The 57,671-nt window shown below is 42.4% G+C and carries 41 protein-coding genes (2 of these 41 cut by a window edge); 16 read left to right on the plus strand and 25 right to left on the minus strand.

From position 1 onward, the window contains the following. Positions 1–1,512: the 5' portion of a PDZ domain-containing protein gene (locus MHN30_RS07550; protein ID WP_130165546.1), read on the minus strand. The gene continues 267 nt to the left of window position 1, outside the view; the window shows 1,512 of its 1,779 coding nt (coding positions 1–1,512); its start codon is at positions 1,510–1,512; its stop codon lies off the left edge, out of view. Between the two features lie 178 nt (positions 1,513–1,690). Here MHN30_RS07550 and MHN30_RS07555 point away from each other — a divergent pair, with 178 nt between their 5' ends. The 6 genes from MHN30_RS07555 (at position 1,691) to MHN30_RS07580 (ending at position 9,028) form a co-directional block, all read left to right on the plus strand. Beyond that, positions 1,691–3,223 (plus strand): GGDEF domain-containing protein, encoded by a 1,533-nt coding sequence (locus tag MHN30_RS07555; protein WP_130165547.1) that lies wholly within the window; start codon positions 1,691–1,693, stop codon positions 3,221–3,223. A gap of 103 nt (positions 3,224–3,326) precedes the next feature. Then, positions 3,327–4,670 carry a nucleotide 5'-monophosphate nucleosidase PpnN gene (gene ppnN, locus MHN30_RS07560; protein WP_045990124.1) on the plus strand — a complete coding sequence of 448 codons (1,344 nt, stop codon included), beginning with the start codon at positions 3,327–3,329 and terminating at the stop codon, positions 4,668–4,670. Between the two features lies 1 nt (position 4,671). Further along, complete coding sequence (gene xni / locus MHN30_RS07565; RefSeq protein WP_130165548.1) at positions 4,672–5,442, plus strand: flap endonuclease Xni; 771 nt, start codon at positions 4,672–4,674, stop codon at positions 5,440–5,442. Positions 5,443–5,581: 139 nt separating this feature from the next. After that, a complete protein-coding gene (locus MHN30_RS07570; protein ID WP_010377120.1) occupies positions 5,582–5,965 on the plus strand; it encodes a DUF3192 domain-containing protein in 384 nt (127 codons plus the stop codon). A gap of 167 nt (positions 5,966–6,132) precedes the next feature. Beyond that, on the plus strand, positions 6,133–7,824 hold the full coding sequence (locus MHN30_RS07575) for a hypothetical protein (protein WP_130165549.1): 1,692 nt from the start codon (positions 6,133–6,135) through the stop codon (positions 7,822–7,824). Positions 7,825–8,020: 196 nt separating this feature from the next. Next, entirely contained in the window at positions 8,021–9,028 is a 1,008-nt protein-coding gene (locus MHN30_RS07580; protein ID WP_010377116.1) for an isocitrate dehydrogenase, read from the plus strand. 34 nt (positions 9,029–9,062) lie between these two features. On the opposite strand, the gene MHN30_RS07585 is transcribed toward MHN30_RS07580, so the two are convergent. Further along, positions 9,063–12,044, minus strand: a complete 2,982-nt coding sequence (locus tag MHN30_RS07585) for an immune inhibitor A domain-containing protein (protein WP_130165550.1) — start codon at positions 12,042–12,044, stop codon at positions 9,063–9,065. A 366-nt stretch (positions 12,045–12,410) separates the two neighbouring features. Here MHN30_RS07585 and MHN30_RS07590 point away from each other — a divergent pair, with 366 nt between their 5' ends. The 4 genes from MHN30_RS07590 to MHN30_RS07605 all read left to right on the plus strand — a co-directional run bounded on the left by MHN30_RS07590 (position 12,411) and on the right by MHN30_RS07605 (position 16,714). Then, positions 12,411–14,132: an acetolactate synthase 3 large subunit gene (locus MHN30_RS07590; protein ID WP_239359134.1), complete on the plus strand. Its 1,722-nt coding sequence runs from the start codon at positions 12,411–12,413 to the stop codon at positions 14,130–14,132. Further along, on the plus strand, positions 14,132–14,629 hold the full coding sequence (gene ilvN, locus MHN30_RS07595; RefSeq protein WP_239359140.1) for an acetolactate synthase small subunit: 498 nt from the start codon (positions 14,132–14,134) through the stop codon (positions 14,627–14,629). The genes MHN30_RS07590 and ilvN overlap by 1 nt, the downstream gene beginning before the upstream one ends. A 154-nt stretch (positions 14,630–14,783) precedes the next feature. After that, positions 14,784–15,284 carry a DUF4240 domain-containing protein gene (locus MHN30_RS07600; protein WP_239359141.1) on the plus strand — a complete coding sequence of 167 codons (501 nt, stop codon included), beginning with the start codon at positions 14,784–14,786 and terminating at the stop codon, positions 15,282–15,284. A gap of 203 nt (positions 15,285–15,487) precedes the next feature. Continuing rightward, positions 15,488–16,714, plus strand: a complete 1,227-nt coding sequence (locus tag MHN30_RS07605; protein WP_239359142.1) for an FG-GAP repeat protein — start codon at positions 15,488–15,490, stop codon at positions 16,712–16,714. A gap of 119 nt (positions 16,715–16,833) precedes the next feature. Here MHN30_RS07605 and MHN30_RS07610 read toward each other — a convergent pair whose 3' ends face one another. Together MHN30_RS07610 and MHN30_RS07615 are read right to left on the minus strand one after the other, a co-directional pair. Next, a complete protein-coding gene (locus MHN30_RS07610) occupies positions 16,834–17,292 on the minus strand; it encodes a hypothetical protein (protein WP_130165551.1) in 459 nt (152 codons plus the stop codon). 160 nt (positions 17,293–17,452) lie between these two features. Next, the gene (locus MHN30_RS07615) at positions 17,453–19,408 is read right to left on the minus strand and encodes a methyl-accepting chemotaxis protein (protein WP_239359143.1); all 1,956 of its coding nucleotides are present in this window, start codon (positions 19,406–19,408) and stop codon (positions 17,453–17,455) included. Between the two features lie 272 nt (positions 19,409–19,680). Between MHN30_RS07615 and MHN30_RS07620 the strand changes: the two genes are divergently transcribed. After that, positions 19,681–20,025: a hypothetical protein gene (locus MHN30_RS07620; RefSeq protein ID WP_010378719.1), complete on the plus strand. Its 345-nt coding sequence runs from the start codon at positions 19,681–19,683 to the stop codon at positions 20,023–20,025. A gap of 33 nt (positions 20,026–20,058) precedes the next feature. On the opposite strand, the gene asd is transcribed toward MHN30_RS07620, so the two are convergent. From asd to MHN30_RS07685, 13 genes are all read right to left on the minus strand, one after another. Further along, positions 20,059–21,174, minus strand: a complete 1,116-nt coding sequence (gene asd, locus MHN30_RS07625; RefSeq protein ID WP_130165553.1) for an aspartate-semialdehyde dehydrogenase — start codon at positions 21,172–21,174, stop codon at positions 20,059–20,061. Positions 21,175–21,618: 444 nt separating this feature from the next. After that, on the minus strand, positions 21,619–24,306 hold the full coding sequence (locus tag MHN30_RS07630) for a TonB-dependent receptor (protein ID WP_239359144.1): 2,688 nt from the start codon (positions 24,304–24,306) through the stop codon (positions 21,619–21,621). 77 nt (positions 24,307–24,383) lie between these two features. Continuing rightward, complete coding sequence (locus MHN30_RS07635) at positions 24,384–26,042, minus strand: hypothetical protein (protein WP_239359145.1); 1,659 nt, start codon at positions 26,040–26,042, stop codon at positions 24,384–24,386. Positions 26,043–26,233: 191 nt separating this feature from the next. Further along, positions 26,234–27,544 (minus strand): CDC27 family protein, encoded by a 1,311-nt coding sequence (locus MHN30_RS07640; protein WP_239359147.1) that lies wholly within the window; start codon positions 27,542–27,544, stop codon positions 26,234–26,236. Between the two features lie 21 nt (positions 27,545–27,565). Beyond that, complete coding sequence (locus MHN30_RS07645) at positions 27,566–28,171, minus strand: energy transducer TonB (protein ID WP_010378710.1); 606 nt, start codon at positions 28,169–28,171, stop codon at positions 27,566–27,568. Between the two features lie 9 nt (positions 28,172–28,180). Beyond that, positions 28,181–28,591 (minus strand): biopolymer transporter ExbD, encoded by a 411-nt coding sequence (locus MHN30_RS07650; protein ID WP_010378708.1) that lies wholly within the window; start codon positions 28,589–28,591, stop codon positions 28,181–28,183. Between the two features lie 22 nt (positions 28,592–28,613). Then, positions 28,614–29,141, minus strand: coding sequence for a MotA/TolQ/ExbB proton channel family protein (locus MHN30_RS07655; RefSeq protein ID WP_010378705.1), 528 nt, complete (start codon positions 29,139–29,141; stop codon positions 28,614–28,616). 2 nt (positions 29,142–29,143) lie between these two features. Continuing rightward, positions 29,144–30,511 carry a MotA/TolQ/ExbB proton channel family protein gene (locus MHN30_RS07660; protein WP_239359148.1) on the minus strand — a complete coding sequence of 456 codons (1,368 nt, stop codon included), beginning with the start codon at positions 30,509–30,511 and terminating at the stop codon, positions 29,144–29,146. A 14-nt stretch (positions 30,512–30,525) separates the two neighbouring features. Further along, the gene (locus tag MHN30_RS07665; RefSeq protein WP_069019190.1) at positions 30,526–31,275 is read right to left on the minus strand and encodes a DUF3450 domain-containing protein; all 750 of its coding nucleotides are present in this window, start codon (positions 31,273–31,275) and stop codon (positions 30,526–30,528) included. 249 nt (positions 31,276–31,524) lie between these two features. Continuing rightward, positions 31,525–33,414: a methyl-accepting chemotaxis protein gene (locus tag MHN30_RS07670; RefSeq protein WP_239359167.1), complete on the minus strand. Its 1,890-nt coding sequence runs from the start codon at positions 33,412–33,414 to the stop codon at positions 31,525–31,527. Positions 33,415–33,611: 197 nt separating this feature from the next. Continuing rightward, positions 33,612–34,379: a basic secretory protein-like protein gene (locus MHN30_RS07675; protein ID WP_130165556.1), complete on the minus strand. Its 768-nt coding sequence runs from the start codon at positions 34,377–34,379 to the stop codon at positions 33,612–33,614. Then, positions 34,379–36,733: a GH92 family glycosyl hydrolase gene (locus tag MHN30_RS07680; protein WP_239359150.1), complete on the minus strand. Its 2,355-nt coding sequence runs from the start codon at positions 36,731–36,733 to the stop codon at positions 34,379–34,381. Before MHN30_RS07680 ends, MHN30_RS07675 begins: the two co-directional genes overlap by 1 nt. A gap of 145 nt (positions 36,734–36,878) precedes the next feature. Then, positions 36,879–38,153, minus strand: a complete 1,275-nt coding sequence (locus MHN30_RS07685; RefSeq protein ID WP_130165558.1) for a sugar MFS transporter — start codon at positions 38,151–38,153, stop codon at positions 36,879–36,881. 131 nt (positions 38,154–38,284) lie between these two features. Here MHN30_RS07685 and MHN30_RS07690 point away from each other — a divergent pair, with 131 nt between their 5' ends. Both MHN30_RS07690 and MHN30_RS07695 read left to right on the plus strand, forming a co-directional pair. Beyond that, the gene (locus MHN30_RS07690; RefSeq protein ID WP_130165559.1) at positions 38,285–39,466 is read left to right on the plus strand and encodes an AGE family epimerase/isomerase; all 1,182 of its coding nucleotides are present in this window, start codon (positions 38,285–38,287) and stop codon (positions 39,464–39,466) included. Position 39,467: 1 nt separating this feature from the next. Next, complete coding sequence (locus MHN30_RS07695) at positions 39,468–40,421, plus strand: carbohydrate kinase (RefSeq protein WP_130165560.1); 954 nt, start codon at positions 39,468–39,470, stop codon at positions 40,419–40,421. A 63-nt stretch (positions 40,422–40,484) separates the two neighbouring features. Here the strand turns inward: MHN30_RS07695 and MHN30_RS07700 are convergent, their stop codons facing one another. After that, entirely contained in the window at positions 40,485–40,979 is a 495-nt protein-coding gene (locus tag MHN30_RS07700; RefSeq protein WP_130127451.1) for a YcgN family cysteine cluster protein, read from the minus strand. A gap of 242 nt (positions 40,980–41,221) precedes the next feature. Between MHN30_RS07700 and MHN30_RS07705 the strand changes: the two genes are divergently transcribed. Next, positions 41,222–42,958 (plus strand): diguanylate cyclase, encoded by a 1,737-nt coding sequence (locus tag MHN30_RS07705; protein ID WP_130165561.1) that lies wholly within the window; start codon positions 41,222–41,224, stop codon positions 42,956–42,958. Between the two features lie 246 nt (positions 42,959–43,204). On the opposite strand, the gene MHN30_RS07710 is transcribed toward MHN30_RS07705, so the two are convergent. Next, complete coding sequence (locus MHN30_RS07710; protein WP_239359152.1) at positions 43,205–45,127, minus strand: sensor histidine kinase; 1,923 nt, start codon at positions 45,125–45,127, stop codon at positions 43,205–43,207. Between the two features lie 316 nt (positions 45,128–45,443). On the opposite strand from MHN30_RS07710, the gene MHN30_RS07715 reads away from it, so the two are divergent. Both MHN30_RS07715 and MHN30_RS07720 read left to right on the plus strand, forming a co-directional pair. Beyond that, the gene (locus MHN30_RS07715) at positions 45,444–46,583 is read left to right on the plus strand and encodes a Na/Pi symporter (protein ID WP_069019181.1); all 1,140 of its coding nucleotides are present in this window, start codon (positions 45,444–45,446) and stop codon (positions 46,581–46,583) included. A gap of 136 nt (positions 46,584–46,719) precedes the next feature. Continuing rightward, positions 46,720–47,199, plus strand: coding sequence for a hypothetical protein (locus MHN30_RS07720; RefSeq protein WP_239359154.1), 480 nt, complete (start codon positions 46,720–46,722; stop codon positions 47,197–47,199). 3 nt (positions 47,200–47,202) lie between these two features. On the opposite strand, the gene MHN30_RS07725 is transcribed toward MHN30_RS07720, so the two are convergent. The 6 genes from MHN30_RS07725 to MHN30_RS07750 all read right to left on the minus strand — a co-directional run. Further along, complete coding sequence (locus MHN30_RS07725; RefSeq protein ID WP_239359156.1) at positions 47,203–48,366, minus strand: anhydro-N-acetylmuramic acid kinase; 1,164 nt, start codon at positions 48,364–48,366, stop codon at positions 47,203–47,205. Further along, a complete protein-coding gene (locus tag MHN30_RS07730; RefSeq protein WP_239359157.1) occupies positions 48,367–50,301 on the minus strand; it encodes a RecQ family ATP-dependent DNA helicase in 1,935 nt (644 codons plus the stop codon). Then, the gene (locus tag MHN30_RS07735; RefSeq protein ID WP_130165565.1) at positions 50,298–51,059 is read right to left on the minus strand and encodes a transporter substrate-binding domain-containing protein; all 762 of its coding nucleotides are present in this window, start codon (positions 51,057–51,059) and stop codon (positions 50,298–50,300) included. The genes MHN30_RS07730 and MHN30_RS07735 overlap by 4 nt, the downstream gene beginning before the upstream one ends. A 166-nt stretch (positions 51,060–51,225) precedes the next feature. After that, entirely contained in the window at positions 51,226–53,694 is a 2,469-nt protein-coding gene (locus tag MHN30_RS07740) for a glycosyl hydrolase family 18 protein (protein ID WP_239359158.1), read from the minus strand. Positions 53,695–53,746: 52 nt separating this feature from the next. Continuing rightward, positions 53,747–55,174, minus strand: a complete 1,428-nt coding sequence (locus tag MHN30_RS07745) for a lytic polysaccharide monooxygenase (protein ID WP_239359159.1) — start codon at positions 55,172–55,174, stop codon at positions 53,747–53,749. 46 nt (positions 55,175–55,220) lie between these two features. After that, positions 55,221–57,671, minus strand: partial view of a glycosyl hydrolase family 18 protein gene (locus MHN30_RS07750; RefSeq protein WP_239359160.1) — the 3' portion only. The gene runs 663 nt beyond the window's last position; only the last 2,451 of its 3,114 coding nucleotides appear in the window; its start codon lies off the right edge, out of view; the stop codon is at positions 55,221–55,223.

Here is a 57,671-nt window from a genome sequence, read left to right on the forward strand (position 1 = left end):
TTGCCATGCATTTCCATCTCGAGCTACATGGGTCAGCTCCAGTAATTCACCCTTTTGTCTTGCCATACCATCTAAGCCTGCGATCATTTTAGCCGACTCTGGATAATCATAAACAAGTCCTACTTTGTCGAATAACTTGTCAAAGTCTATGTTCGCTGGTGTGTCAACATATTCATTCCACCAAGTATTGTAGTCTTGACCGGTAAGCGCTTTTAGGATGTTTTTAACATCTTCACTGGTGAAGCTATTTGGCAATTTATGCTGTTGGTAAAGCGCTTTATGAACGTCACGGTAGCTAATTTTTCCTTTTGATTTTTCGAGTAAGTCGATATCAAGTGCCATGGACACCAACGCACCTTCTGAATAGATATTGGTGCTGTAATTTATCCCATGATCGCCACCTTGATTGATCCATTTATCAAAGCTCGTTGCAGCAACCGACTGAACATGACGACCAGGAGTTTTCAAATGACGATTAACACGCTTAGTCAGCATTTTAAGATATTCGTCATTGGTGGTGATCCCTGCACTTAGCAGCAAATAATCCTCAAAGTAGCTGGTTGAGCCTTCAGCTAGCCACAACAAATCCGTGTAATTTGGTGCGACGTAATCATAAGGAACCATGCCCGCTGGGCGATAGTTTTTGACATTCCACGTGTGGATGAATTCATGTGCTGCTGTAGAGATAAAACCAATATAGTCATCTCTTTCTTTAAAACTGTCTCTATGTCTTTGAATAATCGTCGAGTTTAAGTGCTCTGTTGCCCCTCGTGCACTACTGGTTGCATGCACCATAAAGACATAACGGTCATAAGGATAATCGTGCCAAATGAGCGTGCCGGTTTGAACGAGTTTTTTAAGATCCGCGAGCATTTGGTCAGCGTCATAGTTACCCTCGCCCCAAATAACTAATTCATATTTGCGGCCATCTACTTCAAATTTGTGTAGCTGATTAATACCAGTTTCAATAGGGGAATCTAACAATATGTCGTAGTTATCAGCTTTGAAGCTGTGTTTTGAATCGGCAAAGTCCATACCAGAGACAGAGCGCCAGCCTTTAGGTACATTGAGTTCAACAGAAACAGGCTCAGATCTGAAAGATTCACTAAACATCAAAAAGCCAGATGCATCAATAAACGCGTGGGTGTCATCTATGTGTCTGGCTCGAAGACCTAACTCATTGGCATAAATCTGATATTTAACCGTCAGCTCGGTAGGCTCGCTAAGGTGTACACGCCATGTGTTTTTATCAATTTTTTCCCATTTTTGTGCTTGCCCGCTTTGAGATTTTGCGTCAAAAAAGCGTACGCCGTTGGCTAAATCCAATATCTCGTAGCGACCTGTACGCCAATCTGGAAGTTGCACATCAATGCTTGGTTGTGAGGATTTTGGGAACTTAACTTCTACTTCTGCAAGGTGATGCTGTGGTTGTGTAATTGAAATATGGTAGTCGACGTCAGCATAAACACTAAAGGTTGCTGTACATGCTAAGGCAATAAGACTTTTCTTCATTATTTTTGTTTCGGTAATTCGAGATAAAATCAATTTACCAAATCAGCGACTTACACGCGAAGTAATATCGATGAGTAAACAGCAAACTCCGATACTTTACCGTGTTAAATTTCTGCGCATAACGGCGTAATTTGTTGTAGACTTAGTAACTAAGAGATTATTTTATGATTGGAAATCTGTGACTGACAATGCCGTAATGCTCGAGCAGAAATTAAAGCAAGCCATAGAGGCTAGAAAAACGCTTGAGGATGCAAGAAAACAACAAGTAGAACTCCTTACTCAATTTGCTGCAAAGTTATCTTTAGCCTGCAAAGGGCAAGATGTTTCACTTGATAATCAGTTAGCTAAATTTCGTATTGCACTTAATAAAGGCGTCGATTTTGAGCTGCTTGTGCCTTTTATTGACGGAATTTCCGAGCCGCTAAAGTCACAAGAAGTGACCAATTCAAATAATCAAAAAGCATTGCAAACGGCAATTCAGCAAAGCGGAAAGTTACTGCAGAAGCTCAAGGGATTACCAGATGAGTCGCGCAGAAAGTTGCGTCATTTATTGGATGTAGAACTTGAAGATATCAACTCTACTAATGCTTACATCCCCGCGTTAGAGTCTTTGGTTTCTATCTACCATACGGTTTTACAATCAAAAGTAGAAATTACAGAAGAAACATCTCATAGCCACTACCCAGAACTAGCTGCTGAACTTCAAGCTTTGATCAACGAATTAATTTTCGAAGATGAAGTAATAGAAAAGGTTAAAGAGATCCGCGCAAGCGTTGCGGAAAACAATAGTTTAGATAATTTATATTCAGCAGCGACAGAAATCATTAAAATTATTGCGCAAACGATTGCCAAAGAGCGCCAATCCGCACAAGGTTTTTTGGTTTCACTGAATCAAACACTGGAAGAGCTACATCGCTCTATTGTTGAAACAACGGCGCGTTCAAAATCAACATCTAAAGAACTTCAGTCGTTAAACAATAAAATAGAATTAAAAATTCAAAACTTAAATCAGCAAACCCAAAACGCTAGCTCAATAACTGAGCTTAAAGCCTTGGTCGACAATGAGTTGAAACTACTGAGTGCTGATTTGATAGAGCGTGAAAGGCTTGAAAAAAATGAACGAGAGGCGCTGCTTGACTCGTTTGATGCAATTAATAATCGTATTAACACCTTAGAGTCTAAAGTTTCAAATTATAAAAAGCGACTCAGCGAACAAAAGTTCAAAAGCCTATTGGATAGCTTAACTAAGTTACCAAATAGAGCTGCTTTCGATGAGCGTCTAACCCATGAAATGCACCTATTTGAGATAAACGACTCAGATGTGACGCTGGTTGTCATCGACGTTGATCACTTTAAATCTATCAACGACCGTTATGGTCATAGTGCGGGCGACAAAACATTGCAAGTGATCGCACGAGCCCTTAAAAAGTCTATTAGGAAAAGCGATTTTATCGCACGCTACGGCGGCGAGGAATTTGTTTTGCTAATGCCAGGTATGCCGCTGACTCATGCGCAAAAACCGCTTGAAAAAGTAAGGCAAGTCATTAAATCTATACCATTCAAATTTAAAGAAAAAGAAGTCGAAATTACGATTTCTCTCGGTGCTACTCAGTTTGTCAAAGGGGACACTGCATTGAGTGCCTTTGACCGAGCTGATGCAGCGCTTTATGAAGCGAAGAACAGCGGGCGAGATAGATTGTGTTTTAAGTAAATAGAGCTAACTTGGGCAAAAGCAGAGTGGCGAAACATTATACTCGTCCCCGCTTTGCTCAGTTATACCAATTCGCTGCGCATTACAAACAAGGAGTAAGCCTATGCAAGTAGAGCTAAACCCAACTGGGGTTCTTAACTTATTATCAAGATTGGAAGTCGATTTACTTCAGCAGTCAACCACAAGTGAGAGATACAGGCTTTTTAGAAATTGTGCATTGGCGGTGTTGAATGTAGGAAGTCATACTGATTCCAGTTCTGAAATCTATAACAGATACGAAGATTTTGATATCCAGCTACTCGCACGCGAGCGAGGAATAAAAATTGCGTTAAGCAACCCCCCCGAGTCAGCTTTTGTCGATGGTCAAATAATTACCGGTATCCATGAGCACATATTCTCCGTGATCCGCGACATACTTTTTATTTGTCAAAAATACCACGGTGAAAATAAATCGCCGGTAGAAATCACCCATATGGTTTTTGACATGCTGCGTAACGCTGATGCGCTTGAAGTGAATAAAGACCCTAACATGATTGTCTGTTGGGGCGGTCATTCAATCAATGAAGTTGAATACAAATACACCAAGGAAGTGGGTTATCAACTTGGCCTTCGCGGCCTAAACATTTGTACTGGTTGTGGACCAGGCGCAATGAAAGGCCCGATGAAAGGAGCTACAATTGGTCATGCTAAGCAACGGATCTCGAATAACCGTTATTTAGGCCTTACCGAACCCAGTATTATTGCCGCTGAGCCGCCTAACCCTATTGTTAATGAGTTAGTGATTTTGCCTGATATCGAAAAACGTCTAGAAGCGTTTGTACGCATTGCGCATGGCATCATTATTTTCCCAGGCGGTGCTGGAACAGCTGAAGAGCTGCTTTATTTACTGGGTATTTTGTTACATCCAGAAAACGAAAAGCAATGTTTACCTGTGATTTTAACTGGCCCTAAAGAGTCAGCTGCATATTTTGAAGAACTCAGTGCCTTTGTTGAAAAAACACTCGGGAAAGAAGCTCTGTCTAAGTTTGAGATTATCGTAGACAATCCAGAGCTGGTAGCCAAAAAGCTCAAACAATCGATGGCAACGGTGCGTGAGTATCGTAAGTCTGAAGGTGATGCCTATTACTTTAATTGGACATTAAAGATTGAAAATGATTTTCAGCATCCATTTGCACCAACCCATGAAAATATGTCGGGCTTAGACTTACACCTAGAGCAACCAAAACAATTACTGGCCGCTAACTTAAGACGTGCTTTTTCTGGTATTGTTGCCGGTAACGTGAAAGATGAAGGTATTACAGCAATTAAACAGCATGGTCCGTATGAACTAAGTGGTGATAAATCACTGATGGCCGATATGGATAAGCTGCTAGGTGCATTTGTGGCTCAGGGGCGAATGAAGCTACCTGGGAGCAAATATATACCGTGTTATAAAATTAAAGCTTAGAATGAATAATTTGTTGTTAATAGATGCGCTTAACCTTATCAGGCGCATCTATGCTGTTAACGAACCAAAAGGTAATAAAGAACAAGAGGCCCATATAAAGGCCTCTTGTCTTCGTGTAGAGCAAGCTACTCGTAGCTTGTTACGTAAAACGGGGGCGACACACGCCGTTGCAGTCTTTGATGGTGATAAGAGTTGGCGTTATCACTTCTACCCAAAATATAAAATAAGCCGTCAACCAATGCCCGAATTCCTAAATCAGAACCTCGATAAGTTTTCAGAAGCGTTCGCAAATGTCGGTGTTAAATCATTTAATCCCGAACATGATGAAGCTGACGATGTTATCGCGACGCTTGCCTGTAAAGCCGCTACCGCCAATGTTAACTGTACGATAGTATCGACTGATAAAGGCTTCTTACCCCTGATAAATGAAGCTATCTCTGTGTACGACTATTTCAAAAAGTCGATAATTTCTATTGAAGATATCAAAAGTCGATTTTCTGTCACCCAAAGCAAGCTCGAAATGTTTTGGGCACTAAGTGGCGACAAGACGAACGATATCCCTGGTGTTACAGGGGTTGGGGTCAAGACGGCGCAAGAGCTACTCGCAAAACATGACGACTTTGAGAGTATGCTAAAAGATGAGACCGTAAAACCTGCTGCAAAAGCAAAATTAGAGGCCGGAGCAAGCGACTATGTTACCAGCCTTGCACTAGTGACACTAAGAAGAGATATTGAAATTGGCTTTAGTTTGAAGGATATACGAGTGGTTTGAAGGGACTTTTGATTAGCAATGTATTACATCGTCGCTAAGCGCTAGGCGAATGTAGATGACTTTGATATATTGCATACAAGCGTATCTCAATTTTTGCAGATACAAGGTCTGTTTTACCCATTCTTTATTGAGCAGTTAGATGATTAGGAAAATACTACAGTACATATTTCTTGGCCTTGCGGTTTACGTTACTGTGGTGTTTCTCGTGATCAATTATTATAAAGATGACCCGCAAGCGATGATTTGGCAGGACCGAGAAGCGTTTAACAATCGTTTCATTCGTAATCTTAGCCTTGAAAAGCCGACTGAGTTAGACACTGTGTTAGATACCTTGGGTAGCCCGGATCTAACGTATGTAAAGAAGAAACAAGACAATACGATTGTACAAATTGTGTTTTATCGCACTCAGCTTGTAAAACCAGATGGTATTACTACGGAAGATGAATGCACCGGATTATTGTTTGAAAATGGCATATTAAAGCTTTGGGGACCTGGTGCTCGGGTCACATTTGATAAAGTGTGATACCAATTAAATTAATCTTCCAACCAATTTGAAGGGTAAAATACCATATTAGCTTCGTTAACAACGCCTCATTTAGAACAACTAAATAGCAATGTTTTTGCCTTGCTAAGAAAGCTATTTTACCGTTTTAAAATAGAGCGTTTACTTAATAAAATTGGTAAAGATAGATGGATGCAAGGATAGTTACTAGTAAAACGCTGTTCGCGATAGCCCAAGGTACACACAAAGTATTACGTCTTTATTATCACAAAGAGAAGTGGTCTTCTATCTACCCTACCCTAGTTAAACTTGCACAGCTTTATATGGACTGTTATGAGTCCTCGCCTAGTAGCATGCATGGGCAGCTTGGACTGTATTCACAAAACTTGGGTTACAACACTAATCTGGTCATGAATCAAAATGTGTTGGTTTGTATGGCTTGTCAGCACTTAAAGTTTTCTCGTGCAGTAACCGAAGAGCTATTGCTTGCAAGCTTTGCGGACTATTTATGCGTAGCGAGAGAAAGCGATCAACTCGCAGCAGGTAAAAATTTAGATGCACAGCAAGATAAGCTTTGGAAAGTTCGCCATCAATTGGCTGTACAAATACTGAGTGATGGGCAAACACCTAACTTGCAATGTTTGCGAATTTTATCTCGCCTTTCAAACTACGACAGCAAGCTAGTGGCTTCTACCCCTCAGCGCTTTAATGACCATGCTTCTTTGATTGTGGCAATCGCTCACCGATTAGCAAGCTTAATAACGCCAACACACAAGCAAAATTGCGTGGCTTTAGACAGAGCGATTAAGCTTCTTTATAGCAAGCTCAGTTATGCTTTTGCATTAAAAGTGCTGAGTGCAATTGCAGGAGCATTTGTTAAACATCCTGCGGGGTTGCTGTGCGAGATTAAAGGCGAAGTGGGCTTTTTGGTGATACAAAGCAATAGTGAAAAGATAATTGCTGTTGTCGAACAAGGGCAAACCAAAAAGCTGGCGAAGGCCAACCGTAAATTCCAGTTTCACTGTGGTTTAACTGCAACAACAGATGCAAAGCTACTTTACAATATCTGGGACCGAGCTGCTGAACCGGCAGCACTTCCATTCGGTTCTGAACATTTACATCTACTAGAAACAGTAAAAGCCTTATCTCACAGTCAATTTCAAAGTATTCGTGCACTTGAAAAGCTGATTTGCGAGTTCGATTCGGTGTCAAGTGCATTGCAGATCGCAGCAAAGCAGTATAACCGTGAAAATCTAAAAGCCGCATCGGTTAGGCATTCTCTTGCCATGGTAGGACTTGATGCAGCTGGATTACTGGCGCAGCGGGTGTTGCTTGAACAAATTATAACAAATCACAAGCTTCCTTTTACAGAAGATGTAGTGCATAAATACGGCATAATTAGTCAAATCATTGCCTTATATGTGGGTGAGAGTTATGGTGAACAATTTGAACGTTTGTTGTCGCCATTTGCAGCAGTTATTGTGTTTCTGGTGACCAAACAAGGGGTTGAGATCCAACATGCTACTGCGCTCCATTCTCGTGAGTATTCAGAAGAACTAGTATCAATTGCTAACCTATTTGGGATCCGCGCAATAGCAAAAGATAAATACCTAGACTTTAATCAGCAGTATTTTGAAAAAAGCATTCTTCATAAGGCAATGCTAGATAGCGAAACGTTAAAAAAATCTCAGACCAACACGCAGTGTAAACTGTTCATTTTTATTAAACTGATTGCACTTAAAGTGATATCACCCACTTTTGTGTTAACTGCATGGCAGAAACAATTAGTCGATGACGTATTAGCTGAAAGTCGTTTTGTTACCGCACAAAAGTTTGATGTAGCGCTACTAGAGGCCGGATTTTACTCATCTATTGCCTGATATTTATTCTATAAATACTATCAATAACAAGCATAAATCATATGTATGTCATTTTTTCATTCCATACTGGAATAAGACCTAATTAATTGCTATAAAACGCGGCTTAAACAAGCGAACGTACACCTTTGTTAATTTCTACTAAACTTAGTCTGCAATTCTTCTCGGGTGTATTCCAACTTTTGATAAAGGAAAAAACATGGCACAGCAAACCATCACAGTTATCCGTGGCGACGGCATTGGCCCTAGCATCATCGATTCAGCAATCGAGATCTTAAAAGCCGTAGGTTGCGACTATGAATACGAGTACGTAGACGCAGGTTTGGCTGCTTTAGAAAAAACAGGTGAATTACTTCCAGCAGCAACGCTAGAAGCAATTGAGCGTAACAAAATCACGCTAAAGGGCCCATTAACTACACCTGTTGGCGAAGGTTTCACTTCAATCAACGTGACATTGCGTAAGCATTTTGGCCTTTACGCAAACGTTCGTCCAGTTAAGTCATTTGAAGGTACTAAAGCACGTTACGATGATATTGATATCATTACCGTACGTGAAAACACGCAAGGTATGTACTCAGGTCTTGGTCAAGTTGTCTCTGAAGATGGCAACGAAGCGGAAGCAATGTCAAAGATCACTCGCGAAGGTGCTGAAAAGATCGTAACTTTCGCTTATGAGTTAGCACAGCGTGAAGGTCGTAAGAAAGTAACAGCGGTTCACAAAGCGAACATCCTAAAATCAACTTCAGGTCTATTCCTTAAAGTTGCTCGTGAAGTGGGTGAGCGTTACCCTGAAATTGAATCAGCAGAAATGATCGTTGATGCTACTTGTATGAAACTTGTAATGACACCTGAAGAGTTTGATGTGATCGTCACAACAAACCTATTCGGTGATATCCTTTCTGATCTTTGTGCGGGTCTTGTTGGAGGTCTTGGTATGGCGCCAGGTGCAAACATTGGTACTGATGCTGCAATCTTTGAAGCGGTTCACGGTAGCGCACCAGATATCGCAGGCAAAAACCTTGCAAACCCAACTTCTGTTATTCTAGCTTCAATTCAAATGCTTGAGTACTTAGGCGAAGCTGATAAAGCGGAAAAAATCCGCAGTGCAGTAGCTGACGTTATCAAGAGCGGTGACCGTACAACGCGCGATCTTGGTGGTAGCCACGGCACTACCGATTTCACACAGGCGGTAATTGAGCGCCTTTAATTCTTAACGCTCAATTTAATCCTTGGGTGGTGCGTTAGCACCACCTTCTTCTTAATCCCACTAGTACTCCACCAATTAACGCAAACCATCCGATACTGCCGCCAGACGATCCGCTATCACCAGAGTCTATCGGCGTTGTTGGTGCCGTTACTGTGATCTCAACAGTACCTTTCGTGCTTTGTTCTGCACCATCCGATAGCGTTAACACGACATTATATGTACCCGCTTGAGCGTAACTATGCGTTGTAGTTAAACCAGAACCTTGTGTGCCATCACCGAAATCCCAATTAGCTTGATAGTTACCATCACCACCAACAGCAGTTGCGACAAAGCTTGCCTGTAAGTTAGATGTGGTCGCTGTGGCTTCAATGCTTAGAGGTACTACGACTGTCACTGAGGTTGATTTAGTTGCCGCTTCACCTCCGGCGTCTTTCACATTAAGCGTTACCGTGTATGTGCCGCTTAGCTCATAGATATGTTCAATTGAGTTTGATGTTGATGTTGATGTTGCTGTTGCTCCATCACCAAAGTTCCACTCAAGCTCATAAGGCGCTTTACCACCAATGATCTCGGCATTGAAGACAAAGCCTTGCCCTACTGCGGTCGCTTTGATATCACCGACTGTAAGCGGGATTGGCTCGACGTTGCCAACGCTAACATTTGAACTCAGCGCTGAAGTGCTACCGTCAGCTTTGGTTCGTGTGAACATTACCGTATAGTTGCCGATATCTTGATAGCTGTGAACAGGTGAAAGCGCGTTACTTGTTTGTCCATCACCAAAGTTCCACAAAAAGCTATCTGATTCGTTTAATGCCAAGCCTTTTACATTAAACTTAACGGTGTTTTGCGATTGTACTTGAGTGATTTTAGGGTCGCTTAGATAAATTACACCGACTTGCGCGCTGCTTGCATCTTCTTCTATGGTATTCAATCTAAGTTGAACACCAAAACCTGGCAAACTAACACCTGACTCTTTTTGGATGGAGAAGGTGTAATCCTGAGTATCATCAAACGTACTGATTGGCGTGAGATGTTGATCGCCAAGACCTGCTTTTTGAGTATCTAAACGCAGTGTTGCATCTTTGACTTGAATAATACTCGTTGCGGGTGTTGTGCCATCGGCTTTGAAAATTGGGTTTTGGTCTTGGTCAATCACCAACATATCGCCAGTACCGGGGTGTAACGAAGTGGAGTTATTGCTTTGCCCATCGTTGCTGTACCACATCAACACACCTGAATTGTAACCAGACAAAGATAAACCCGCATCTAACCCTCTAAATGAGCGTAAATGCGCGTAGTAAGCGTTACCAGATTTAGCTCTATAGCCGGAAATCTTACGAAAACCGTTGTAGACTAAGTCGTCTGTTGGCTCTGCGGTATTGGTATAAATTTGCGAACCATCCGCTGTCACCGCGATGTTATCGAGTAATACCCCTTTAAGGGTTTCAAAATCGTCAGTTTGATAAACGAATGTAACGGTGACAGTTTGTCCTCGGTACGCTGAGATATCAAAATCTAGCGTAATTGGGTTAGCCCCAAAAGCCGACGACTCGCCATCCATGTAATTAGTGACACTGGCATAATTTGGATGATTTGATTTTGTGGTATTGCCAGCAATTGGCTGTCCATTTACCGCCACTTGGAAAATATCGTAGTTAAGCTCGATACTATAATTTGCAAGCATGGATAATGAAATTTGGCTTGCGTTTGGTAAGCTTACGGTAAAACTTGCTTGGTTATTGAGTTTGTCGTCTTGTCCGGAGTAATAGTGATAATTTCCATCAAGTGGCGTTACGAATTCCTCTAGTTCTGCAGGCAGATTTATCTTTATTTGATTCGTAGTACCATTGTTCACCCCAATATCTGTGAGCGTTACCGTTTGTTCTGTGCTCAAATCATCAAATGTGTATTCGGTTTGGGTTAACCAATTTCCTGCATAATTTTGTTGTAAAAACTCAAGGCTTTTAGGGGAGAACTGGGTGGGCTGCGAGCCACTTAATTGACCTAAGTAACTGCCTGAAGACATGACTGACCAAAGCGCAACAGGTTCACCTATGTCATTGGAATTTAAATCGTATTCGTCCGGTAACCCAAGGTCATGACCAAACTCGTGGACAACCACACCGATTGCAGCATCAATAGGATTAATGGTGTAGTTATAAATCTTGTAGTTGGTATCTGGAATTGTCTTTGGCTGGTTGTTTTCGTCAAATACGAAGAAACGATGTGACCAAATTGCATCCGTATCTAATACGCCGCCACCTGCTTCTTGACCGATACTTGAATGAAATAACATGACATGGTCAATAATGCCGTCAGGCTCAAGGCGGTTGCCATCACCATCTATGTCATTCAAATCTGTTTTATCGTACTCAGATAAGTCGATATTAAATTGCGTTACAGCTTTGCTTACAGCTTCAAACACCAACTCTTCAGGTCTTAAGTCTCGGGTATCGCCTTCTTGTTCACCATAGTAGGCTGCATTTTGAGCGGCTCTTACCCAGCCAAATGCATTGCCAGATACCTTGAAACTGCCGCCTGAGGCCGCTTGATAAAACTGGGTAGCGGATTGCAATGATTCATTGTTAGGCCCGTTATAGCCACTATCTGAGTACAATAATGATTGGTAGTGAGACGCGGGATAGCTCGAGTAGTACATATCCGTATCACCTGGGTTTAGTCGGTTTTGGTCGTTAGGCAAATCCGGGAAATCGACCAGAATAGCAAGAATTTTCGCTTCATTAAGTGCTTGCACCGTGCCCACTGCAAATTGTTTGCCTAACTTAGTATTGCCAAGGTGCACATTTTTAATTGCATACGGTGTTTTTATTTGGCTGGCAATGGGCTTTGTTTTGGTGAATTGCTCAATTGCAATTTTCCGCTCGTATTCACTCAGTGTCCGGCCGAGCTTTTTCTCCTGCCAGTAGATAACCTGATCTTTGTAGAGCACCTGCGCTGACGCAGCACTTGATAGCAGCGTGACCGATGACAATATGCTTAGTTTAAAAATATTCATCTAAGAGACCCCAGTACAATTGAGCTTTAAGTTTAGCATTTTTATCGCTTTGTTCCCGTATAAGTGCTACTAAATAAAAAATCTAATTGGTGGTGAATTTTAAATTGAAATGTAATATTTCAACAATTGAAAGGTGGAAAGGTGGAATTTATATCTAATACTGTGTAGGCTAACTTTGACATCAACTTAAAGGCAAAATAATGACTAATTTCTTTCAACTAATCGTTCTCGTGGTGGTACTGGTCTCTTCATAGAGTTCAGCGGGGAGCTATTACTTGAAAGAAATACTCAAACCCCGCAACCAGCGGGGTTTTTTTTTGATTTTAGAAATATAACAGGCACGCACAGTCAACGAGGAATGAGGTAATGGCAGAGCAATACAACGGCTCCGAGCTAGTAGTAAAAGCATTGAGCGCATTAAAAGTAAAATACATATTTGGCTATCCCGGCGGATCGGTTCTTGATCTTTATGATGCCTTGTTTCAGCAATCAGATATTGAGCATATCTTGGTTAGACATGAGCAAGCAGCAACCCACATGGCAGACGGTTATGCCAGAGCAACGGGAGACGTCGGTGTCGTCCTTGCGACCAGTGGCCCTGGTGCCACTAACTGCATTACAGGGATCGCGACCGCTTATATGGATTCAATCCCAATGGTTGTACTCTCAGGGCAAGTACCTTCAAACCTAATCGGCGATGATGCGTTTCAAGAGACGGATATTGTTGGTTGCTCTCGCCCTATCGTTAAACACAGTTTTAACTGCCGCGACGCAACAAAAATCCCAGAAGTGTTAGCTAAGGCATTTTATCTAGCCAACTCTGGTAGACCGGGACCGATTGTGGTTGAGCTGCCAAAAGATATTTTAAACCCTGCGCTTAAATTCGATTATCAGATGCCTGAACAGATTGATATGCGTACTTACAACCCGAGTGTAAAAGGGCATTCCAAGCAGATCCGCAAAGCGGTTGAAGCCATTATTGAAGCGAAGCGTTTGGTTATCTATTCTGGCGGCGGCATTATTCTTTCGAATACCTCGGAAAAACTAACTGAGCTGGTTGAGAAATTAAACGCGCCTATCACCAATACCCTAATGGGTCTTGGCGGGATCAGTGGCACACATCCTAACTTTATTGGCATGTTAGGGATGCACGGAAGTCTTGAAGCTAATAAGGCGATGGCGAATGCCGATGTTATCTTAGCGTTAGGGGCGCGTTTTGATGACCGTGTGACCAATAACGTTAAGAAGTTTTGTCCGGATGCCAAAATTGTTCACGTTGATGTGGATCCAACTTCAATTTCTAAGACCATTCAAGCGCATATTCCAGTTGTGGGCTGCTTAGATACAGTGATGGAGCAATTGCTACGCGGTATCGAAAAAAGCGAGAAGCGCATCGACCGCGCTGCACAAGAAGATTGGTGGCAAGCAATTACCACATGGCGCGCTCAGAAGTGTTTGTCGTTTACAGCGGGTGTTGAAAAAATCAAGCCGCAAATGGTTATCGAAAAGCTATACCAAATGACCAGCGGTGACGCGTATGTTTGCTCAGACGTAGGACAACACCAGATGTTTGCAGCGCAGTACTACCCGTTTAAATCACCTCGTCAATGGATCAATTCAGGCGGTCTTGGCACCATGGGATTTGGTTTACCCGCTGCGATGGGAGTAAAAATGGCATTTCCGCAAAGTGAAGTATTGTGCGTAACTGGGGATGGCTCTATCCAAATGAATATTCAGGAACTTTCAACCTGTTTGCAATACGGCCTTGCTGTCAAGGTCATCTCGTTAAACAACCGCTCGCTTGGTATGGTACGCCAATGGCAAGACATGATGTATGAGGGACGTCACGCGAGCTCTTATATGGAGTCCCTGCCTGATTTTGTTGCGCTTGCCGAGAGTTATGGTCATATCGGTATTCGGGTTGATAAGCCTGAGCAACTTGATGCGGCGCTGGAAAAAGCAATGTCGATTAAAGACCGACTTGTATTTTTAGATATTTTGGTCGATGAGTCTGAACATGTGTATCCAATGCAAATTAAGCAAGGTGCGATAGACGAGATGTGGTTGAAAAAAGGAGTAAAAGCATAATGAGAAGAATACTATCGATTTTATTAGAGAATGAACCTGGCTCCCTTTCTCGTATTGTGGGTTTATTTTCTCAACGTGCGTACAACATTGACAGCTTAACAGTGGGTACAACCGCAGACAAAACGCTATCTCGTATCACCATCACGACCCAAGGCGATGACCGCATTGTTGAACAAATCACCAAGCAAGTTAACAAGTTGGTGGATGTGCTTAAGGTTATAGATTTAACTGATATGCAGCACATTGAAAGAGAGCTGCTACTGGTAAAAGTCTATGCCAGAGATGAAGTAACACGAGCCGCTATCAATCGTGTTTCTGAGGTGTTCCAAGCCAGCATTATAGATATGGGCAAGCAAAGTTATATATTACAGATGGTAAGCTCAGCCGACCGTCTTGAGTCTTTCTTGGATTTATTACGTCACGAAAGCGACATTATTGAACTTGTGCGTTCTGGCGCGGTAGGTATTGGCCGTGGTGACAAAGCACTGAAAGGATAAAACCACTTACCTTTTAGCTGTCACTGTTATCTTTTGGGCGGGTGAGTACATTGTATTACGTACAACCCGCTGCAGTTATTTTGCATGGCGGCTTCGATTTACTCTCATTAGGTTACTGGCTATAATCTCGTTTTTATCAAGTTAGATTACGCACATGGAACTCGAACGCTTCTGGCAGCTTGTCACCGCCCCCGATCATTCAAACGATAATGACTATTTAAAAACGCGTTTATCACCTTTAAGTTCAGAAGAAATTGCTCAGTTCGATGCATTATATATCAAAGAACTCAGAGCACTGTGGCATTGGGATAACTGGAAAGTGGCCTACGTGATTGCTGGCTGTAATAGCGAATATGATTTCTTAGATTTTTGTAATTGGATCATCAGTCGCGGCCCTGAAGCGGTAAGCGTACTCACTGCGGAACCAGACGAATTAGCTAATAAGTTTGCTATTCCGAATAAAGATGACCTGCCCTACCCATTTATTGACGAATTAGATTTAGTTGCAGGGTTGCTTTTTGAAGAAAAAAACCAAGACGAACTTCCGTATCACAGTGTCGTGAACTTTCCGCCGCAAGGTAAAAAGTTTAAAAATAAACCAAAACAGTTAAAGGCTGAATTACCTCAACTGTTTGGCCAATATTGGCTCGGATAAGGTTTAGTTTATTGTTTTATATGATGGGTTTTGGTTGTTCTTGAGTTAGACGCTGAAACTCATTATTACCATCACAAAATGTCACTGCTCCAGACGCTTATCAATCCTTCTCGCCAACAAAAAAACTTAAGAACACAACCTCTTGTTAAGTCGTAAGCAGTGGAATACTATGTTTATTCCCTATATCGAAAACAAAAAGAATAATGATGAAAGCCCCCTCTATTTTAAAATACTTCCCTAGTTTGGCGTTAGTGATAGCCTGTCAAAGTATGGCTGTGCAACAAAAATTGGTAGCCGATGATGGTAAAGCAGAAGATCAGTTTGGTTATAGCGTAGCGATAGACGGCACAACTGCATTAGTTGGTGCCCATAAAGTGGATGCAAATACGAGTCAGGATACTGGTGCGGCTTACCTATACACGCTAGGTGCGTCTGGCTGGCAGCAACAAGCAAAGCTCATCGCGCAGTCTGCCAATGCGGGCGACACGCTTGGCGGCAATGTTGCCCTTAAGAATAATATTGCCATGCTTGGTGCTATAAATCGGGACGATAAAGGAGAAAATGCCGGTGCGGTGTTTGCCTTTGAGCGTACAGAAAATAGCTGGGTACAAAAACAAATTTTAACCGCCAACGATGCAAAAGCGGGTGATGCCTTTGGACAAAGCATTGCCCTCACCGAGCAATTTTTAGTGATCGGTGCACCACACAGCGATGCGCCACACAAAGACTCAGGCTCAGCGTATGTATACGTGAGAGAAAACAATAGCTGGCATTTTCAGTCAAAGTTGACGGCAAGGGATGGCGCTGATGGGGACTTATTCGGAATTAGCGTAGCAATAGATGGCGATACCATTTTAGTCGGCGCAGATTTAAATGATGAAAAAGCAGAAAAAGCCGGTGCTGTTTATGTGTATCAATTCGATGGTAAAAAGTGGAATTCGCAAGCAAAACTGATGGCAAATGATGGTGGGAACACTGATATTTTTGGTGTTCGCGTGGCTATTTTTGGAGATACAGCCCTTATTTCAGCCAGAAGAGATGATATCGATGGGATAGGTAAAGACGCCGGCTCTGCATATCTGTTTGAGAGAACAAATTATAAATGGACACAAACTCAAAAATTAGTGGCTCCAGATGCCAAAGCGGATGATAGATTTGCACGCGGTGTTGCGTTAAGTAAGGACATGGCGTTTATCACCGCCATGCACCATGATGAAAAAGGTAATAACGCGGGGGCACTTTATCTATACAAAAAACAACAAGGCCAATGGCAATATGCGTCTAAGGTATTTGCCAATGATGCAGCGCCAGAAGATAGGTTTGGTTGGAATATTGCGGTTTCAAATAACACCGCCATCATCGCAACTCCCCACCGCGATGACAAAGGAGAAGGCTCAGGTGCCGCCTATATTCTGGATTTGGTGGAATAATAGCGATTGGTAATGTCTGAGCTTGGCTCGTTAAGCTCAGACTTTGGCTGTCCCTCTGACTGGGCTTTGTTAGCTTTCTGTAATATGAAGGCTATTGAGAGCGACTTTTTATTGCCTTATTAACCATTTTGATTAGCGCGACGCATATTGAATAGCATTTTTTCATTAACCTTTGTGCGTGTTTGGAGCTGTTTCACTGATAGTTTTCTCTTTCGCATAGTATCAATGGAAAATTTGTACTCCCAATCATTAATCCAGCCGTTTCTATACGCGTGGTCTACAGCTTCTGCATTGAGTGATTTTTCATTATTTTTTCGCACACGCTTAACTGCTTGGAAGATTTTATCTGAAGGAAGACCTATGAACTTTTTAACACAGCAGTTTCCAACGGTAGCTCTGTGATGATTATGCTTATTTTGTAATATACATATTTCAATGATTGGGAAGTGTCCACACAGACAGCGCTCAGGCTCATCTGCTTCATATATTTGAGCCAGCGACCACTCGAGCTTCGCGACATCCCAAACCGCAGACGCTGATAGGTCTATGATTTCTCTCGTAAGCTTATACTCTGACATATCTCTACCTAATAGTTAACATTCTAGTATTTATACGACGCGTAATTTGTGTTGCATCATCGCTTGTTGGACTCAGCTGCTACATGCTTGGTGTGTCAGAATAGATCTCCAAAACTCTTGGATAATCGTTCTCGCTGAACTCTCGAATATTCATAGGGTGCTAGCTCTTATCAATTTTAAATATATCCATTGTGCGTTGTAGCGTATCGCTATTCAGTTTCATATCTTTAAACAATTCATTTAACGCTTTCGATGTATCTAATTCATGGTTTGCGGCTTCAAGCACTGCGGCGGTGTTTTGTGATATATCGGCGGCGACTTCTGATTGTTCGCAGGCTGCGGTGGCAACTGAGGTCGTTAGCTTTTCAACATGCGAACTGTGTTCGTTTACTCTGAGCGATACTTTTCGCGTTTCTTCTACTTCGTTCATGGTATTTTGTGTGAGCAGTGTGTTTTCTCTGATTGATTTAACAACGCTTTGGCTTATTTCTGACAAGCTAAGTAACAGTGTGGAAATTTGCTCTGAAGATTGTTTACTGTTGTTTGCAAGTCCACGCACTTCATCGGCTACAACTGCAAAGCCACGACCGTGCTCGCCTGCGCGGGCTGCTTCTATTGCGGCATTGAGTGCAAGCAAGTTAGTTTGCTCAGCAACACTGCGAATTGAGTCCAAGATAGTATTTATCTCAGAAACCTGCTTTTCCATACTCGCGGCCATCTCGTCGACGGTGTTCATACTCGTCGAGAGGGTTTTCATGGTGTCTAAGTTCTTTTGGTTGTCTGCAAGTAACTGCTGTGATTCGATGTTAAGTTGGTCGCTGGCATCCAGTGTATCTTGCGCGAGTTTTGCAATTTCTTGGCTGGTTGCGGCCATTTCTTCTATAGCAACCGCAATGGAAGATGCCATGCCTTGGGTTTTTTGTGCATCCTCATTGACGTTAGAGGCTGCTAAATGCATTTTTTCGCCAAGCCTTGTACCTACCTGTACCGACTTGGCTAAGCCAACCATTAAATCTTTAAACGCATAAATTGTATTGTAAATTGACTCGGAGATTTGCCCAAGCTCATCGCGAGTGTTTAAGCGCATATCTAAAGTTAAGTCGCCCTCTTCAGCTACGCGTTTTAATATGCTCGTTAATTGTGAAAGCTCTGAGCGTAATGAGCGAATGAGGTGAAAGTTGACGAGCGCGATAAAGCTGAGAACGATGACAAAAAGCACAAACATTAAGATACTTTCAAATGCGATATCTGATTTGTGCTTTTGGCTATCTTTAATTGTCATTTCCCATACGGAATCGAGTTTGGTCTTGAACTTACCAATTAGACTTGTCGCAGCAGAAAACCACTCGGCACTTGAAGGTAAGCGACTAAAGTCAACTTGCCCTTGGCTTTCAAGAGTATCAAGAATTTGATTGAATGCTTTTGCCTCGCTTGAAGATAAAATAGTTTGTACGTTGCTTTGGCCTGTACCTTCGAGTGCGGTTTCTAATTGATGTAATGACATCTCTAGCTGTTGGCGATAGTACTTGATATCGTCTTTGAGGGTGTCTGACATTGCTTTTTTCGCAAGCACGCCATTCACTTTGCCACGGATCTGTCCAAGGCGCTCTTTACTTTGGGCAATAAGGAAAGCAATAGAAAGTTCAGAAGATAGGGTTCTATCTGATACGTAGGCTTGAATTTTTGCTGCTGTGTTTAATGAAACTTGATTAAGTTTGCTGTAGTAAGCAAAGGCATTACTGCTATTCTTCCTGTCGACCTCACCTCTTACGCGGTTCTTATTGGCTTCCACTTCAAAAATATAAGGTAACCATTTTTGCACATTTTTATCTTTAAGAAACAGTGAAGAGTGAATACTCTTAAGCGTTGATATTGTTTGGTCGGCAATTTCACGTTGCTCGTCGACCTTTCGTTTATTATCACTACTTGGATTACCAAGGAACCCTGCCGTTAAGCCGCGCTCTACCGCATGATGATGCGCTACTTTCTCAATGGCATCGAGCAAAACGACATAGTTGATATCTTGATCGGCCGCATTGTACTGTCTCCAGTTATTCAAAACGTTTTTGCCAACTAAAAATAGTAAAAATGCAAGCAGTGAGAAAGAACTAATCATCGTGAGCTGCATAATCGAAAATTTTTTCAAAATACCCATTCGTCTCTCCGTAGCGCGAGCGTAGATTATTGTTTAATCAAGGTAACTATAGTCCAACAAAATTAAGGTGAGATATTTTGTAACAAACATCGTGATAGATTTAGCGTTTTGAGGCAGTAAGGATATGATAAATGTTACTTGAAGTAATTTTTCTGAAAACAAATGGTAATGCAGTGTTGCTACCTTCTTGTTGCTAATAATGGTATTGGCGTCAAAATTAAATAGAGGAATGTATGAAAGGATTTATCAAACTAATGTTAGTGAGCCTTGCGCTTATCTCATTAAAGTCATATGCAGTCGTATTTACGTGTAAAGGGATCGTGTACGACCTTTACTCAAAAGGTGACAATCGTTATGAAGTAAGGTTTGAGCGTGAGTCTGGTTTCGACCTTGAGCCTGTTGTTATCTATCCAGAACAGCACTACCTTTTGGCTCCGGTTTTAGATGCTATCCGTGAAGGTGAAAAATACCGCACTGTATATCGCTTAGTTATTGAAAATAGAGATAGCGGTGATACTCGATGCCACGATGGTGAGAGTGAAAATGCCTTAATCGGTCTTACAAAAGTCATCGATTAAAAAAACAAAAGGCGCCAACGGCGCCTTTAGAAATTAACCTGTAATGATCCTTAACATTCTACGAAGTGGCTCTGCCGCCCCCCATAAAAGTTGATCACCAACAGTAAATGCACTGATATATTTTTCACCCATTGTGAGCTTTCTTATCCTGCCTACAGGAATACTCAGTGTGCCAGTAACATTTACAGGAGTTAGCTCTTTTGCCGTAATATCACGCTCATTTGGAATAACGCGCACCCATTCATTATGTGCCGCTAGAATTTCCTCTATTTCTTCGACGCTTCGATTTTCTCGTAACTTGATGGTGAGTGCTTGTGAATGACAGCGCATCGCGCCAATTCGTACACACAATCCGTCGATAGGAATAGGCTGCTTTGACGAGCCAAGGATTTTGTTTGCTTCTACTTGTGCTTTCCACTCTTCTTTACTTTGACCAGACGGCATTGGAACATCAATCCACGGAATTAAGCTGCCGGCCAACGGCACACCAAATTGATCTTGTGGTAAAGATTCATCTTTGATTTTTTCTGCCACTAGCTTATCGATCTCTAGGATGGCTGAACTTGGGTCGTTAAGTTGTGCTTTAACCGAGCTGTGGATCTCACCCATTTGAGTGATGAGTTCACGCATATTTCTTGCGCCTGCTCCGGATGCCGCTTGATAGGTCATTGGGCTCACCCACTCTATTAAGTCTTGCTCGAATAAACCACCAAGCGCAAGTAGCATAAGAGAAACCGTGCAATTACCACCGACAAAGGTTTTTACACCTTGTTCAAGACCTTGTTGAATGACATCTTTGTTGACAGGGTCAAGCACAATAATACTGTCTTTTTCCATTCTCAGTGCTGAGGCTGCATCTATCCAATAGCCTTCCCAGCCCTGTTCACGCAATGAAGGATATACAGATTTGGTATAATCTCCGCCTTGGCAGGAGATGATAATATCCATTTCGCTAAGCGATTGAATATCGCTTGCGTCTTGAAGCGGCTTTGGCTCACCACCGCCTTTAACAACGGGGCCGAGTTGACCTGCTTGTGAGGTAGTAAAGAAGTGTGGATCAATGACATCAAAGTCATTTTCTTGCTGCATACGCTCCATTAGCACGGAGCCAACCATTCCACGCCAGCCGACGAGTCCTACTTTTTTCATGTTATGTGCCTTAATTCTTGATTATACGGATCATTGCGTGAGTCGTATGTCTAGATGGCTACCATAGCAAAAGAAGACGCGGTGGACTAGCCAGAAATTAGGAATTTAATAAATAAAAAACCCCGCATGGCGGGGTTTGGATACAACATGTAAAGGTTGTCCTAATTAAACGCATTTGCGTCAACAAGAACTCGGTACGAAACGAGCTATGGTTTTGTTTTTAAAGCTCTTAAATAATGTTACTGGTTAAATATGACAAGTATATTAACAACCTAGTAACCTACTGAAGTATTTGGATATATTTTTATATATAGACCAACTATACACAAAGTTACAGAACTTAGTCCATGAAATAATGAATTAGTGGGAAAAAATATCTCGAAGATTGATAAAGATCAAAAAAGCCAAGGCTGACCTTGGCTTTGGTTAAAGCTTAGTTGTTCTTTAGAACTCGTAGCTGTAGCTCAGGCTAACAGAGGTACCGAAATCTTTTTGTCGAACCACTACGTCAGATTGAGTTACTTCTTGATCTTCATTTAGCAAGTTCTTGACTTTAAATTTAACTTTAGAGTTAAAGTCAGGATACCAAGTATATACTAGGTCAAGTGAGTGGAATGGTTGCTCATAAGCATCATCTCTACCGCCGATCCCTGAAGCCAAAATACGCTCACCAAAGACGTTATACACTAATGAACCACTGTGTTGACCATCAGCCGAGTCATAGTTCAATTGCATATTAACTACATACTCTGAGTGACCCGTCATACGCTTCGTTGGGTTGGTTAAGTTACCAGCACGAGCAGGATCTATCGATACTTCAGAATCACTCAGGGTGATGTTACCTGACGTAAAGAAGCCACTCGCAAGGCCCGATAAGTCGTATAACCATTCGGCTTCGATACCGTATACTTCACCTTCCTCACCGTTCACGAAGGTTGCTGTATAGTCTTCATCACCAACGCGCAAGATAGTTTCTATTGGCGCCGTAATATCTTTATAGAATGCCGCAACTGAGAAGTTATCGCCATTATCCATATAGTATTCAAAGCGCGCGTCATAGTTTTTCAGGTCGCTACTCTTAAGGCCAGCTACACCGAAGGTGCGAATATCGGTTAATGGATCATAGTAGGCAACCGGTACTAACTCACGTAAGTCTGGACGTACAGTGGTTTCACCATAACCAAAACGTACTTGATAGTTACCGTCTGACAGATACGTTAGCGATAGTGCGTTAAAGAAGTTATCTTCGTTAACAGTACCGGCTAAAATACGCTCCTCGTCGTAAATCGTTTCCATCGTTACGCGGTCGAAGATTAGACTCGATGTTGCAAGTGACACTTGTTTAAAGTCTTCGTAACGAATACCACCACTAATACGCCAGGTATTGTCGAAGAAGATATCAAATTCACCATAGCCCGCATCAATCTTTTGAGCTGCGATATAATCGTCTGCTGCTGGTGCCTGAGGTTCGTTGAAGGTCAACAAGAAAGTGTTGTTGTTCAAAAACTCATCGTCAAGATAACCCGATAATCCATAGATCTCAGATTCATCAAAGTTTACTGGGATGGATATGCCACTTTTGTTATTTACAACGAAGTTGCTGGTATTGTAAACACGCGCTCTATCCATAAAGTCGTAACCACCTTTAAGGGTAATTTCTATACCCTCGAAGGTTAACGGTAAGGTAACATTGCCGCTGTAAGACTTTACGTTGTCTTCCATGTCTGTATAGGCGTACGTTATACGGTTATCATCACCGGTAACGATAGAGTTTTTATAAGAACCGTCTTCGTTATAGTTATCAATAAACTTAAAGTCGATTTCTGTTGGAATATCGGTTTGCGCTTTTGACTCTGTATACTGCCAGTCAAAGCCTATCCCCCAGTAATCGAGGAACGTGTGTTGACCAATCACTTGGTCGATATCCAATGTGCGTTCTTCGTAATCAAACTGATGTGAACGCTGTGCCGCGCCTGTTCCCGCGATAGTTCTAACGGTACTGCCGTTAGGACTTTGTAACACGGAAAATTCTGATTCGGTCTCGTTATCTTCGAGATAAATCTTAGAATAAGTAATGCTATGCTGATCTAAGCGGTAACCGATATTGAATACACCATTTAGGCGTTCAGTCTCAGTCGTTACTTTAGATTCTTTAAGTGTCACATAACAGGAATTGGCTGTGTCTTCTGCGGTTTCTAGTTTTGAAGTACAGTTTTCAGCTAATGTGTCGTCAATAACACCTGTTGTACGGTCGCTATAATTCCAATCATTGTCATAGGAACCCGCAAGCATAAAGCCTACCGTGCCGCCCAACCAATCTTCTTGGAAACTATTGCCAATGTTGGCTTTTACATCAAAGTTTGGATCTAGGGACTCTTCTTTGACTTGAATATCGCGAGGAAGTGATGACACAAAACCTTTGATCACGTCAATTGCTTGATCCGCACGTGTTAGCCCGTCTTTATCTTTGAACCCGTTTTTGTCTACAACTTCACCGATGTCAAAGTTACCACGATATCTTACAACTGCATCTTGTAGTACTTGAGGTATACCTTCCGCGGTTCCGCTGTAGGTAAAGCCTTTATCAGAATTAAAGTTTTGGCCAATACCTACCTCAATACCTGCGGTGAACTCCGATGGTACAGACTTAGTACGGATATCGATGTTACCACCACCGAATGCAGCAGGCATTGACGGAGAATAAGCTTTTTGCACCGCTAGACTTTCAATAATGCTTGCTGGAAAAATATCGAGTGGAATAACGTTTCGGGTTAAGTCCGGGCTCGGTACTGCGGCACCATTCAGGCGAGCACTTGAGTAACGCTCACCTAGGCCACGAACATAGATAAACTTGCCGTCAACTAACGTAAGGCCGGTAACACGACGTAGCGCGGATGCTGCATCACTATCACCTGTTCTAGATAACTGCTCTGCACCTAAGATATCCGCAACGAAGGCTTGGTTTTTACGTTCTTCAATTACCGCCGCAGCACTACCTTGCAAACGAGTACCTACCGCAACAACTTCTTCGATTGCCTGTTCTTCTTCTGCAACGCTTGGTAGAGAAGTTGCGACTGTGAGTGCCGTACTGATGGCTAAAGCAACTTTTTTAAATTTCATTTGAGTATCCATATGCAATCCTGCCAAAAATCATAAAAAAGGCGCAATGACTGCGCCTTAATTGTAATAACTAAGGTCATTACGGATAATTAGTCAGCGTTTGAAGCCTCAATTGCTTTCTTAACCCACTGATACCATTCAGAAGATGTATCTTTATCAGATACCGCACCAATGTAATCAACAGTCGTGAAGAAGTTATCATTTAGGCTGCTTAGGTCGTTTGCTTCAACAGTGATAGCGGTAGAGCTTGAATTTGTTGAGAAGCCGTCTGCTGCAAGTACGTCAGCTGCACCGTTTAGAATTTGGTTAGAACCTGCGTTAACAAACCAGTCTTCTTTACCTTCACCTGCAGGTAATGGGTCAGAACCATTTTTAAAGTTTGCAGAACAAGCAAGTACAGAGCTTACATAGTTAAGCGTATCGGCTTCAGCGTTTGCCGCTGCATCTGGGTCTTTGAATTCTAGACATTCAGTGCCATTCGAAGCTGATGATTTAACTACTAACGCGTTGTAATACATACCACGGATTGCATCGTCAAACTTCATGCCTTGTGATTCGTCATCATCACGGATAGAGTTACCATCAGTCGTTATCACAGTTACGTTTGCGAAATTAAGCGTAGATGCTGGCGCTTGGCTATAATCAGGGCCTGCTGCTTTTTCACCATCGGTTTCAAAACCGTTGTTACCCATGAAGCCTTCTGTGCCTGCAGGGATTAGTACCGCGTCGCCGTTATCATCAGCATAAGTAACGTCACGCTTTGTTTGAATCGTACCGTGTTTAACAATAATAAACTGACCTTTACCCTGCCAGCCCGCATCAACGTCGATACCATCATCTTGAGTATCTGTTACTACGATATTTTTGATGTTTGCAGCACCACCGAAGAATTCGATACCATCGTCAAAACCTTGGTGAATGTGAAGGAATTCGAAGCTTGAACCAGAACCCACAGCATTCAGTGTTAGTGAGTTTAAGTCGTCCCCAGGGCCGCCATCACGAGGACCAGAACCTGCATACCAAATGTGTGCATATTTGATTTGACCGCTGCTATCTGCGTTGTTTTTACCGCCATAGTAGCTTGTTACACCTTCAGAATCTGCATTACAAAGGTCGCCATCACGCTCTGCATCAGTACATTCGTTTGTGATACCAAAACCGTTAACCATGATACCACCCCAGTCAGCAAACTGTGGACCGATACCTGCTAGGTTAAATGCGTCAAATTCTGCTGCTGAAGTGAAACGAATTGGCTCAGCTGCAGTACCAACTGCGTTGATTTTCGCACCACGCGCGATACGAACCACTGACTCACCAGAAGTGAATGCCATTACTGCACCTGGCTCTACAGTTAGTGTTGGGCCGTTCGCCTCGATTGTACAACCTGTTGAAGTGTTACAATCTTTACCGATTAAAAGTGCACCTTTAAATACGTGAGCGCCACCATTCTCAAGCTTTTTGAATGTCACATCAGCTTGTACTTCTAGCGATTTAGAAGCAAAGTCAGTACCGTATACACAGTGTGGTGCTTGGAACGTACCTTGAACTTCAGTGCTTCCTACAGCGCGAGTTGTACAAGGGTTTTCTACAACTGGATCTGGAGTTTCACCGCCATTGTTTGTCGTATTGTTTGAATTGTTAGTGCTGTTATCGTTTACAGTAGGTGTAACTTCGATGTCACCACCACAACCAGTAAGTGCCATAGCGGCGACGATTGCAGAGACTCTGAAGAGGTTTTTTAGTTCCATTGCTAACTCCAATAGTAGACTTTTAAAAAATTATTTTTTTACTGTGTTTAAATGATGTGACTAAATTAATGGGGTTTTATTACACGAAGATTACACAAAATAATTGTAATTAAATCTTCATAATAAAAATTGGAACTTTTAAAAATAAAAAAACCGCCCGAAGGCGGCTTTGGTGTTGCGATTATAAAATATTATAATAAAGCTTGTTTTAATGTTTCAGCATGAACTTTTTCTCGCTTCACATATTTAATCCATTGTTTAGCGAGGTTTGCTGATTTTTTGTGCTTTTCAGCTTGTTCGAATGCCAATATAGAAGCATCAAAGTTTTGCAGGTTAAACTGTGCCATTCCAAGTGCAACATAGGCGTTAGACTCAAACGTTAAATCGCCTTTATTGAGAGCAAGTCGGGCGTGATCTGCGGCTTCATCATACTTTTCAAGATTTAAGTAGATCTCTGCAAGTCTCTGATCTAAATTACCATGTTCAACTTTTTCAGTTGCTGCTAGGAAGAAAGGTAGTGACTTTTTATCTTCTCTTGCTTGAACGAAAGCTTCTGCGATAAAAGTTAGGTTTTTGGCGCTGTCTTCAACGACACCTGCTTTTATTCCGTTATCGAGTGCTTCTGCTGCTTTAAAAGGCAAGGCGTTCATTAAATAGACTTGAGCAAGTTGCATATAATCAGATTTTGATTTTATAAAGCCCCTTTGCTTCGCAGTTTCAAATGTTGCAAGCTGTTTTTTCTCGGCTCCTATCTCACCGTACATACCACCAAGCTGGATCCAGTATTGTGGTTTGTCATAAAGAGTAACCATTTTCTCTAAAACATCCGCTACTTTTTTCGGCTGATTTAATGAGTAATATATCGCACGTTGAAGAACTAACCAGTTTTCTTTTGGTAGTTCACCGTCGGCTTCAACTAAATCAATCGCAATATTTATATTGTTTATCGCATCATTATATTTTTTTAGTTGATATTGTGCTTGCGCCTTTAAAATATAAAAGTTACTTTTTGGGGCCTGCGTATTAACTTCTTTCCACTGATCAAGGAATGATAATGTACTTTCAAAATCATTGTTTGCCATGGCCAATTGAGCCAAGCTAAATGTTGTAGAAAGACGCAGGGACTCAGGAATAGATTCTTCAGCAATAACTGCTTTGAAAGATTCGATGGCCTTGTCGAGCTTGTTCTCGTTGTAATAAATAAAACCATAGAAGTTATACATCATTGCCACTTCGTAGCTATTCATACTCGAAACGCGTTCTTTCACCGAATCTAAGGCAGCGAGGCCTTCTGCAACTTGCCCATCGTCTGCTAGTTTTTGTGCTCGAGCCAGTTGACTATACACTTTTTCGCGTAGCGCGGGCACACGCTTGGTTTTAGTTTCTGAGTCAGCATAAGCCGTTGCCAAATTAACATTTGGTATGACCGAAATGAGACTCGGCGCTATTAAACCTGTGCTAAATAACGCACTTACTAACGTAATTTTTTTAAACATTTTCATAATCGCAATCCTTAATGACGGTTAGCCATTAATTTGAAATGAAATCTTATTTTGAACACCCGCAACTTCAACCGGTTCACCGTTTACTACGCGAGGTTTGTATTTAAATTTCAATGCCGCATCAAGCGCTGCTTGGTCGAAGATTGATTCCGGTTCGGCGCTTACTACAACAGGGTTTCTCACAGTGCCTTGTTTAGTTACAATGAACTCAACAATCACATACCCCTCAATTCCGCGTGATAACGCACGTCTTGGATATACCGGTGCAACTTTAACGATTGGCAGATATTCACCATCACTGGACTCAAGTGCTAAACCACCCGCCAAATCTACGTCAGCGTCCACATTGGCACTGAAATCAAAGTTGCCGCCTGTTGCGTCAAGATTGTTGTTCTGTGTCTGTGGTGCATCCATTGGTGGAGGCGGCTCTTTAGGTGTTGGTGGCTTTTGTGGCTTACGCTCTTTTTTCTCCACCGTCTCTTCTTTTTTAAGACGGACGAAATCTAGTACTTGTCCTTTTACAGGATCTGTCATTGCTCCTTCCCCTCCTTGGATAAGCGCTTGCATACCCAAGAAAAGGAAAAAGGTAACTATGCCTGCAATTACTAAAGCAATTAAGTAACGCATGGTATGTTCCTATGACTCCTGTGCTGCAATCGAAACATCAAATGCGCCAGCTGCGCGTGATGCATCCATTACTTTAATTAGCGTGTCAGTAGTTGCCTTTTTATCAGCTTGAATAACCACACTACCCTGCGGATTCTCCGCTTTAAGACGCTCAATGTTTGCTTGAACTGCACGGATGTCTACTTGGCGTTTGTTAATCCAAATTTCACCAGTATCTGAAATTGCAACCAGGATATTGGCTCTTTGCTTTTTCACTGCGGTGGCCGCTTCTGGGCGGTTAACATCAATACCCGCTTCTTTAACGAAAGAGGCCGTTACAATAAAGAAGATAAGCATGATAAATACAACGTCCAGCATTGGCGTCATGTTGATTTCTTCTGCTTCTTCTTCTTGGAATACTTTTGCAAGTGGTGCTCTCATAATTCTTTCCTCACACGACCGATTAATGGTCTAGTAGCATTTTATCTTCTAACAACTCAACTTCACGCTTGGCTTTACGCTGAAGGTAGGTCGATGCAAATACACCCGAAAGCGCGCCAACCATGCCTGCCATTGTTGGGATAGTTGCTTTTGATACCCCAGATGCCATCGAACGTGCACTGCCTGACCCGGTGATTGCCATTACATCAAATACTTCAATCATGCCGGTTACCGTACCTAGGAGTCCTAGTAAAGGACACAGTGCCACCATGACATTGATATATGGTAAGTTGGCGTTGAGTTTGATCCCCACGCGAGAGATAGTAGCTTGTCTTATCTGCTCTGCGTTCCAACTGTTACGCTCATTTCGAGAGTTCCAAGCTTGTAGGACTTCGTTTTTGTAGCCTCTGTATTTACCGAACACAAACATGAAGCGCTCGAGAATAAGTAGCCACATGGCGAAGGTTACGAAGCCGATGACCAGGAGAACCTGGCCACCTGTATCAAGGAATTCACGTAAAGCGTTAATTGCATCAAGCAATAAAACCACGATTACGCTCCTTTCTCGCTACGCTCTGCAATGATCCCCGCGCTCTGCTCTTGAAGAATAAGGAGCAAGTTACGAGAACGTGTGTTTAGTAGTGTGTAAAGGAATACGGTTGGGATAGCGACAACCAGACCAAGTACGGTAGTTACAAGGGCCTGAGAAATACCACCAGCCATGAGTTTAGGGTCGCCCGTACCAAACAAGGTAATTGCTTGGAAGGTGTTGATCATACCGGTCACTGTACCTAGTAGACCAAGTAGAGGTGCTACGACTGAAATAATTTTGATTAAAGTCAGGTTACGAGTGATCTTTGGCATCTCACGAAGGATTGCTTCGCTTAACTTAAGTTCTAGCGTATCGTAAGCCACATCTGGGTATTGCTCTTTCACTTTCATCACGCGACCTAGCGGGTTGTCGTCACGGGCAACACTATCTTTAAGCTGACGGTTGATTTTAGAACCCATCAACATAAGTGATACAAAACGCTCAATTGCAATAAGTAGTGCGAGTAAACCAACACCTAGGATCACATAACCTACCGCGCCACCTTGGTGTACTTGTTCTTCGGTATTTGGCGCTTGTACTAGTAGACCGAGAATTGAACCGCCTGTTGGGTCAAGGGCAAAATCAACAGAACCTTTCTTCGCATTTTGTAATTCACCCGCTGTTGAGGTGAAACGAGACGCTGGCTGACGAGTCAGTTCAGAAAGTGTTTGTGTATCGTTGTTGTAAGTCAGGTATTTACCATCAGCGATTAAGTTGAATGCACCAACGCGAAGCACTTCTTTATTTTGCTTGGCACCACCGGCTACGATAACTTCGGTATTAAAGCGCGACACTTTACCTTGTTCTGTCATTTCACGTTGCATCTCAAACCAGACTTTTTCAATGTCTTCGATTGATGCTAGACGTGACGTTGAGCCCATCTTTTTCGCAAGCTCAGTCATGTAATCATCACGACCTTTAATTTCAGCTGATACAACTGAAGTTGCGAATTTATTTGAACTATCGCCAGCTACTTGTTGAAGCACACCGAATAGCTCTTTTAATGTACCCATACGCTTGCTAAGCGTGTCACTTAGGTTGGCCAGTTTAATTTCGTTTTCTTCGAAATTGGTTTCTAGACGTTCAGATTTAGCCAATGCTTGGTTACGTTCACCCGTTAACGCATTCAACATTTGGATTTGGTTGTTTTGCTGCGCTTTGAACTCGGTTTCACGTTGTTTGTTTTGCGCTGTTTGAGCGGTTTGCCCTTGCTCTAAGGTTTTAAGTAGCGAATCTAAATCTAATGCTTGTTCAGCATGCGCAGATGCGGTTAACGCAAGTGTTGTTGCGAAAATAGCGTGTTTAGTGAATTTTTGTACGAATTTCATAGTGGTCTCACCTATTACTCTGCAGCCTGAACTGGAAGCGTTAACATGTCAGGTGCTAACTGCTTACGTGCGATGCGAATGCCTTTATTGATTTGGCTGATGTTGGTATCTGGTAATGTGTCAAAAGCGTTACTGTCTTTGTTCCAAAAACCAGCTTGGCTGCCATCTTTTGTGACATAAAGTAGCTCAAGGCGACCAATTCGTAGGAAGTCTACTTCACGTTCTTGTCCATTCACGTCAAGTAATGAGGTATAAGCTTCGATAGTACGTCCGTAGTCCACTTCAACTTGGTAAGCTTCAAGTACGCGGCGGAACTTCTCGCTTGATGAAATATCAGCACGGTCCATCAAGTTAGTTAACTGAGTAATACGCTCAGCACGCTCTTTGGGAAGGAAAGGCACATCTAATTCAACGAACTGTTTCAGACCTGTGATCATGCGCATCATGAGAGGTGTGATTTGACGCTCGATCACCGAAACCTGATCCATAGAGGTGTTAATTGCCGCCATTTCTTCAAGTTGGTTTTTGATTTGTTTTTCTAATTGAGCGTTGTAAACAGATAGGCCGTCGATTTCTTTGTTCAACGTCTTGAACTTTTGCAAACGAGACTGCATATCGTCTGCAATACCATCGATTTTCCCTTGAGACTTTAATGCAGATTCATTGATAGCTGCACTTTTGTCCATCGCTTGATTTAATTCTGTTGCTCCGGCAGAGGCCGTTGCTAGCATACCTGCTATAAGCAAGTGGTTAACGCACTTCATCGCATACACCTTATAAATTATTGCTAGTTGCTAAAAAACTGGGTGCAGTCTAATTACGAAAAATGACAACCATGTTGCGCAACTAATACACAAATATGACAGCTGTCATTGAAATTACATTAATCAATTAACTTGTTGGTTTTAATGGGATTTTGTTGGTTAATGAGATGTTGCAGGTGTTTTGTGTCATAAAAGGATCACAAAAAAGCCGCTTTTGTTAAGCGGCTTTTAAGCATTATTGGAATGGCGTTAGACTCTAAACTTGAGCACCATTTGTTCTAATTCGTCGAACTGTAATTTCAATGACTTACACTCTTCAAGGGTTGCGGTTAGGTTATTACTGCCTTGCAGGCTGAGGTCACTAATATGATGAATGTCGCTATCTAATGTTTGGATAACGGTGTTTTGCTGGTGTGTGGCGCTGGCAACTGCATGGTTAACGCCGTCTATGGCATCAATCGAATTGCTCACCTCTTGCATTTTAGTACCAGAAGCATTGGCTCTATCGGCGCTTCTTGCTGAGTCTTCTAAACTTGCTTTCATTACAGCTACAGCTGAAGCCGAGCCTTGTTGTAGCTGAGCAATAGTGCTTTCGATTTCTTGCGTTGACTCTTGCGTGCGCTGTGCCAATTGCCTTACTTCATCGGCAACGACAGCGAATCCACGTCCGGCCTCACCTGCCCTAGCGGCTTCAATGGCTGCATTTAATGCCAGTAAGTTGGTTTGTTCGCTAACTCCTTTGATCACTTCAAGTACTTGCCCTATGCTGCCTGAGAGTTTATCTAACCCGTCCAGCGTGTCTTGTGCCTGAGACATTTTTTGTGTCAGTGAAGCGATTTCTTCGATATTTTGAGTGAGTGAATGTTGGCTTTCAACCGAAAGCTTGTTGGCATTACTGGCAAGTTCTGAAGCATGGGTTGCATTGTTTGAGATCTCTTGTGCACTTGAAGAAAGTTCGTTGATGGCTGTCGCGACGCTATCGGTGCGCTTGGACTGATCTGTATACATAGATAAGGTATCTTGCGTTTGTGCAACCAAACTATTCACCACGTTTTCAAGTGTTACTGTAGTATTTTTTACCTGCGTAATTGAGGCATGAATTTTGTCGATAAACAGGTTGAAATAATCGGATAACTCGCCAAATTCATCTTGGTTCTCTACGACTAATCTACGAGTAAGGTCACCTTCACCTTGGGCGATGTCTTTGATGGCTGCGTTGAGATTGTACATCGGGCGCATCAGATACTTGAGCAATAGTTGTAGCATCACCACAATCGCAATAACGCCAAGTAGCATATAGATAGCAGCCATATTTCTAAAAGAAGATACGGACGAATAGGCAATTTCTTTATTAATGACAACGCCAAGATACCAGTCGACATTTTTGATGCCTTTCATTTTTACAAATGAAACGAGCTTTTCTGTGCCATCAATTTCAAGCTCCGTGAAATCCCGATTTAATGACAGGCGTTTACCAAACAGCTCTGACATCGGCTTGTCATTAAGTTTAGTATCTGGATGACTGAGTATTTTACCACTTTCATCAAGTAAAAAACCGTAACCAAACCCTAAAAAGTCAATTTCGTTGATGATTTCTGTGATGGTTGACATGTCAATGTCCCCCCCAGCCACACCTGCAAATCGGCCTCCCTGTTTCACCGGTACAACGGCAGAAATAGTGAATTCGTTGGTGGTAACGTCAATATAGGGTGCGGTAAATGCGGTATCTTGTTTTTGCTCCGCGAGCTTGTACCAAGGGCGGCTAGTCGCATCAAAATCAGCAGGAAGTTGGATACTTGGATCATCCAAAACAAATGTACCATCTGGCGTGCCAATGAAAACATTTTTGAAATCCCCCGCAGTGTCTGCGGTTTTTAACCGTCTTCTTATCTGTTCAGTGGAGTCATCAGCTCTATGTCCATCAGCAATCGAGACCACGATTTCAAGTCTGTCATTGAGCCAATTGGCGATATTTTGTGAAACCGAGCTGGAAATCTCTTGTAAAACCAAGGTAAGCCGAGCTTGAGTTTGGTCTCGCATAACGAGAAAGTTGTTTACGGTAAATAAGCCGAGCACAATCACTAACACAAGGGAGGCTGCTACGGTTACTTTGGTGGTGAACTTTAGCGCTTTAAACATCATGATCCTGTTGAACTTGTTCTTTTCTTCAGCCAAACAAAAAACTCGTTGGCCGATTGTTATTAATAGATTTAGGAATTGGATTCCTTTGTAACTATTTTTATCAAAAACTCAAAGGTTTGTCTTTGATTATCGGCAGGAAATAAGAGAGGTTTAGAGTGAATGTTAAATAAAGGTGAGACTACGCTCACCTTGTGTTAAAGTAACGACGCTTGATAACGTCGCCAAGCAGTATCTAATTTAACACCTGCTGACTGCTCGAAGTATTGCCAGTCCCACTTTATGTCGTCATATGGGTCCAACTGAGCATTGATCTCCTGAAGTAGGTCTCGATTACTTTGCTTCGATAACCAATCGATAAAGAATGCAGTATTTTTATAGCCATCTTTATAATTGCCACCAGGATTTTGGATGTCATCAGGAATATATCCAGCTTTTAGTCTAACAACATCCGCTATTCCCTCAATGATTGGCCCTATTTCCTTGTAATTATGATCATCTAGTTGATAAGCATGGGCAATTTCATGATAGAGAATACCGATAAGTTCGTCGACTGATTCTGTTTCGCTGTGCGATTTAGAAAAGTTTTCCATGTAGTTTGCGCTGATATGGATTGTTGCGCCGTTAAAATCGCCCTCTTTATATGCAACCCCTTTTAGGTCTTCAAAGACGATATGGAGTGTAGGTAGTTTAGGCGCCATTCTCATATCTTTATACAGTAATCTAGCCACGTTATAACTTATCTGCTCTATTACTTTGTTATCAATTTCTTGCCATGCGAAATGGTTAATTTTAGTTGTTTTGCTGAGCGAGACGGCAGGCAGGGGAAATTGACGCCATGCTAAGTCTGACTGAAAAGCGATCGGTTTTAATTGCGCTGCGGCATTATCGATGTCATTTGCAAGTGCGAATGGCGCACTTGCAAATGTGGTCATAGCCGCAAGAAATATTCCTGCTTTAACCATTATTTATACTCCGACAATGAAGGCGGTCTTTGCGTTTTGGATTGACCCCACGCTTTATTAGGCTTGCTGGACATTTGATACTCCAATGTACCACCATTCATAATGTCGTTATGTGTGATATAACTACGCTTAAGTGGCTTGCCATTCAATTTAACGGATTTGATGTATTTGTTTTTATCACTGAAACCTTTAGCAACGGTTTTAAACGCTTTACCGTTTGCAAGTTTCAATGTAACTTCTGGCACCTGAGGTGCACCAATCGCGTAGCTTAGGTCGCCTGGCGCTACGGGATAAAAGCCCATCGCTGAGAATATATACCAAGCAGACATCTGACCTACATCATCATTACCTGCAAGGCCATCCGGTTTGTCTGAGCTTAAGGTATCCATGATCTGACGAATACGCTCTTGGGTTCTCCACGGTTTACCCGCGTAGTTATATAAATAGGCAATATGATGGCTTGGTTCATTACCATGGGCATAGTTACCAATCAGGCCTGCAATATCTTCGTGCTCTTTGATCATCTCTTCAGAAAGGTGGGTATCAAACAGTGCATCTAGACGTGCTTCAAATGCATCGTCACCACCCATTAATTCAATCAGGCCAGCTACATCATGCGGTACATAGAAGCTATATTGCTTAGCGTTACCTTCGGTGTATGGGCCCATGTATTTTGCTTCAAACGGGTCAAATTCGGGATCCCAGTTTCCTTTTGAATCTAACCCTTGCATGTAACCGGTTTCTTTATTGAACACATTTTTATAGCTCATCGCACGTTGGTAATAGTCTTTCGCTTTACTGGCATTGCCCATCGCTTCATACATTCTTGCGATGGCAAAATCATCGTAAGCATATTCAAGAGTAATAGAAATAGACTCAGGAAGTACGTCCATTGGTACATAGCCAAATTTCTTGTATTCAGGGATGGCGTCATACACTGGATTGTTAGCCGTGTTTTCAATGGCTTCTACTGCTAAATCAATATCGTAATCTCTGATCCCTTTTAGATATGCATCGGCAATGACTGACACCGCATGATAACCAATCATGGTCCATGTTTCGTGGGCATGGAACGACCAAATAGGTAACATTTTTTCATAGCTTTGCTGATAATGTACAAGCATTGATTGGATCATGCCGGATACGCGGTCTGGGTCGATATAAGTGAGTAATGGATGTAATGCACGATAGGTATCCCACAACGAGAATAAGGTATAGTGCTCAAAACCTTTGCCGTCATGAATTTCACCGTCAACGCCTCGATACTGTCCATTGGCATCTTGGTAGATATTAGGCGCTTGTAGCGCATGGTAAAGCGCAGTGTAGAACTGACGTTTTTGCGCTTTGGTGCCTTCCACGTCGACTTTATCTAAATAATTTGCCCACTGAGACTTGGCATTTGCGCGAACGTTATCAAAATCCCAACTTGGCACTTCAGTTTTAAGATTCTCTAATGCGTTTTTGCGGCTAACTGCAGAGAGTCCGACCTTCACCAACAGCGGCGTTTCGTCTAGATCATCAAAGCTTGCAACAAACTTAACGGCTTTACCTGCTGTCATTTTTACTGCGGTATTCTCAATCGTAGAGTGTTTGCTGTCTTTTCCTAAGCAATTCATACAACGATAACGGTTGTTGTCTAGATTATAAAACTGATAGTCAGTGATAGGTTTTGAAAACTCAATGGCAAAATACATTTGGCGGTTACGCGCCCAGCCATTAGTTGCACGGTAAGCAACCAATGTGGTGTCGTTTATTTTGCGGATGTCGCTCCAAATCACTTTGTTTTCAAAGTTATAGATTGCTGAGGTCAAATCAAGCAATACATGGCCTTGTTTTGCTTTATTGAAGCTGTATTTATGCATACCCACTCGCGTGGTTGTGGTGACTTCGGCTTTCACACCATAGTCGAGTAAGTCAACGCCATAATAGCCAGGCTCAGACCATTCTTGGTCATGAGAAAAGCGTGAGCGATACCCTATGTCTGGATTTTCAGCGGTACCAGCATCGAGTTTTACTTCGCCTGTCATTGGCATGATCAGCAAGTCGCCAAGATCTGAGTGACCAGTGCCAGAGAAATGCGTGTGGGAGAAACCAACAATAGTATGGTCGTCATAGTGGTAACCGGCGCAGCGCTTGTAGATTTCTGGTTGAGGGGAAACACCGCGCATAGGGTTATCTGTATCTGGGCTTAATTGAACCATACCAAATGGGACGACAGCGCCTGGGAAGGTGTGGCCATCACCGCCAGTACCAATGAAGGTATCGACCCACTGTGTATTTGATTCAGTGGCGTGAACTGTTGCGCTTAACAACACACTTTGTGTGATTGCCAACGCCCAAGTTTTAGCTCGCATTACTCTCTCCTAGTTTTTGTTTTGAATTGGAGCGTTCCAATTTTATTTTATAATACCCTTTATGAATACGTATTCAATACTCTGCGACGAAAAAATTATGCAATAAAAAAGGCGAGCTATGCTCGCCTTGTAAACTTTCGTTAACTTAATTCAGTTTTGCTTGCCACTTTTGCGACAGTTTAACCACGTTTAATCCGTACCATGCGATGTAGACATAACAAAGCAATGGCACAATAAAGCTGATCTGAATATGGAATTTATCCGCAACCACACCTTGAATAAGCGGCACAATAGCACCACCGACAATGGCTAAACACAGCCAGCCAGAACCTTTACTGGTTAGTGAACTCAAGCCTTCAATTGCCATTGAGAAGATTGTCGGAAACATAATGGAGTTAAACAAGCCAATTGCGAGCACGGCAATCATCGCAATGTTGCCACTGGTGCTCATGGTCAATGCCAGTAATAAAATAATAACGACAGCGTTGAAAGCCACTGCTTTTGAAGGTGCAATAGTTTTTAAGGCAGCAGAGCCGACAAAGCGCCCTACCATAGCACCACCCCAGTAGTAACCGATAAGTTTTGCCGCGGCATGCTCTTCAAGTCCTGCGATTTCAGGTTCTGCAAAGTAATTTACAAGGAAACTCCCAATCGCAACCTCTGCACCGACATAGCAGAAGATGGCTACTACCCCCATTACTAAGTGTGGCGCTTCAATTAGGTTATGGTGTTTCGCTTTACAATCGACGGCTTCAGTATGCTCAGCAATAACGGGTAACTTTAAAAACGCGAATACAACGGCGATTGTTAGTAGCGCAGCTGCCAAAATAAGATAAGGTACCTTTACCCCCTCTGCGCTTGCCGCAGCTTCAACGGTTAGAGTACCAGCTGAGCCAAACAATAAAAAGCCACCCACGATAGGACCAATCGTGGTACCCAGTGAATTAAGCGCTTGTGCGAGGTTTAAGCGACTTGATGCGGTGCGAGGATGACCGAGTGCTGCTACATAAGGATTCGCTGATACCTGCAAAACAGTGATACCAGATGCAAGCACAAAAAGGGCTGAGAGAAAAATCCAATATTCGTGAACAACAACGGCAGGATAAAACATGATGCAACCAATGGATGCTACGATTAAGCCCGTTAGTACGCCATTTTTATAGCCAAAGCGTTTAACTAAATAACCAGCAGGTAAAGAAATAATAAAGTAGGCACTAAAAAAGCAAAACTGGATCAGCATTGCTTCTGTGTAGTTAAGGTCAAATACGCCTTTTAGTCTTGGAATAAGGACATCGTTTAAAACGGTGATAAATCCCCAAAGGAAAAAAAGCGTTGTCATTGCAATAAGCGGAAGTCGATAATTATTATTCTCGGTATTCCCGCTTGTGACGAAGGTTTGATTTGTATTTATTTCGCTCACAAGTGATACTCCAATCTGTTTTCACCTTGATTCTACACACTGTTACATGAAAATCACAAATGTTTTATTGGATCGTTCCATGTTTTATCTGCTAAAGTAACGGAAATGTTCAGCAGTAGGTTAAAAGTTAGATGAATTTTAGAACAACGCAATTTTTAGAAGCACACATAAAAAAGACGCTCAGCTTTTACGCACCAAATTGCGTGGATGAACGTGGTGGCTTTAATCACTTCTTCAAGGATAATGGCGAGATTTATGATGCGAAAACGCGTCACTTAGTATCAAGCACCCGCTTTGTCTTTAACTATGCTATGGCTTATGACTATTTTAAAGAGCCAGCTGACTTAGATAAGGTTAAGCATGGTATCGATTATTTAGAAACTGTCCATAGACAAGAAAGTGGCGGCTATGCGTGGCTGCTTGAAGGCGAAAATGTTGTAGATGGCACTAACCATTGTTATGGCCTCGCCTTTGTTTTATTGGCTCATGCCTGCGCGCTTAAGGTTGGTTTGTCGGACAGCAAGTCTGCAATCGAGCGAGTATGGCAGCTGTTAGAAGAGAAGTACTTTGAGCCTGAGTTTGGGCTCTATAAAGATGAATTCGATGCGGACTTTAATCAGGCAAATAAGTACCGTGGTCAAAATGCCAATATGCATACCTGCGAAGCGCTAATTGCTTGCTTTGAAGCAACGCAGGATGAAAAGTTTTTACAGCGTGCATATTTGCTTGCCGACAATATGGTAAATCGTCAAGCGGCTAAGGCTGAGGGGCTGATTTGGGAGCACTATGATAGTCAATGGCAAGTCGACCTTGAGTATAACAAAGACGATCCCAAACACTTATTCAGACCTTGGGGATTTCAGCCAGGTCATCAAACTGAGTGGTCAAAATTATTATTGCTGATTAACCGCTACATGCCAAAGTCATGGCTTGTGGAAAAAGCCGTGCACTTGTTTGATGAGTCATTAAAAGCTGCTTGGGATAGTGAATTCGGCGGAATTTGCTACGGTTTTGCGCCGGATAAGTCAGTTTGCGACGATGACAAGTACTTTTGGGTTCAGGCGGAGTCATTCGCTGCGGCTGCGCTACTAGCACTTGAAACTGGTGATGAAAAATATTGGCAGTGGTACGACAGAATTTGGCAATATGCTTGGGATAACTTCGTCGACCATGAATACGGTGCTTGGTATCGTATTTTGAATAACAAGAACGAAAAGTACAGTGATGAAAAAAGCCCGGCGGGCAAGACCGATTATCACACCATGGGCGCGTGTTACGAAGTCCTGCGTTCAATGAAGTTAAAAGGCGAATAACATGGCACTTGTTTGTTTTGGTGAGGCGTTGATTGATTTTTTATCGGATGGCAAAACACCAGAATCATTTACTAAATATGCAGGCGGCGCGCCTGCAAATGTGGCAGTAGCTGCGGCAAAGCAAGGCGTTGATGCGTATTTTTGCGGCATGTTAGGCAATGACATGTTCGGCCAGTTTTTAGCTGAAGAGCTACAGGCTAATGGCGTAAATACCCGTTACCTCGAGTATACAGATAAAGCCAAAACGGCATTGGCATTTGTTTCTCTTGATAAACAAGGTGAAAGAAGCTTTAGTTTTTATCGGCCACCAGCGGCGGATTTGTTGTTCAGGCAAACACATTTTTCTGAGGATATGTTTACAGAGCATTCTGTCTTACATATATGCAGTAACAGTCTTACTGAAGAGAATATCTACAAAACCACGGTTTATGCGCTCGAGTATGCGCGTGCAAACAACATGCTTGTTAGTTTTGATATGAACCTCAGGTCGAACCTGTGGAGTTCGACTACGCATATTCTTGATAGAATTTGGCATTGTATCGCGCTAAGTGATGTCGTTAAACTCTCACGCGAAGAATTGGAATACTTGAACGCGAATAGTCATGCGGGTAAAACCGAAGCGCAAACCATAGCCGCAGTTATGGATAAGCAAACTCAATTGTTATTAATAACCGACGGCGCAAACCCCGTTGAGATTTATCTACCAAATGATAGTGCTAAAGTTGCTGCGCCAAATGTTGTTGCTGTGGATACCACGGCTGCGGGAGATGCGTTTGTCGGGGGGTTACTTGCTGAGATCATTCGAAAGTTTAAACCTACCCAAGATACTGAGTTTGTCATCTCACTGGATGAGGCAAAAGACTTAGTCGCGTATGCTGCGAAATGTGGTGCATTTGCCGTTCAACGCTACGGTGCATTTGCCGCGTTGCCGTCTAAAGGCGATATTGGCGAATAGTAGCCTTTTTTCTAGGATAGATGCATGCTCTACCGCAAAGCATTTATCCTAGTCCTTGTTTCTTTAGTCGCAGTCTTTGTGGGGCCACTCTACAATATGCGCTTCAAAATCAGACTCTAAGTCTACCTCCAGCTCTGAGGTTGCCTTACCAAAAATACTGATCCCCGCATCTATCATGGCTTGTTTGGAACCATTATTTCTAAGAGGATGCCAGCTTGCCAGTCCCCTGCCCTCATGAAGTCGTCGATAACTACAACTGTTTGGCATAAAAAAGATATCTTTGAGGTTTTCTTTGGTTAGCTGTACGCAAGACGGAACTAGAACTTGCCTTTCGCTGTAGCGGCTACAACTACAGCTATTTTTATCGTTATATTGGCAAACAACATCAGTGTAGAGTAACTCTTCACCTTCGCGTAAAAAGTCGGTGCTTTCAAATGATTCATCTTCCTCATCGCTGTCGATAAAAGAGTGTAAACAGCATTTACCACAGCCATCACAAATCGCTTCCCACTCATCTCTAGTCATTTCTTCGAGTGTTTTTTCTTGCCAAAAGCTCATTACTTTGCCCCTTCATTACGCTTTTTTGCATCATATTTGATTTGTGACGTTGGAATCGATCACATCAAACAAGCGGCGCATTCTATAGGATAGTTGAACGTAATTCAAAATTGGCGAACTATTTATGGCTGACTATGATTAAAGTACTATTTTTATTTCATAATCTTCGGCGAGAGCGCTATTTGTCTGTGATTATGGGACGTAGCGAGGGTGGGTGATTGAGGCAAAGGTACGTCTTTTTATTGTTTGTACTCCTGTTGTCTCTGTTTAGTCAAGTGGTAGCTGCTGGCAAAGAGACGTTGCAACTAGAGTACGTGGCTTCAAATGCTAAAATTGTCGACATCATAAATAACCCAAGTATCCATTGGCAAACTACCGATGATAAAGTGCTGAACTTAGGTTATTCCAACCTAAGTTACTGGGTACGTACGTCGTTAAATATTGATGAAAAAGAAGGGCCTTATTTACTTGAGATAGCCTATCCGGTGCTGGATCAGCTTGATGTTTACATGCTACAAGAAGGCAATATATTTGTTCATCAGCAATTAGGAGATAAACAACCTTTCGTTGACCGCCCTTTTGCGCATGAGCATTTTATCATACCGCTCCCAAACGGCACGCATGGTAAGGTAGCACTATACATTAAAGTACGCTCATCCAGTGCGCTGCAACTTCCCGTGGTACTTTGGACAAACCATGACTTTTTGATAAATGACCAAGTTTTCCGTATCGTGATGGGGATCTACTTTGGTTTGATGGGAATAATGGCAGCTTATAATGTGCTCCTCTATTTTACCATTCGCGAATCCACGTTATTTTACTATGTTTTATACGTTATTTGTTTAGCGCTATTTTCCGCTTGTTTATCAGGTTTTGCCTTCCGATATCTTTGGCCAAATAGTCTTTGGTGGAACGATCAAGCAATCTTGTTTTTTCTTATCAGCTCGGTGTTAACCGGCACTTACTTTGTTATGACATTGCTCGAGATTGGTATTTCTGACAAGTGGCTTTACCTAGGTTGTCGCTTAATTTTGGGATTTGGGTTGGTACTCTTATTTTCTTCTGTGTTTTTTGACTATGCAGTGATGATAAAACTTACCATAACGTATGCCGTATCAGCTTGTATCTGGGGCGTTTTCTGCCGTATTTTACGTTTGGCTGGGAAAAGCCGCTTAGCGACATACTATTCGATTGCTTGGAGCTCAGTGCTCATTGGCGGGATCATTCTTGCGCTAAATAAATTAGATTTAATCAGCCAAACTTGGTTTACCGAAAATGCGCTATTGATAGGTACTGCCATTGAGGTGGCCTGTTTGTCGATAGCAATAGGTGAAAAGCTCAATACCGAGAAAAACAAGCGCTTTCAGGCGCAATTAACGGCGTTCAATGAAATCCAAAAAGTAAATTCTCAATTAGAAAAGACTGTCGCCATCCGAACCCAAGCGCTACAGGAAGCTAACGATAGACTGGAGCTTGCGAGTCGCACCGATGCGCTGACTGGCGTTGCCAATAGGCGAGCGCTAGACGAAGCCTTGCATAGTGAGTGCTCAAGAGCAAAGCGTTTTGAACACGCTCTTAGTGTTATTATGATCGATATCGACTTTTTTAAGCAGGTTAACGATACCTATGGTCACGAAGCGGGAGACGATTGTCTGATTCACATCGGACGTATACTTTGCAATTGTGCTACGAGAGCGGGAGACTTTGTCGCACGGTATGGCGGCGAAGAGTTTTGTATTGTACTTGCGCAAACAGATGGTTCGCAGGCTTTTGACCTTGCAGAGAAGATCAGAATGACATGTGAGGCTAGCCCATTGATAAGCGAAAGCTATTGTATAGAGATGACATTAAGCGCAGGATTACATACTCAGACTAAGCCACCTTACATCGGTAAAGAATTGCTCGCCTCGGCAGATCAGGCGCTTTATTTTGCCAAGCGTAATGGTCGTAACCAAGTGGCAATTTCAGGAGAGTTGTAAAGTTGGTATTCGGCTGTAAATGAATTAGCTAAGTCACCATAGAAAAGGATATAAGATGAAGACACTTCATAGAATCGCTATTTTATTGGCTCTCCTCATTGGTGCAGTAGCTGCTTATAGCTATAGCAGCCACACTGGGATGTTTATTTTTGTGATATTGGGTGTGGCACTTGAAATTGCATTTTGGCTTAAGCTAATACCGCGACGAAATAATAAAACGTGAGCGCGAAAACACACTGTTGTATATCAGTTAAAAGCGGGCACTTTAGTTAACGGAAGCTTGATCTCCATGTTCAATCCGCCTAATAGACTATTAAAGGATTCAATTTGTCCACTGTGAGCTTCTACCACTTTTTTGCACATCGCAAGGCCCATCCCCTTGGATTTTCCCGAATTGGTCCTTGCAGATTGTGATTTGTAAAGCGGGTCAAATAGCTGTTGGTGCGCCTCATAGGATAGCGGAGTGCCTGAGTCTTCAATGCGAATGATTAGATTGCTGTCGACGCTAAAGAAACTCATCTTTACTTGGACCTTATCTCCACCATGCTTAATCGCATTACCTAAGATCTCGAGAACGCAGTTAGTGATCGCGTCTAGGTCGATGGTTATCTTTTCTGTACCAGATATTTGATAGTTAACCTCTAATTGCTCCTTATTATCCTTAAATAAGCCCGCAGCCTGAGTATGTACTTGATTTACCAGTTTGCAGATCGTGAAGTCTCTTAGATTAAGCATAGTTGCTAACTTTTCATTGTCAGTGACCAGCATCAATTGATTAATAAAGTGGTTTAGCTCGTCAATTTTATCCATGAGCTTGCCGTAGCTTTCCTGAACATTCTCTACAATATTGTATTGTAGAGATTCAACTTGTACCTTCATCACCGTAAGGGGGGTACGCAGCTCATGAGAGAGATCGGTAAATAAACGTTGTTCTTTCTTTTCTAACGCCTGCTGATTTTGACGGTTGAACTGCTTTTCTGTTTGTACTGTATTCGAGAGTGCATTCACCTGAGTTTGTAGCGTTGATAGCAGATTATTTTGGGCTGACTTATTTTGTTGCGCAAGTGCCAGCGTAAATAACATGACCTCTATTAAGTAGCCAAACTTAATCGCGCTTGATATATGATAAACATTGATAAAACCCGCATACATTGTCCCACCGATAGCAATGAAATTTACAAAGATGACATGATTTAGCAGGCTGAGGGAAAAAGTGATAGAACCAGGAGCACTTTGTTTCAAAGACCAATAGCTGGTATAAAGAAATAGCGGGATGATACTCAAGCTTAATACTAAGTTGTAGTGAACCGATTTTGAATAGATTGCTACTGGAATAAGCAGTAGGTAAGCCGCTAAAAATCCATTATATAAAAGGTGTAAGGTTTTGTTTCTTTGCTTTAATTGCAGAAATTGTTTGATGAAAAGAAGATGAAACACTGGTACAAAAGTCATCAAACAAGCCGAAAATAAGGTGGCAAATTTGCCTTGTGAAGGCCAAAAATATTGAAAAGTGAGCCCCGACATATCCAACACAATTAGCAAAAACAATAGCGTCCAAATACAATAATAAGCGTTGGTCGCGTTGGCATTAAAGTAGAAGTTAACCAATACAATAACAAACACGGCTGCTATGATCCCGCTTAGTGCAGCATTGGTAACCGTACTGGTAAGAACATTACTGTTTAGCTCATTATCATTTATTAACCTAAGGTCAGCGGGGGCATTCGCAAAAGTCTGATAGCGGACAATAAGACTTGCCCCTCCTAAGTGTTCTTTTGATATTGGTAGATATAATTGCGGTGCCTCTACTTCCCTAATATTAAACGCGGTATTCAGGGTGTGCTGCGTTAAAAATGAGACCTCGCCGTTGTTAACCAAAGCAACACTTAGCCAAGGCAATCTAGCAAAACCAAATGCGATGTAATTTCTGCCCTCGGATATAAGCATATTTGGGGTGATCAACGCCCACTGATAAGACTCATTCTTTAGCTCAGGTGCTTTGCTTGAAAGTATCTCTGCAATAGATTGGCTTTCGCGCTCATTTATGCCGAGCGTAGAAGATAATTGCGCAGCATCGACTTCTCCAAAATGGATTGTTAATGGTTCACTTACTCTATGCTCGGCACTAGGCGTAAAGTCAACTGCACCAGCCGCCATAGAAAAAAGCATAAAAATTAACGAGAAAAGTCTTAACATAGTGATATAAGGCACAATAATTATAGCTAAATCCTACTTTTAAATAGTGAAGCAAATGTGGATCAAATTTGGAGAAGTAAACAAATGTAAATGCATCACAGAACTAATAATCAGTAAAAACAGCATATTACTACTATTAGTTACCATTGTTTCAAAAAATGCGATGAGAAAATGAGCATACGTGTCGAGTTACATAAAACTGAAATATAACTGTAACAATTGGCTGGTTAAATGCGCGACTGAAATAAAAGTGTAATGAATGAACATTACTTACTCTAAGAGCGAAACTATGGTTAATCAATCTCAGACTTCAGCATCAGCTAAACTTTTTAACTGGCTGTCAATCGTATTACTTGTTTATTTAGTCTTAGTCGCAGTTGGCACTGTGAGTGGCGGTTTTAAATTGGCCTCAGGTGGAAGTGAAGGGGCGAAGGAAATCTTCGCATTTGCAACCAATCCAATCGTCGCCCTACTCTTAGGGGCTTTAGCAACTGCATTGGTGCAGTCCTCTTCAACGGTGACTTCTGTTATTGTTGGTCTCGTTGCTGGTGGATTACCTATTAGTATCGCAATTCCTATGGTGATGGGCGCAAATATTGGTACGACTATTACCAACACACTCGTTTCTATCGGCCACATTCGTAGTAAAGAAGAGTTTAGAAGAGCGTTTGCCGCATCCACCGTACATGACTTCTTTAATTTATTAGCCGTTGCTATTTTCCTTCCTTTGGAAATCATGTTTGGCATGTTAGAGAAACTTGCGTCAGGACTAGCCCATGTATTTGTTGGTGATGCTGACTTATCGTTAAAAAGTTACAACTTTATCAAACCACTAGTGAAACCAGCGGTTAGCGTGGTAAAAGATGGTGTTAGCTTCTTAGATTCTACAGCCGCAGGTATTGCCATGGTTGTTATCGGTATCATGATGATCCTGTTCGCTGTGACTTACTTAGGTAAATTACTCAAAAAGGCGTTGGTAGGTAAAGCGAAAGAATTATTACATAGTGCGATAGGCAGAGGCCCTGTTGTAGGTATAAGCTCAGGCGCTTTAGTTACGGTAATGGTACAATCGTCTTCGACAACAACAAGCTTGATGATCCCACTTGCTGGCAGCGGCGTATTTACCACTCGCCAGATATATCCGTTCACTTTAGGTGCAAATATAGGCACTACAATTACCGCTTTATTAGCTGCAACATCTATTACAGGTCCTGCTGCAGAAGTCGCATTAACGATTGCACTTGTACATGTTATGTTTAACGTTTTTGCGGTGGCACTTATTTACGGGTTACCACTGCTGAGAGAAATCCCGCTTCGTCTAGCTGAGAAGTTAGCTGAGATTGGTGCGCAGAATAAACCAGCAGCTTTGGCTTACGTATTAGGTTCGTTCTTTGTATTTCCGGGACTCATTATGCTCGCAGTACGATAAATAAAACGAACAAAGAATGCATTTAAAGCTCGGTATTGCCGAGCTTTGACTTTTTTAGCCTTTGGTTGGTAAGTCATAATTCTGTAATCTAGCTTTGAGATAATTAACATTGTCTTGTAAATAACGAAAGAAAGTAATGAGTAGCAAACCTGGTATTTTTAGTTTTAATGCAGCACAGATCACAAGTTCTATGAGGGGACAGTACCGTGCTGTTCAACCCTATGAGAAACTTAGTCTGCAACCAGGTGAGCAAGGACTTTCTTTGGTGATAGAGTTGCCAATGGATGCGCGTATTGATGACCGAGTTAACGTTGTACTAACAAAGCACGGAGAGCGAAATGCGAGGTGCGAGGTCTCTTTGGTGGTTGATCCGGAGTCTTATCTCACTAAGATTGTAGAAATCAAAGTAAAGCAATCGCTTGATGCAGGTCCTTACTTTATGCAATTGAATCTAGTGGGACTCCACGATTACCTAAAGAATGCGGCTGAGTTTGATATCATTTTGAATGAACGAATTATCGTAAGCGAGCCAGTATCTGAAACTGCTACAACTCAGACTACTGGCTTCAAACGTATTTTTAACTCGGCGGTCAGCGCTGTATTATCCGTTTTTTAGCGACTATGTTGGTAATGAAATCTTACCCATAGAAAAAGGCAGCGCATCGCTACCACCTGATACGGTTTCATTCGCAAGTAGGGCAAATAAGGCGGCCTCTTTGGCATCAGGGTTGATACCCAGTTGTGAGAAATCCTTGATTAAAACACGGTTATTCAAATGGCTTTCAATTCGCGCCATTAAAAACACATTATGAATTCCACCTCCGCTAACATATAGCTCTAATTCAGTTGTACCAAGCTCGTTCACCGCATTTGCGACAGTGATAGCTGTGAATTCGGTCAGTGTCGTGATGATATCTTCATGATTATAATCTTTTCCGTCCAATGCATGATGCACGAAGGTTTGATTAAATAACTCTTGTCCAGTTGATTTTGGAAGTGGCATATCAAAGAATTCGTGTGACAGTAAGGTTTCGAGAAATGGCAATTGAATTTTTCCACTTGACGCAATCTCACCATTTTCATCAAACGGCAGCCCTAATACGTGGCGACAATATTGGTCTACTAATGTGTTTCCTGGACCGATGTCACTACTCATACTCTGCGCTAGTGCACAATTTTTTGGCAAATAAGTAAGGTTTGAAATACCGCCAATATTGAGTAAAACCCTATCGATACTTGTGTGCGAATATAACAAATAGTCACCATATTGCACGAGAGGGGCTCCCTCATATCCTTTGGCGATATGCTTTTGTCTAAAGTCTGAGATGGTGATGATGTTCGTTTTTGCCGCAATAATATCGCCGTCAACGATCTGCAATGTGCTATTTAATTTTTCAACGTCTGCAAAGGCTTGTTTTGGACAATGGTAAAGTGTTTGTCCATGACTCGCTATTAAATCAACAGTGTCGGCTGCGACTTGCCATTCTTTCAAAGCATTATTGATTAGACTTGCATACAACTCGCCTAGCCACGCATTTAATTGACATAACGTTTTAAGACTTACCTGTGATTTAGACGCATGATCACTGAGAAGCTGCTTTTGCGAAGAGTCGTATTCTATCGTGGTAAATTGTTTGACTGTTAGCTGTGTACTTTTCCCGGCACCTTCAATTTTACATAACGCAATATCTAATCCATCCAATGAGGTACCGCTCATAAGTCCGACTATATATTTGGTCTTTTTTTCCGCGATCGTGGCTAGTTTAATAATATCTGTTTTCATTTATAATGCGCGCTCCATGATCAATGCTTTTGCCTGTTCATACTTTACGCCGGACAAGCTGCCAAATCCTTCAAGTTGTCTGAATTTATATTTAGTAAAATAGGGGCAATTTAAGCCTAGTAAAAACAACGTTTTGAGGTGAGTAGAAAAATTTACGCCGCGTTGCGATGCAAACTGCGAAGCGTCTCTTAAAATATTTCGTGTTGTTTCAATATCTAATTCCCGGCTCTCTTGTGCATTGACGATCAAATGCTTACCGCCGCAGACCCCGCAGTGACCGCATTGTTCTGGTGCGTGCATATCGCCGAAGTAGCTGGCAAGCGCTTTGTGATAGCATGAAGTTAGCTGGAAAAATTTGAGTAAATGTCTTAGCCGTGCAAGTTCGCCTTGCTCTTTAATTTGTGATTGCTGGTAGAAAGACTCAACCAGTTCATTGATGTTAACTTGTTGGATAGGCTTTGAATAAACCGACGTATATTTAGCGACTTTTACGTCAATCAGTTGTTGGTTTTGCAAATACTCAACGACTTCTTGGGCTTTAGCCTGTGGGATATTTTGCTCGCTTAATGCTTGATGTGAAAGTAATCCCCATTTCTTTTTGAATTCAAAACACGAAAATAGCTGAGTCAAAAACCGTTGCCGCTCAGGCGAGTACTTGGCTAATATTTTATCTTTGTCTTGGCTGAATGCGATGCTTAGCTCTGCAAAATAGCTGTAGTTTACTTGTAAGTAACCTTGCAGTTCGAGCTGGACAATAAGTGTTTTTAGTACCAATTGATTAATATTGGTTTTATAGGCGAGATCGTATTCATTGAGATGATAATCTGTAGCAGGATCACCGAAAAGTTCATTAAAAAGCAGCGTTAATGACTCTCGCTCTAATGCACTGGCATAAACGAAGTTCTCTAATGTGGCAATTTTTTCATTATTAATTAAAGCAACGCAATGTGCATTCTCGCCATCTCTGCCTGCCCTACCCACCTCTTGGCTATATCCCTCAATAGATTTTGGCATATCATAATGTAGTACCCAGCGAACATCGGGTTTGTCTACACCCATACCAAATGCAATGGTAGCTACAACGATAAGATTAGCTTTCGCTAGAAAATCTGCTTGAATTTGGGCCTTTTTTTCGCTCTGCAATGATGCATGAAAAGCTTCTGCAGGAAAGCCACAAGCAGTTATCATTTTTGCTACTTCTTCTGCTTGCTTTTGCTGCGTGACATAAACGATACCAGCGCCTTTTGCCTTTTTTAAAAAGGCGAGTAAATATTCGTCTTTTTGAGATTCGCTAATATGCGCCGCACTTAAGAATAGATTCTTTCTGTAAAAGCCCGTTCTAATGATATTTTGATCGGATACATCGAATTTACCCGCCATATCGCGTGCAACTTTATTTGTTGCTGTCGCGGTGAGTAATAGCACTTGGTTGATACCAAGTTCATGGCGATATTTGGCCACTTTTAGGTAATCTGGCCTGAAATTATGTCCCCACTCAGAAATACAATGTGCCTCATCAATGACAAGAAAAGAGATATTGCTTTGTGATAACAAGGTACGTGCTTTTTGGCTATTAAGCCGCTCGACTGATATAAAGAGGACTTTAAGTGCATTGTCTCGCACCGCATTTTCTATGCGCAACGTTTCCTCTTTGCTTTGAGTACTGTCAAGACAAGCAGTCGCAACGCCTTTACTTTGTAGGTAATCTCGTTGCTCGTGCATTAGTGCTAATAGTGGTGAAACGACTAAGCACATCCCTTGCTTCAATATTGCTGGTAACTGATAACACAACGACTTGCCTGCACCAGTTGCAAAAATAGCGATTGCACTTTGGCCTTGAAGTATAGATTCAATGACTTCCGATTGCCCCGGGCGAAGTGTCGTATGTCCAAATGTACTTTGTAGTGTTTGAAAGAGTTGCTGCAGTTGAGTCATCCTGAATCTTTTCTATATTTTTCTGAGATATTCGCTATTGTGCCATTTAAATTGGTGATTGCTTCATTAACGCGCTCAATGTCACTACGCTTAAATGCATGACGTCCAAGCATAAAATGTATAGCGTTATCGTTAACTACATAAGGGTGTAGCTGAATGCTTTGGTAGCCTAGCTTGTTGATATAGTAGTAGCCTGCGTCTTCATCTTCAATCAGAAAATCGACGCGGTTTTTAGCCACCATCTCTATTCGCCGGTCTAAGCTCGCGATTTCAAACAACCGCCTGTCGTACCAATCGATTTTTTTTATTTGTTTCACTTCCTCACCGTAGTAGGCTCCAGGATTGGCCGTGAATGTATAGCCTGCAGAAAACAACTCGATTAAGTTGCTATCGAGATCTATTTCCTTGTTAGCGAACAAGCGCATTTTTTCACGCCGATATGGCGAGGAGAAGTAAGCAATTTTTGCTCTATCGACGCTAAAACTTGCGGATGGCAGGACATCAATTAAGCCCTTTTCAAGCTCAGTGATCCCACGAGCCGATGAAGGAAGCTGAATGAACTCGATACAAAACCCTGCTCGTTCAAAAACTGCTCTAGTGATATCTACGTCTATGCCGTAAGGACGAGTGCCATACATAACAAAAGGCGGCCAACTAGAGCCAATGCCGATTTTTAGGGATGACTGATCCGCGCAGTCGGACGCGTAGCTTTTTGGAAAAACTAAAACGAATAATAAAACGGATAGACGAATAAGCACTGCCAGAACTTATGACTCTTTTATGAAGTTCATTATGTCATTATGAAAGACCAAGCAGAAAAAGAAAGAAGAAATTGGTGATAAAAGCCAGATAATGGGTAACTTTATGTTTATGTGAATAAAAAATGAGCTTGACTGGCAAGCTCATTAATTGGGGATGGTTAGATTAGTTAGTTACTGCCTTCCATACATCAGCGGTTCCAGGTTCTTCACCTTGAGTCCACCATTTTGCTTCAAAGACATTGCCGTTATGAATTACTCGGTCGCCACCGACATATACTGTAGAGCGATCCCAAGTCGGGTATTGGGCGCCACCGTCTTTAATCGTAACATTAAATGTTGTATCAACAGCGTTCACCCCGTCTGATACAGTAACAGTTACTGGGACGGTTGTGTCGGCAGTGACATTTGCAGCAGTAATAGTCGCTGAGCTGCCATTTGCTACTACGCTCAGCTCGGCTGGTGCACTCCAGCTATAGCTAAGAGCTGCGCCTTCAGGGTCAGTTGCTGACACATTGACAGTAGCCGAGGCCCCTTCATTAACCGAAATATCTGAAACCGGTGTAACGACAGGCGCTGCATTTGCACCTTCTGGGTTTACAACAACAACGATTGTTTTGGTTGTTGATAATACGCCATCATTGACCGTTACAGTCAAGTCGTAGCTTGTCTGTTGATTGACTGAAGGAGCGGTTACAGCGACAGCTGCGGTGTTGTTAGCAGATAAAGCCAAACCAGGCGCAGCAACCCATGAATAGGTTAATGGATCATTGTCTAAATCGCTTGCTTGCGCATCGACATTCACAACCTGACCTGAGGTCACATTGATTGGTCCAGAAACTCCGATAGAAGGTGCACGATTAGGGATCTCACCTGCTGTAAGGCCATCATACATTGCATTGAGAATGTCGCCATTATCAGCGTCAATTTCCCAACCAAATAAACCAGCCAGTTGATGAGTGTTTGCATACTGACCTTTTGCTATAACGCTGCGTGGGCTATCGTAAGTGATGAGTTTACCGTTACTTCTGTTCCAAACATATGCTGCTTGTGCTTGCTCATCGTAGCCTACTTCATAACCATTAACACCTGAACCACCTTGGCCTACAGCGTTCGCTGCAATTGCTTTATAATCCATAATGCCTGGTTCCCACACGCCTTCAGAGGTGGAACCTGTCAATGGGCCATTGCCCGGCGCCGTCATCGGATTACCAGGAATGGTTGCATTTGCATCTAGCACACCTTCCCAGCCGCGGCCGTACATTGCAACGCCCATAACGAGCTTAGAGGGCTGCACACCTTGTTGAAGTAGCAATTGAATTGCATGGTCGCCAGTATATGCCGGGCCTTTGCGTGGCACACCATTGTCGTCAACGCCTGTCCCGTTACATTCATCAGTACTGAGATGAGAGCCACAGTAGATACCGGTTTGATGACCCGTTTCATTGTTCCAAGCGCCATAGAAGTCATAGGTCATCGCAAAGATATAGTCCATATACTGCTGAGCAGCTTGGTAATCTACATCTTCAATCTTGTCATAACCTGCACCTATTGCAGAAGTGAGCTCATACTGACGGCCGGTTTCAGCTTCTAACTCATCTAGCATTGCACGAAGCTCTTGCATTAGCGCCACATAGGCTGGACCGTCGTTAATTGGATCGCCTAAATCTGGATTTGGACCATCACCACCTGGGAATTCCCAGTCGATATCTACACCGTCATAAAACTTCCACGTTTTAAGGAATTGTTTTACAGACGCAACGAAAGTGTCGCGGTTTGCTTTATTTGTAAAGCCATGGAACGGATCAGATAGCGTCCAACCACCTACTGAAGGCAGAATTTTAAGGTCCGGATAACGTTGTTTTAGCGCCATTAATTGAGAATAAACACCGCGAATAGGATCCTTTGCATCCACCCCTGGCATAGATTTTTGCACTGCAGCCCAAGGGTCGTGAATGACGACTTCGTAATCTTGAGAGTCAGCACATGCAGTTTGAAGCGCTCTCCAACTATTACCATTTTCAATGGATTTTAGCGACTCATTAGGACCACAAATCGGAATAAAGCCATATAAAATGTGCGATAGGTTATGAGCTGGGATCTTAGTTACGTCGTAATTACGGCCATAAATGCCCCATTCAACGAAATAAGCACCCGTTACACGGCCTGGTATTGTACCGTTATTACGGTTGTTCGGATCTACATTCATAGGAAGTGGCGCTAGATGTGCACCGTCAGTGTCGGCAATGACGATTTCCTTCCCTGCGCTTCTTGCACACACTGTACCTTCACACAGTTCTAAATAAAGCTGATGGCGACCCGATTTAGTGTAGGGGAATTGTACTACTCCGCTTTTAGTACCAGCTGCAAGCGTACCTTGGTTTACGAGTAGATCATCAAAATATACTTTATAGTTATCACCGCCAGAGCCACTCCAAGCATTCCATTTGATGCTAATATCGACAACATCTTTGGCTTTTACCAGTTGCTTGTATGAGCCAAGCCCATCGACGTTAACTTCTACGAACGAATACTGTTGTGGCTGCCAATCTAATGTTGGTGTAGAAGGGGCTGCAAGTGCCCCGCCACTCAGTAAGGCAAGTCCTATATAGCTGGTTATTTTATTAAGTTTCATATCTTCAACCTTATTGTAGTTACATGTTGTACCCAATTAATTTGGGTTTTCTTTAAATTGCTTTCCAAACATCGGATGCGCCGGGCTCTTCTCCCTGAGTCCACCACTTGGCCTCATACACTTTCTGTTGATGCGTTACTCTGTCGCCTGCGACATAGGTAGTTGTACTATTCCAAGCTGGGTATTGGTTATTGGTGCTATCTTGAACGGTAATTGAGAAACTTACGGTCGTGCTTGCTTTGCCATCGGTGACATTAAGTTCAGCCTGAAAGGTTTGATCAGCCGTCACTTCAGGTGTTGAGATGGAAATCGTGTCACCTTCGCCACTAAAACTAAGCGGTGCAGGAATACTCCAAATGAATGTCAGTGGGTCATTTTGGTCGTCAAACGCATGAGCATGCACTGTCGCTTGGCTATTTTCTGCGATGCTTTGGTTAGAAATTGGATTCACCGTAGGCGCGGTGTTGTCACCCCCTTTTACAACGCTAAGATTGCTGGTGTAAGCGGCATGCGGCAAAAATACTTCGTTTGCTAACAAGGCGTTTGCATCAAACGCAATTGAACCGTCCGTTTGCTTAACACCAATGTTGACCTTATTTCCGTAATTGCTATTAAGATAAAGAGCTAACTCAGCTTGCCATGTGGATGCATTAGTGGAGGTTACATTCAAGTTATGGCTAATTAATTCATTTCCAGATTGATCAAACGTTCTAAACCACACGCTATCACCGGCTTTAGCATCTTGCCCTTGCTTTAAGAAATAGCCGCTGCTTACCCATTCTGGTGGCGTGCCTGTTGAGGTTATTGTGATATCAGAACAATTGTAAAATCCCTCTCCTGCGACATCAAACCGCTGCCAACGGGTATATAAAACTGCATTGCCCTCACGGCCTTGCGGTATATCTATTTCCATTTTATAGAAGCGTTTACCTTCAGGATCCACAACGAAATCAATATTGCCAAATTCATTAATAAGCTCTAAATCATTCCAAGTCAGAGGAGATGTATCGCCATCGTAGTTTGGCTTTGACAGGAAAAACTGCCAAAAACTGGGATTATGAGGTGTTGTCGCCCTAAAGCTAATGGCAAGTTTATTTTGAGCGTTTGGCTCTACAACTGTACGCTGCCAGTGTGGTGAAACAACACTCATGCCACTTTTGTTTGGGTCACCAGCTGAGCAAAGCGTACCATTAGGGATATTCGCTTTTACCGCCTCTAGGTTATTGTAGTCAGCTGTATTGGTCGAAAATTCATGCTCTTGTACAAACTGAAAATGGCCTGAGTCTAGAAAAGCTGCTCGACACGCTAGGTTTGGGATATTTGAGCCATCATCCGGCCACCAATAGCCTCCTTGCGCTTGACAGATTGCTTGCCTTGCTTTGGGAAAGTCCATAAAACCATGAGCTGAAACTGCGCTTGAAAGCAAAGCTGAGGTTGCGCCAAAAAGACCAAGCGCATATTTACGGTGTAAACTATTCATGCTTATTCGCCTTTTATAAAGGGGAGCAAAGCTCCCCATTTATTATTTACAAGTTGCAAACCTTGGTATAGTCGCTACTGACTGATGGTTGCTTATTGCTCCACCATTTCGCTTCATACACCGCGTTTCCTTCAACAATTAAATCACCTTGAGCTGCATGTGTGCCCTGTGGCAAGTTCGGGTAAACCACAATTTGACTGATAGGTGTACCTTTACAGCTAGTTACCGGATCTGTAGGCCCTGTACCTGGTGTTGCGATTGGTAGGTCGTTATATTCGCTGGTAAATGCATAGCGATTACCGTCTTTCTCAACCACAAAGTTAACAGGACCAGAAATCGGCATGTAGTACATGACTTGGGCATTGATGGTTTCACCTGGAGCAAAAGACTTAGGCGTTCCACCCCACTCGTTCACAAGCGTGATAGAGAACCTGTGGAATTCGTTTTCGAAGCCGCCAATATTATTACCCGCAGCATTTGAGCCATTTACGTCCACTGCCATACCAAGCTTTTCTTGTGCATTCCAGTTAGATTTGAAAATTGCCGATGTTGCAACAGGAACATCAAACGAAATTTTTGCGCCACTCAAATCTATCGCTGAGTTGTTGGTAAAGGCAAAAGTTGGTGCAATTGGATAGTTAGCATCTCCGGCTGGGAAATCTTTTGCAACGAATGCGACATCAACTGCAGAAGCTGGTTTTATAAAGCTCTTATTTCCTTGTTTAACCGAGTATGGCGTGCCACTTTGGTTAAACTTGTTGTAGGCTAAGCTTGTTAGCGATGAACCCATGAAATATTCATTTTTGCTTACATCATAATCGAAGTCACCAGCAAGCTCCCAGAACATGATTCCGCCTAGTTCTTGGTTGATGACATAGTCGACTTTCGCAGCCATTGACTCTTCATCTTCAATGGATAAGAAAACATTCTTGCTGGCATTCCAGAGCCAAGGAGCAACAGCGACGGAATCATAATGGCGCGCATAAGTACCGCTAATTTGATGCTCTGGGTTGTTAACTGGATCTAGTCCATAATCACTTAGGTAACTTCCTAACACGCCATTTTGAAGGTTTTTAACATGCCAAAGTGGGTTAGAACCTGCCGGTACTTCTAAGCCAACGTCGTTCTTGTCGTGCCACAAGTTATCGATACCCACAGCACCATTCCCGCACTTGTTCTTTTCACCGCTGCCAGTCCCCGGAGGACAATCAGCTTGGTTAGGTAATGCAGCTTGCCCCCATAAACCATTTGTACCACCTGTAACATCTCTAAAACCGCGAGTATAATAAGGGATACCAATGTTGATGCGCCCTGCAGAGACAGAGCCTCTGAAATATTTGACCGCCCAATCAGTGTTAAGGTAACCAATTCCTTCAAACTCTTTGGTGCCGTAAACATTCCACTGTTTTAGCTCGGAATCTTCGCCGGTGTCGAATAGCGATGCGTTATGACCAACGTGCTGGTTCCACGCTCCGTGTAAGTCATAAGACATGATATTGACGTAGTCTAGATACTTGGTGACTTGGAATGTTTCCATACCACGTAGAAGGTAACCAGAAGACGGTGATGCGATCGTCAATAGATAGTGTGTATTGTCTTGCTGACCTGCTTGATCTAATGCTTCTCTTAGCTTTTTCATTAACACTTGATAAGAAGCATTCAATGCTGCTCGACGCGGGTTTGATATCGCAAAATCATCCGGGTGACCAGAGTCATTCATAGAAGATGGATATTCATAGTCGATATCGACACCATCAAAGTTGTATTTACGGATAAATTCAACTGAACTTGCTACAAACGCGTCAATACCAGCGTGATTCACGCTGCCATCTGCATTGGTCGTCATCGTATAGAAGCCGCCGCTGGCAACTCGCTTACCTGTTTCGTCAAAGTAGCCACCGGTTTCTGCCCAACCGCCGACTGAGATCAAGGTTTTAACATCAGGATGCTGTTTCTTAAATTTGTTCAGCAAGTTAAAGTGACCGGTATAGGGAAGAGACGGATCCATCTCTGCACCAGCAACCCCCGGCCAAGTCATATTCGTCGCTGCATTGTTAGGAGCTGTTGGATTACCTATTGAAACCTTGTTATTGGCATCAACGTGCGCGAAAGCGTAATTGATATGGGTGATCTTATCCCATGGAATATCATCAACTAAATAGCTCGGTTGACCATTCTTACCTGTCCTCCAACTGGTAAAGTAACCGATGACGCGTCTTGGGTGATCGGTGCCCATTTTTTCTCGACCGCTTTCATCATAAATATCACAGTAATTAGGCGATGTGTTTGGAGTCTGATAAAGACCATGCGGAACACAGCTGTTTACAACTGGCGGTGTTTTAACCACATTTGCGTTGAGTATGCTCTCTGCTGTCGCACCGGTATTATCTTCAACAACAAGCTTTAATGTTACTGTACCCAGTTGCGTTGGTGTCCAAGTATGTTGAGCTGGTGCTGTTGCACTTTCAAATGCGACTTGGTCGTTAATAAGCAGGGT

Origin of the sequence: Pseudoalteromonas sp. OF7H-1 (assembly GCF_022347825.1) — a bacterium.
Classification (GTDB): domain Bacteria; phylum Pseudomonadota; class Gammaproteobacteria; order Enterobacterales; family Alteromonadaceae; genus Pseudoalteromonas; species Pseudoalteromonas maricaloris.

Bases quoted from the DNA above. Each gene is read 5' to 3' on its own strand.
- ppnN (WP_045990124.1), top strand. From the start codon at position 3,327: ATGCAAGTAGAGCTAAACCCAACTGGGGTTCTTAACTTATTATCAAGA.
- xni (WP_130165548.1), top strand. From the start codon at position 4,672: ATGAATAATTTGTTGTTAATAGATGCGCTTAACCTTATCAGGCGCATC.
- MHN30_RS07570 (WP_010377120.1), top strand. From the start codon at position 5,582: ATGATTAGGAAAATACTACAGTACATATTTCTTGGCCTTGCGGTTTAC.
- MHN30_RS07575 (WP_130165549.1), top strand. From the start codon at position 6,133: ATGGATGCAAGGATAGTTACTAGTAAAACGCTGTTCGCGATAGCCCAA.
- MHN30_RS07580 (WP_010377116.1), top strand. From the start codon at position 8,021: ATGGCACAGCAAACCATCACAGTTATCCGTGGCGACGGCATTGGCCCT.
- MHN30_RS07585 (WP_130165550.1), bottom strand. From the start codon at position 12,044: ATGAATATTTTTAAACTAAGCATATTGTCATCGGTCACGCTGCTATCA.
- MHN30_RS07590 (WP_239359134.1), top strand. From the start codon at position 12,411: ATGGCAGAGCAATACAACGGCTCCGAGCTAGTAGTAAAAGCATTGAGC.
- ilvN (WP_239359140.1), top strand. From the start codon at position 14,132: ATGAGAAGAATACTATCGATTTTATTAGAGAATGAACCTGGCTCCCTT.
- MHN30_RS07600 (WP_239359141.1), top strand. From the start codon at position 14,784: ATGGAACTCGAACGCTTCTGGCAGCTTGTCACCGCCCCCGATCATTCA.
- MHN30_RS07605 (WP_239359142.1), top strand. From the start codon at position 15,488: ATGATGAAAGCCCCCTCTATTTTAAAATACTTCCCTAGTTTGGCGTTA.
- MHN30_RS07610 (WP_130165551.1), bottom strand. From the start codon at position 17,292: ATGTCAGAGTATAAGCTTACGAGAGAAATCATAGACCTATCAGCGTCT.
- MHN30_RS07615 (WP_239359143.1), bottom strand. From the start codon at position 19,408: ATGATTAGTTCTTTCTCACTGCTTGCATTTTTACTATTTTTAGTTGGC.
- MHN30_RS07620 (WP_010378719.1), top strand. From the start codon at position 19,681: ATGAAAGGATTTATCAAACTAATGTTAGTGAGCCTTGCGCTTATCTCA.
- asd (WP_130165553.1), bottom strand. From the start codon at position 21,174: ATGAAAAAAGTAGGACTCGTCGGCTGGCGTGGAATGGTTGGCTCCGTG.
- MHN30_RS07630 (WP_239359144.1), bottom strand. From the start codon at position 24,306: ATGGATACTCAAATGAAATTTAAAAAAGTTGCTTTAGCCATCAGTACG.
- MHN30_RS07635 (WP_239359145.1), bottom strand. From the start codon at position 26,042: ATGGAACTAAAAAACCTCTTCAGAGTCTCTGCAATCGTCGCCGCTATG.
- MHN30_RS07640 (WP_239359147.1), bottom strand. From the start codon at position 27,544: ATGAAAATGTTTAAAAAAATTACGTTAGTAAGTGCGTTATTTAGCACA.
- MHN30_RS07645 (WP_010378710.1), bottom strand. From the start codon at position 28,171: ATGCGTTACTTAATTGCTTTAGTAATTGCAGGCATAGTTACCTTTTTC.
- MHN30_RS07650 (WP_010378708.1), bottom strand. From the start codon at position 28,591: ATGAGAGCACCACTTGCAAAAGTATTCCAAGAAGAAGAAGCAGAAGAA.
- MHN30_RS07660 (WP_239359148.1), bottom strand. From the start codon at position 30,511: ATGAAATTCGTACAAAAATTCACTAAACACGCTATTTTCGCAACAACA.
- MHN30_RS07665 (WP_069019190.1), bottom strand. From the start codon at position 31,275: ATGAAGTGCGTTAACCACTTGCTTATAGCAGGTATGCTAGCAACGGCC.
- MHN30_RS07670 (WP_239359167.1), bottom strand. From the start codon at position 33,414: ATGTTTAAAGCGCTAAAGTTCACCACCAAAGTAACCGTAGCAGCCTCC.
- MHN30_RS07675 (WP_130165556.1), bottom strand. From the start codon at position 34,379: ATGGTTAAAGCAGGAATATTTCTTGCGGCTATGACCACATTTGCAAGT.
- MHN30_RS07680 (WP_239359150.1), bottom strand. From the start codon at position 36,733: ATGCGAGCTAAAACTTGGGCGTTGGCAATCACACAAAGTGTGTTGTTA.
- MHN30_RS07690 (WP_130165559.1), top strand. From the start codon at position 38,285: ATGAATTTTAGAACAACGCAATTTTTAGAAGCACACATAAAAAAGACG.
- MHN30_RS07695 (WP_130165560.1), top strand. From the start codon at position 39,468: ATGGCACTTGTTTGTTTTGGTGAGGCGTTGATTGATTTTTTATCGGAT.
- MHN30_RS07700 (WP_130127451.1), bottom strand. From the start codon at position 40,979: ATGAGCTTTTGGCAAGAAAAAACACTCGAAGAAATGACTAGAGATGAG.
- MHN30_RS07710 (WP_239359152.1), bottom strand. From the start codon at position 45,127: ATGCTTTTTTCTATGGCGGCTGGTGCAGTTGACTTTACGCCTAGTGCC.
- MHN30_RS07715 (WP_069019181.1), top strand. From the start codon at position 45,444: ATGGTTAATCAATCTCAGACTTCAGCATCAGCTAAACTTTTTAACTGG.
- MHN30_RS07720 (WP_239359154.1), top strand. From the start codon at position 46,720: ATGAGTAGCAAACCTGGTATTTTTAGTTTTAATGCAGCACAGATCACA.
- MHN30_RS07725 (WP_239359156.1), bottom strand. From the start codon at position 48,366: ATGAAAACAGATATTATTAAACTAGCCACGATCGCGGAAAAAAAGACC.
- MHN30_RS07730 (WP_239359157.1), bottom strand. From the start codon at position 50,301: ATGACTCAACTGCAGCAACTCTTTCAAACACTACAAAGTACATTTGGA.
- MHN30_RS07740 (WP_239359158.1), bottom strand. From the start codon at position 53,694: ATGAAACTTAATAAAATAACCAGCTATATAGGACTTGCCTTACTGAGT.
- MHN30_RS07745 (WP_239359159.1), bottom strand. From the start codon at position 55,174: ATGAATAGTTTACACCGTAAATATGCGCTTGGTCTTTTTGGCGCAACC.